The sequence below is a fragment of the Rhizobium indicum genome (genome assembly GCF_005862305.2).
Classification (GTDB): domain Bacteria; phylum Pseudomonadota; class Alphaproteobacteria; order Rhizobiales; family Rhizobiaceae; genus Rhizobium; species Rhizobium indicum.
The window spans coordinates 1,570,567-1,625,396 of sequence record NZ_CP054021.1; the positions used below are offsets into that span (position 1 = coordinate 1,570,567).

General features: G+C 61.4%; 60 protein-coding genes (2 of these 60 only partly in view). 31 read left to right on the top strand and 29 right to left on the bottom strand.

The features are described from left to right. The 3 genes from FFM53_RS07910 to argS form a co-directional block, all read left to right on the top strand. A protein-coding gene (locus tag FFM53_RS07910) for a GNAT family N-acetyltransferase (protein WP_129418199.1) crosses the window boundary here: on the top strand, positions 1–291 show its 3' end. 324 nt of this gene lie to the left of the window's left edge; the window shows 291 of its 615 coding nt (coding positions 325–615); the start codon falls outside the window, past its left edge; it ends in the stop codon at positions 289–291. Further along, entirely contained in the window at positions 288–3,200 is a 2,913-nt protein-coding gene (locus FFM53_RS07915; protein ID WP_138387939.1) for a sensor domain-containing phosphodiesterase, read from the top strand. Before FFM53_RS07910 ends, FFM53_RS07915 begins: the two co-directional genes overlap by 4 nt. Before the next feature lie 247 nt (positions 3,201–3,447). Continuing rightward, positions 3,448–5,154, top strand: coding sequence for an arginine--tRNA ligase (gene argS / locus FFM53_RS07920; RefSeq protein ID WP_138387940.1), 1,707 nt, complete (start codon positions 3,448–3,450; stop codon positions 5,152–5,154). Positions 5,155–5,280: 126 nt separating this feature from the next. On the opposite strand, the gene FFM53_RS07925 is transcribed toward argS, so the two are convergent. Further along, the gene (locus tag FFM53_RS07925; RefSeq protein ID WP_138387941.1) at positions 5,281–5,748 is read right to left on the bottom strand and encodes a DMP19 family protein; all 468 of its coding nucleotides are present in this window, start codon (positions 5,746–5,748) and stop codon (positions 5,281–5,283) included. Positions 5,749–5,974: 226 nt separating this feature from the next. Here FFM53_RS07925 and FFM53_RS07930 point away from each other — a divergent pair, with 226 nt between their 5' ends. After that, positions 5,975–6,325 (top strand): DUF2200 domain-containing protein, encoded by a 351-nt coding sequence (locus FFM53_RS07930; protein WP_138387942.1) that lies wholly within the window; start codon positions 5,975–5,977, stop codon positions 6,323–6,325. Positions 6,326–6,412: 87 nt separating this feature from the next. Here FFM53_RS07930 and FFM53_RS07935 read toward each other — a convergent pair whose 3' ends face one another. Further along, complete coding sequence (locus FFM53_RS07935) at positions 6,413–7,111, bottom strand: TetR/AcrR family transcriptional regulator (RefSeq protein WP_138387943.1); 699 nt, start codon at positions 7,109–7,111, stop codon at positions 6,413–6,415. Positions 7,112–7,303: 192 nt separating this feature from the next. Here FFM53_RS07935 and FFM53_RS07940 point away from each other — a divergent pair, with 192 nt between their 5' ends. From FFM53_RS07940 to FFM53_RS07950, 3 genes are all read left to right on the top strand, one after another. Beyond that, positions 7,304–7,786 carry a RidA family protein gene (locus FFM53_RS07940; RefSeq protein ID WP_138387944.1) on the top strand — a complete coding sequence of 161 codons (483 nt, stop codon included), beginning with the start codon at positions 7,304–7,306 and terminating at the stop codon, positions 7,784–7,786. 143 nt (positions 7,787–7,929) lie between these two features. Then, the gene (locus FFM53_RS07945; RefSeq protein ID WP_138387945.1) at positions 7,930–8,355 is read left to right on the top strand and encodes a hypothetical protein; all 426 of its coding nucleotides are present in this window, start codon (positions 7,930–7,932) and stop codon (positions 8,353–8,355) included. A gap of 101 nt (positions 8,356–8,456) precedes the next feature. Next, positions 8,457–8,765 carry a Dabb family protein gene (locus FFM53_RS07950; RefSeq protein WP_138387946.1) on the top strand — a complete coding sequence of 103 codons (309 nt, stop codon included), beginning with the start codon at positions 8,457–8,459 and terminating at the stop codon, positions 8,763–8,765. 33 nt (positions 8,766–8,798) lie between these two features. On the opposite strand, the gene FFM53_RS07955 is transcribed toward FFM53_RS07950, so the two are convergent. From FFM53_RS07955 to FFM53_RS36830, 4 genes are read right to left on the bottom strand one after another with little or no spacing between them, the layout of a single operon-like run. Then, complete coding sequence (locus FFM53_RS07955) at positions 8,799–9,698, bottom strand: metal ABC transporter substrate-binding protein (protein WP_138387947.1); 900 nt, start codon at positions 9,696–9,698, stop codon at positions 8,799–8,801. A 16-nt stretch (positions 9,699–9,714) separates the two neighbouring features. Next, positions 9,715–10,587, bottom strand: coding sequence for a metal ABC transporter permease (locus tag FFM53_RS07960; RefSeq protein ID WP_138387948.1), 873 nt, complete (start codon positions 10,585–10,587; stop codon positions 9,715–9,717). Next, positions 10,584–11,333 carry a metal ABC transporter ATP-binding protein gene (locus tag FFM53_RS07965; protein ID WP_138387949.1) on the bottom strand — a complete coding sequence of 250 codons (750 nt, stop codon included), beginning with the start codon at positions 11,331–11,333 and terminating at the stop codon, positions 10,584–10,586. The genes FFM53_RS07960 and FFM53_RS07965 overlap by 4 nt, the downstream gene beginning before the upstream one ends. Next, positions 11,330–11,458 carry a hypothetical protein gene (locus tag FFM53_RS36830; RefSeq protein WP_003557119.1) on the bottom strand — a complete coding sequence of 43 codons (129 nt, stop codon included), beginning with the start codon at positions 11,456–11,458 and terminating at the stop codon, positions 11,330–11,332. Before FFM53_RS36830 ends, FFM53_RS07965 begins: the two co-directional genes overlap by 4 nt. Positions 11,459–12,202: 744 nt before the next feature. Between FFM53_RS36830 and FFM53_RS07970 the strand changes: the two genes are divergently transcribed. The 4 genes from FFM53_RS07970 (at position 12,203) to FFM53_RS07985 (ending at position 14,503) form a co-directional block, all read left to right on the top strand. Then, positions 12,203–12,790, top strand: a complete 588-nt coding sequence (locus FFM53_RS07970; protein WP_138387950.1) for a TetR/AcrR family transcriptional regulator — start codon at positions 12,203–12,205, stop codon at positions 12,788–12,790. A gap of 110 nt (positions 12,791–12,900) precedes the next feature. Then, entirely contained in the window at positions 12,901–13,635 is a 735-nt protein-coding gene (locus FFM53_RS07975; protein ID WP_138328794.1) for an SDR family oxidoreductase, read from the top strand. A 95-nt stretch (positions 13,636–13,730) separates the two neighbouring features. Continuing rightward, complete coding sequence (locus FFM53_RS07980) at positions 13,731–14,120, top strand: nuclear transport factor 2 family protein (protein WP_138387951.1); 390 nt, start codon at positions 13,731–13,733, stop codon at positions 14,118–14,120. 11 nt (positions 14,121–14,131) lie between these two features. After that, positions 14,132–14,503 (top strand): DoxX family protein, encoded by a 372-nt coding sequence (locus FFM53_RS07985; protein WP_138387952.1) that lies wholly within the window; start codon positions 14,132–14,134, stop codon positions 14,501–14,503. A 44-nt stretch (positions 14,504–14,547) separates the two neighbouring features. On the opposite strand, the gene FFM53_RS07990 is transcribed toward FFM53_RS07985, so the two are convergent. Together FFM53_RS07990 and FFM53_RS07995 are read right to left on the bottom strand one after the other, a co-directional pair. Beyond that, positions 14,548–15,132 carry an NAD(P)H-binding protein gene (locus tag FFM53_RS07990; protein ID WP_138387953.1) on the bottom strand — a complete coding sequence of 195 codons (585 nt, stop codon included), beginning with the start codon at positions 15,130–15,132 and terminating at the stop codon, positions 14,548–14,550. Between the two features lie 11 nt (positions 15,133–15,143). Next, positions 15,144–15,524 carry a nuclear transport factor 2 family protein gene (locus FFM53_RS07995; protein WP_173883559.1) on the bottom strand — a complete coding sequence of 127 codons (381 nt, stop codon included), beginning with the start codon at positions 15,522–15,524 and terminating at the stop codon, positions 15,144–15,146. Positions 15,525–15,644: 120 nt separating this feature from the next. On the opposite strand from FFM53_RS07995, the gene FFM53_RS08000 reads away from it, so the two are divergent. From FFM53_RS08000 to FFM53_RS08010, 3 genes are all read left to right on the top strand, one after another. After that, a complete protein-coding gene (locus FFM53_RS08000) occupies positions 15,645–16,553 on the top strand; it encodes a LysR family transcriptional regulator (RefSeq protein ID WP_138387955.1) in 909 nt (302 codons plus the stop codon). A gap of 113 nt (positions 16,554–16,666) precedes the next feature. Continuing rightward, positions 16,667–18,142 carry an MFS transporter gene (locus FFM53_RS08005; RefSeq protein ID WP_138387956.1) on the top strand — a complete coding sequence of 492 codons (1,476 nt, stop codon included), beginning with the start codon at positions 16,667–16,669 and terminating at the stop codon, positions 18,140–18,142. A gap of 40 nt (positions 18,143–18,182) precedes the next feature. Then, positions 18,183–18,647: a nuclear transport factor 2 family protein gene (locus FFM53_RS08010; protein ID WP_138387957.1), complete on the top strand. Its 465-nt coding sequence runs from the start codon at positions 18,183–18,185 to the stop codon at positions 18,645–18,647. A 96-nt stretch (positions 18,648–18,743) separates the two neighbouring features. Here FFM53_RS08010 and FFM53_RS08015 read toward each other — a convergent pair whose 3' ends face one another. Both FFM53_RS08015 and FFM53_RS08020 read right to left on the bottom strand, forming a co-directional pair. Further along, entirely contained in the window at positions 18,744–19,229 is a 486-nt protein-coding gene (locus FFM53_RS08015; protein ID WP_011650769.1) for a peroxiredoxin, read from the bottom strand. Positions 19,230–19,369: 140 nt separating this feature from the next. Continuing rightward, positions 19,370–20,221 carry a protein-disulfide reductase DsbD domain-containing protein gene (locus FFM53_RS08020; RefSeq protein WP_138387958.1) on the bottom strand — a complete coding sequence of 284 codons (852 nt, stop codon included), beginning with the start codon at positions 20,219–20,221 and terminating at the stop codon, positions 19,370–19,372. Positions 20,222–20,362: 141 nt separating this feature from the next. Here FFM53_RS08020 and FFM53_RS08025 point away from each other — a divergent pair, with 141 nt between their 5' ends. The 3 genes from FFM53_RS08025 (at position 20,363) to FFM53_RS08035 (ending at position 22,456) form a co-directional block, all read left to right on the top strand. Further along, positions 20,363–20,968: a YqgE/AlgH family protein gene (locus FFM53_RS08025; RefSeq protein ID WP_130667473.1), complete on the top strand. Its 606-nt coding sequence runs from the start codon at positions 20,363–20,365 to the stop codon at positions 20,966–20,968. 115 nt (positions 20,969–21,083) lie between these two features. Beyond that, positions 21,084–21,275 (top strand): CsbD family protein, encoded by a 192-nt coding sequence (locus FFM53_RS08030; RefSeq protein WP_138328803.1) that lies wholly within the window; start codon positions 21,084–21,086, stop codon positions 21,273–21,275. A gap of 95 nt (positions 21,276–21,370) precedes the next feature. Continuing rightward, positions 21,371–22,456, top strand: a complete 1,086-nt coding sequence (locus FFM53_RS08035) for a zinc-binding metallopeptidase family protein (protein WP_138387959.1) — start codon at positions 21,371–21,373, stop codon at positions 22,454–22,456. 103 nt (positions 22,457–22,559) lie between these two features. On the opposite strand, the gene FFM53_RS08040 is transcribed toward FFM53_RS08035, so the two are convergent. Beyond that, positions 22,560–23,126, bottom strand: coding sequence for a flavodoxin (locus tag FFM53_RS08040; RefSeq protein ID WP_138387960.1), 567 nt, complete (start codon positions 23,124–23,126; stop codon positions 22,560–22,562). A gap of 28 nt (positions 23,127–23,154) precedes the next feature. Then, entirely contained in the window at positions 23,155–24,348 is a 1,194-nt protein-coding gene (locus FFM53_RS08045; RefSeq protein ID WP_138387961.1) for a (R)-mandelonitrile lyase, read from the bottom strand. Positions 24,349–24,605: 257 nt separating this feature from the next. Here FFM53_RS08045 and FFM53_RS08050 point away from each other — a divergent pair, with 257 nt between their 5' ends. Further along, positions 24,606–25,499: a LysR family transcriptional regulator gene (locus tag FFM53_RS08050; protein ID WP_138387962.1), complete on the top strand. Its 894-nt coding sequence runs from the start codon at positions 24,606–24,608 to the stop codon at positions 25,497–25,499. 70 nt (positions 25,500–25,569) lie between these two features. Here the strand turns inward: FFM53_RS08050 and rnhA are convergent, their stop codons facing one another. The 5 genes from rnhA to FFM53_RS08075 all read right to left on the bottom strand — a co-directional run bounded on the left by rnhA (position 25,570) and on the right by FFM53_RS08075 (position 29,444). After that, a complete protein-coding gene (rnhA, locus tag FFM53_RS08055; protein ID WP_003545999.1) occupies positions 25,570–26,025 on the bottom strand; it encodes a ribonuclease HI in 456 nt (151 codons plus the stop codon). Next, entirely contained in the window at positions 26,022–26,987 is a 966-nt protein-coding gene (locus tag FFM53_RS08060; protein WP_138328808.1) for a homoserine kinase, read from the bottom strand. Before FFM53_RS08060 ends, rnhA begins: the two co-directional genes overlap by 4 nt. Before the next feature lie 70 nt (positions 26,988–27,057). Continuing rightward, positions 27,058–28,059, bottom strand: coding sequence for a 4-hydroxy-3-methylbut-2-enyl diphosphate reductase (gene ispH, locus FFM53_RS08065; RefSeq protein WP_011650764.1), 1,002 nt, complete (start codon positions 28,057–28,059; stop codon positions 27,058–27,060). A 256-nt stretch (positions 28,060–28,315) separates the two neighbouring features. Then, entirely contained in the window at positions 28,316–29,071 is a 756-nt protein-coding gene (locus FFM53_RS08070) for an SURF1 family protein (RefSeq protein ID WP_138387963.1), read from the bottom strand. Continuing rightward, positions 29,064–29,444 (bottom strand): DUF983 domain-containing protein, encoded by a 381-nt coding sequence (locus FFM53_RS08075; RefSeq protein WP_003545995.1) that lies wholly within the window; start codon positions 29,442–29,444, stop codon positions 29,064–29,066. The genes FFM53_RS08070 and FFM53_RS08075 overlap by 8 nt, the downstream gene beginning before the upstream one ends. A gap of 257 nt (positions 29,445–29,701) precedes the next feature. Between FFM53_RS08075 and FFM53_RS08080 the strand changes: the two genes are divergently transcribed. After that, the gene (locus FFM53_RS08080) at positions 29,702–30,343 is read left to right on the top strand and encodes a chloramphenicol phosphotransferase CPT family protein (RefSeq protein WP_138387964.1); all 642 of its coding nucleotides are present in this window, start codon (positions 29,702–29,704) and stop codon (positions 30,341–30,343) included. 335 nt (positions 30,344–30,678) lie between these two features. Here the strand turns inward: FFM53_RS08080 and FFM53_RS08085 are convergent, their stop codons facing one another. The 6 genes from FFM53_RS08085 to coxB all read right to left on the bottom strand — a co-directional run bounded on the left by FFM53_RS08085 (position 30,679) and on the right by coxB (position 35,981). Beyond that, positions 30,679–31,554, bottom strand: a complete 876-nt coding sequence (locus tag FFM53_RS08085) for a cytochrome c oxidase subunit 3 (protein WP_138387965.1) — start codon at positions 31,552–31,554, stop codon at positions 30,679–30,681. A gap of 61 nt (positions 31,555–31,615) precedes the next feature. Beyond that, complete coding sequence (locus tag FFM53_RS08090) at positions 31,616–32,224, bottom strand: cytochrome c oxidase assembly protein (RefSeq protein WP_130788898.1); 609 nt, start codon at positions 32,222–32,224, stop codon at positions 31,616–31,618. Then, positions 32,221–32,361: a hypothetical protein gene (locus FFM53_RS08095; RefSeq protein WP_012756322.1), complete on the bottom strand. Its 141-nt coding sequence runs from the start codon at positions 32,359–32,361 to the stop codon at positions 32,221–32,223. The genes FFM53_RS08090 and FFM53_RS08095 overlap by 4 nt, the downstream gene beginning before the upstream one ends. Continuing rightward, positions 32,361–33,311 carry a heme o synthase gene (locus tag FFM53_RS08100; protein ID WP_026264989.1) on the bottom strand — a complete coding sequence of 317 codons (951 nt, stop codon included), beginning with the start codon at positions 33,309–33,311 and terminating at the stop codon, positions 32,361–32,363. Before FFM53_RS08100 ends, FFM53_RS08095 begins: the two co-directional genes overlap by 1 nt. 67 nt (positions 33,312–33,378) lie before the next feature. Next, positions 33,379–35,079, bottom strand: coding sequence for a cytochrome c oxidase subunit I (gene ctaD, locus FFM53_RS08105; RefSeq protein ID WP_138328814.1), 1,701 nt, complete (start codon positions 35,077–35,079; stop codon positions 33,379–33,381). Between the two features lie 17 nt (positions 35,080–35,096). After that, entirely contained in the window at positions 35,097–35,981 is an 885-nt protein-coding gene (gene coxB / locus FFM53_RS08110; RefSeq protein ID WP_138387966.1) for a cytochrome c oxidase subunit II, read from the bottom strand. Between the two features lie 316 nt (positions 35,982–36,297). On the opposite strand from coxB, the gene FFM53_RS08115 reads away from it, so the two are divergent. From FFM53_RS08115 to FFM53_RS08125, 3 genes are all read left to right on the top strand, one after another. After that, positions 36,298–36,966 (top strand): invasion associated locus B family protein, encoded by a 669-nt coding sequence (locus FFM53_RS08115; RefSeq protein ID WP_171599150.1) that lies wholly within the window; start codon positions 36,298–36,300, stop codon positions 36,964–36,966. Between the two features lie 456 nt (positions 36,967–37,422). Then, positions 37,423–38,838, top strand: a complete 1,416-nt coding sequence (gene tldD / locus FFM53_RS08120) for a metalloprotease TldD (protein WP_003545985.1) — start codon at positions 37,423–37,425, stop codon at positions 38,836–38,838. Between the two features lie 16 nt (positions 38,839–38,854). After that, positions 38,855–39,346, top strand: a complete 492-nt coding sequence (locus tag FFM53_RS08125) for a GNAT family N-acetyltransferase (protein ID WP_138387968.1) — start codon at positions 38,855–38,857, stop codon at positions 39,344–39,346. A gap of 70 nt (positions 39,347–39,416) precedes the next feature. Here FFM53_RS08125 and FFM53_RS08130 read toward each other — a convergent pair whose 3' ends face one another. From FFM53_RS08130 to FFM53_RS08140, 3 genes are all read right to left on the bottom strand, one after another. Further along, positions 39,417–39,776 carry a DUF6678 family protein gene (locus FFM53_RS08130; RefSeq protein WP_138387969.1) on the bottom strand — a complete coding sequence of 120 codons (360 nt, stop codon included), beginning with the start codon at positions 39,774–39,776 and terminating at the stop codon, positions 39,417–39,419. Positions 39,777–39,912: 136 nt separating this feature from the next. Further along, positions 39,913–40,230: a nucleoside triphosphate pyrophosphohydrolase family protein gene (locus FFM53_RS08135; RefSeq protein WP_064650537.1), complete on the bottom strand. Its 318-nt coding sequence runs from the start codon at positions 40,228–40,230 to the stop codon at positions 39,913–39,915. A gap of 82 nt (positions 40,231–40,312) precedes the next feature. Next, positions 40,313–41,596, bottom strand: a complete 1,284-nt coding sequence (locus FFM53_RS08140) for a D-alanyl-D-alanine carboxypeptidase family protein (RefSeq protein WP_138387970.1) — start codon at positions 41,594–41,596, stop codon at positions 40,313–40,315. A 262-nt stretch (positions 41,597–41,858) separates the two neighbouring features. Here FFM53_RS08140 and FFM53_RS08145 point away from each other — a divergent pair, with 262 nt between their 5' ends. Beyond that, complete coding sequence (locus FFM53_RS08145; RefSeq protein ID WP_138387971.1) at positions 41,859–42,896, top strand: polysaccharide deacetylase family protein; 1,038 nt, start codon at positions 41,859–41,861, stop codon at positions 42,894–42,896. A gap of 5 nt (positions 42,897–42,901) precedes the next feature. On the opposite strand, the gene pdxH is transcribed toward FFM53_RS08145, so the two are convergent. Beyond that, entirely contained in the window at positions 42,902–43,522 is a 621-nt protein-coding gene (gene pdxH, locus FFM53_RS08150) for a pyridoxamine 5'-phosphate oxidase (protein WP_011650750.1), read from the bottom strand. Positions 43,523–43,587: 65 nt separating this feature from the next. Here pdxH and FFM53_RS08155 point away from each other — a divergent pair, with 65 nt between their 5' ends. The 4 genes from FFM53_RS08155 (at position 43,588) to FFM53_RS08170 (ending at position 47,089) form a co-directional block, all read left to right on the top strand. After that, the gene (locus FFM53_RS08155) at positions 43,588–44,046 is read left to right on the top strand and encodes an RT0821/Lpp0805 family surface protein (protein WP_138328821.1); all 459 of its coding nucleotides are present in this window, start codon (positions 43,588–43,590) and stop codon (positions 44,044–44,046) included. Between the two features lie 289 nt (positions 44,047–44,335). After that, entirely contained in the window at positions 44,336–45,535 is a 1,200-nt protein-coding gene (locus FFM53_RS08160; protein ID WP_173883560.1) for a DnaJ C-terminal domain-containing protein, read from the top strand. A 121-nt stretch (positions 45,536–45,656) separates the two neighbouring features. Next, on the top strand, positions 45,657–46,475 hold the full coding sequence (gene fabI / locus FFM53_RS08165; RefSeq protein WP_138328822.1) for an enoyl-ACP reductase FabI: 819 nt from the start codon (positions 45,657–45,659) through the stop codon (positions 46,473–46,475). Positions 46,476–46,498: 23 nt separating this feature from the next. Beyond that, on the top strand, positions 46,499–47,089 hold the full coding sequence (locus FFM53_RS08170) for a histidine phosphatase family protein (RefSeq protein ID WP_138328823.1): 591 nt from the start codon (positions 46,499–46,501) through the stop codon (positions 47,087–47,089). Positions 47,090–47,187: 98 nt separating this feature from the next. Here the strand turns inward: FFM53_RS08170 and FFM53_RS08175 are convergent, their stop codons facing one another. Beyond that, on the bottom strand, positions 47,188–47,448 hold the full coding sequence (locus FFM53_RS08175; protein WP_003569889.1) for a DUF1344 domain-containing protein: 261 nt from the start codon (positions 47,446–47,448) through the stop codon (positions 47,188–47,190). 244 nt (positions 47,449–47,692) lie between these two features. Between FFM53_RS08175 and FFM53_RS08180 the strand changes: the two genes are divergently transcribed. The 3 genes from FFM53_RS08180 to ribB all read left to right on the top strand — a co-directional run bounded on the left by FFM53_RS08180 (position 47,693) and on the right by ribB (position 53,318). Continuing rightward, positions 47,693–50,872, top strand: a complete 3,180-nt coding sequence (locus FFM53_RS08180) for a bifunctional diguanylate cyclase/phosphodiesterase (RefSeq protein ID WP_138387973.1) — start codon at positions 47,693–47,695, stop codon at positions 50,870–50,872. Positions 50,873–51,104: 232 nt separating this feature from the next. Further along, positions 51,105–52,202: a chorismate synthase gene (gene aroC / locus FFM53_RS08185; RefSeq protein ID WP_138387974.1), complete on the top strand. Its 1,098-nt coding sequence runs from the start codon at positions 51,105–51,107 to the stop codon at positions 52,200–52,202. A 12-nt stretch (positions 52,203–52,214) separates the two neighbouring features. Beyond that, entirely contained in the window at positions 52,215–53,318 is a 1,104-nt protein-coding gene (ribB, locus tag FFM53_RS08190) for a 3,4-dihydroxy-2-butanone-4-phosphate synthase (RefSeq protein WP_075224728.1), read from the top strand. Between the two features lie 156 nt (positions 53,319–53,474). Here the strand turns inward: ribB and FFM53_RS08195 are convergent, their stop codons facing one another. After that, positions 53,475–54,665 carry a winged helix-turn-helix domain-containing protein gene (locus tag FFM53_RS08195; RefSeq protein ID WP_138387975.1) on the bottom strand — a complete coding sequence of 397 codons (1,191 nt, stop codon included), beginning with the start codon at positions 54,663–54,665 and terminating at the stop codon, positions 53,475–53,477. 118 nt (positions 54,666–54,783) lie between these two features. Here FFM53_RS08195 and FFM53_RS08200 point away from each other — a divergent pair, with 118 nt between their 5' ends. Next, positions 54,784–54,830, top strand: partial view of an energy-coupling factor ABC transporter ATP-binding protein gene (locus FFM53_RS08200; protein WP_138328828.1) — the 5' portion only. The gene runs 628 nt beyond the window's last position; only the first 47 of its 675 coding nucleotides appear in the window; the start codon lies at positions 54,784–54,786; the stop codon falls past the right edge of the window.

Genomic DNA, 54,830 nt, shown 5'->3' on the forward strand with positions numbered 1-54,830 from the left:
AGCTGCATGATCGGCTACTGGATGGGCGAACGCCATGCCGGCCAGGGGCATATGTTCGCCGCTCTTCAATTGGTTATTCCTTACATCTTCGCCGGGCTTGAGTTGCACCGTATCGAAGCAGCCTGTATTCCAGATAACGCGCGCAGCATCCGTCTGCTTGAAAAAGCCGGGTTTCAGCAGGAAGGCTATCTGCGCGGATATTTAAAGATCAACGGTCAGTGGCATGACCATGTGATGTTTTCACGTCTCGCCACCGATACGGATAAAGGCAGGAAAACCGACAGCCGATGACAAGAGACCGCATGCTGCCCAAGTCACCGTCCGGACGAGTGATCGCGGTGATCGCAGCCCTTTTCCTGGCGGCCTTCGCCTTGGTGGCGGGCGTTGCCCAGGCGGCCGAACCGGTAAAAATTTCCCGTGACGATACCGCGCTCGATCTGACGGCAACGACCGAGATCTACGCCAACCAGGGCGAGGCCTTCCAGGTTTCGACGGCGGCCGGCGCCGACGGCATCCGCCGTCGCATCGAGGTCAGGGCAAGTTCGGAGAACCATCAGGGCGACTGGGCGGTGTTTGCGCTCGCCAACGTCTCCGAAGAACAGCTCGAACGCGTCATCGTCGCCCCGCATTTTCGTCTGGTCAATTCCAAGCTGTTCTGGCCGGATCTCGGCTCGCAGCGCATCAGCGCGATTACGCCGAGCGAAGGCTTCGCGCTCGATCGGCAGCCGAGCGACGAGGCCGACGTCTTCCGCATCACGCTGAACCCCGGCGCCGTCATCACTTTCGTTGCCGAGCTGTCGACGCCGGAACTGCCGCAGATCTATCTCTGGGAACCGAACGCCTACAAGGATACGATCAACGCCTTCACGCTCTATCGCGGCATCGTGCTCGGCATTGCCGGCCTGCTCGCCGTGTTCCTGACCATCCTCTTCGTCGTCAAGGGCACCTCGATGCTGCCGGCGACGGCGGCACTCGCCTGGGCGGTGCTCGGCTATATCTGCGTCGATTTCGGTTTTCTCGGCAAGCTGATCAGCGTCGCCTCGGCCGACCAGCGAATATGGCGCGCCTGCGCCGAGGTCGCGCTGGCGTCGAGTTTCGTCATCTTTCTCTTCACCTATCTCAACCTCAACCGCTGGCATGCGCATCTGGGTTACGCCACGCTTGCCTGGGTGCTCGGCCTTGCCCTGCTCTTCGGTGTGGCGATCTACGATCCGTCGATCGCCGCCGGCATCGCCAGGCTTTCCTTCGCGCTGACGGCGACGATGGGGCTGATTTTGATCATCTATCTCGGCTTCAACCGCTATGACCGCGCCATCCTTTTGGTGCCAGCCTGGGCGCTGATTCTGGTCTGGCTGTTCGGGGCTTGGCTGACGGTCACCGGACGGCTCGACAACGACATCATCCAGCCCGCGCTCGGCGGCGGGCTCGTGCTCATCGTGCTTCTGATCGGCTTCACCGTCATGCAGCACGCTTTTGCAGGCGGCGCCTACCAGCAGGGGCTGTTTTCCGATCTCGAGCGGCAATCGCTGGCTCTGACCGGCTCCGGCGACATGGTGTGGGATTGGGACGTGGCGCGCGACCGCGTCGTCACCATTCCCGACGTCTCGATCAAGCTCGGCCTATCGCCGGGCGCCATGCATGGCGCGGCGCGCAACTGGCTGCCGCGGCTGCATCCCGACGACCGCGATCGCTTCCGCGCCACGCTCGACGTGTTGCTCGAACATCGCCGCGGGCGGCTGAACCACGAGTTCCGCATCCGCGCCGAGGACGGGCATTTCCACTGGCTGCTGATCCGCGCCCGACCGGTGCTCGGCTCGAACGGCGAAATCATCCGCTGCGTCGGCACGATCGTCGACGTGACCGAGCAGAAGAATTCCGTCGAGCGGCTGCTGCACGATGCGCTGCACGACAATCTGACCGGCCTGCCGAACCGCCAGGTCTTCCTCGACCGGCTGCAGTCGGTGCTGGCATTGGCGCCGGGCGGCGATACGCTGCGCCCGACGGTGATGGTGATCGATATCGACCGCTACAAGCTGGTCAATGATTCGCTCGGCGTTGCCGCCGGCGACAACATTCTCATCGCGCTGACGCGGCGTCTGCGCCGGCTGTTGAAACCGCAGGACACGCTGGCGCGGCTTGCCGGCGACCAGTTCGGCCTCATCCTGGTGTCCGAGCACAATCCGGCCAAGGTCGCCGATTTCGCCGATGCGATCAGCAAGGCGATCATGGTGCCGATCAACTTCGCCAATCGCGAGATCATCCTGACCGCCTCGGTCGGTCTTGCCTCCTGGGTCGACCGGCAGGAAAGCGCCACCGGCCTGCTCAGCGACGCCGAGCTTGCGATGTACCGGGCAAAACGGGCCGGCGGCAACCGTGTCGAACCGTTCCAGCCGGCCTTCCGCGACTTCGGCACCGACCGGCTGCAGCTCGAAACGGATCTGCGCCGCGCCATCGAGCGCAAGGAATTGTCGATGGTCTACCAGCCGATCGCCAGGCTGGAGGATGTCGAGGTCGCCGGTTTCGAGGCGCTGATGCGCTGGGAACATCCCAAACGCGGCAATATCCCGCCCTCCGAATTCATCCCGATCGCCGAGGCCTCCGATATCATCGGCGCGCTCGGCATGTTCGCACTGGAACAGGCGACCAACGATCTGATGAGCTGGCAGCACCAGACCGGCGAATTGCCGATCTTCGTCTCGATCAATCTGTCGAGCGTACAACTGCTCAACAACGAGCTCTATGACGATGTGCGTTCGGTTCTCGCCAAGACGCATTGCCAGCCCTCGCGCCTCAAGCTCGAACTGACGGAATCCATGGTGATGGAAAATCCGGAACAGGCCCGGCTGGTGCTGCAGAAGCTGAAGGAAGCCGGCATTGGCCTGGCGCTCGACGATTTCGGCACCGGATATTCGTCGCTCGCCTATCTCACCCGCTTCCCCTTCGACACGATCAAGCTCGACAAGGCCCTGGTGCGCGACAGCAGCGACAAGAAGGCGACCGTGCTCCGGTCGGTGATCGCCATGGCGCGCGAGCTTGACATGAAGGTCGTGGCAGAGGGGATCGAATCCAACGAGGATGCGATCGAGCTCGCCAAGATGGGCTGCAATTACGGCCAGAGCTACCTTTTCGGCCCGCCGATCCCTTCGGAATCGGTGCTGCGGTTGCTTCGGGACCGCTTTCCGCTGACGAAACGGGCCTGAGCGGAGCGGTTATTGAAAGACTTATCGCGCCAAATTACGAGCCAACAGTCAGCAAACTCTGGTTGGGTATGCCTATCGCTTTCATTGCAAAATTCATCCGACCACGAGATTGCCAGCGGTCATCAGGCGATCTATTGAAGAATCGAACTTAGAGGCGCGACATGAACAACTTTCCGAAGATTGCAGAACGGCGACGCTGAAGCTCTCAAGCTTCCACGCCCCTTCATGCTATTCAAGGAAATGATCTATGTCCGTAAAATCGGCCGCACTCGCCGCGCTTGCTTCCGCATATGAACTTAATGGTCTCGAAGCCGGCCCCTGCGTCGTAAGGTCGGCCAGGCCCGAATTCGGTGACCTCCAATGCAACGACGTGATGCGGTTGGCGAAGTCCGCCGGGAAGAACCCGCGCCTGCTTGCCGCTGAAGTCGCCGAGGCGGCTCGGAGCGCTCTTTTCGAGGACGTCTCCGTCGCCGGTCCGGGATTCGTAAACTTCCGGCTGGCGGATGCAGTCGTCGCCGCCGAGGCAACCGCTATGCTGGCAGATCCGTCGCTCGCCGCTGAGAAGGCGGATCCGATGAGAACGGTCATTGACTTTGGCGGGCCTAACGTTGCCAAGGCGCTTCATGTCGGCCATCTGCGCTCCTTCGTTATCGGGGAGAGTCTGCGGCGCATCCTTATGGAGATTGGCCACGACGTCCTATCCGACATCCACCTCGGTGACTGGGGTCTGCAGATGGGCAAGCTGCTTTTGGGCGCAGCTCTGGCTGCCGGATGGAGGGCCGGTGATCTCACCTCCTTCATTAACCCTCTGGCGTTCGAAGCCATGACCGTCGAGGAACTGGGCGTTCTCTACCAGTCCGGCAACGTCGCCTGCGAGGACGAGGCTTTGCTTGCGTTGGCACGGATACTGACAACGAAGTTGCAGGACGGAGATCCTTTGCTGACCGAGGCATGGGCACGCATGCGGGCCATTTCGCTCGCGTCGATTTCCGACACGGCGGAGATGCTCGACGCGCATTTCGATCTGCTCCAAGGCGAGAGCGACGCTCACGCGGAGGTCGCACCGATGCTCGACGATCTCATGGCGCGCGGGCTGGCGCGGCAGAGCGAAGGCGCTCTTGTCATCGATATCTCCGGTGACGGACTTCCGGATAATGCACCACCGCTGCTTCTGCGTAAGAGTGACGGGGCGGCCCTCTACGGCACCACGGACCTTGCGACGCTTCGGCAGCGGGTGCGCGACGTCGGTGCGCGGCAAATCGTTTATTGCACCGATGACCGTCAGGCGCTCCATATATCAAGCGTGTTCTCTGCGGCGCGGCGGGCGGGCTATGCCGAGGGCGTGGAACTGCGGCACGTGACCTTCGGTACTGTCCGCGGCAATGACGGCAAGCCCTTCAAGACCCGTGACGGATCCGCCGCCTCGCTAAGAGAAATGATCGATCTTGCGCTCATCAAGTCGTCGGAAAAAGTCGCGGACAGCCAGGCGGCCGCGGTTGTGGGTCTAGGCGCGTTGAAGTTTGCCGATCTCTCCGCGCCGAGGAGGACAGGCTACGTCTTCGACATTGACAAGATGATATCGTCAGAGGGACGGACCGGACCCTATCTTCAATATGCCTATGCCCGGATCTGCTCGATCCTGGACAAGGCCGAAGAGGCCGGCATCACTCCAGCCGCCGACACGGTCTCGATCAGCCATCCGTCGGAGCGTGCCGTGCTGATAGAATGCCTCTGGTATCCGCACTCCCTCTCCGAGGCGGCGCGGCACCTCGAGCCATTCGAGATCGCCGATCGGGCGTACCAAGTGGCTGACGCGTTCAGTCGCTTCTACACGGATTGCCCGGTGCTGAAGGCGGACGATCCGTCGGGGCGGCTCGCCACCTGCAAGCTGGTAGCAAGAGTCATCGGAAAATGTCTTGAGCTTCTAGGAATTGGAACGGTGCGGAGGATGTAACATCTGCTAATTTAACTGCTTCTGGCGCTAGACGAGCTGAGTTGGAATCCAGCGAGACTCAGGAGCTGGGTCCGCTTTCGGCCCATAGGAGGCATTATGGATGCGGTTCACACTGAGCGTGTAGGGTCATTTCATTAAATTATGTTTCTTGGCGTAATGAGTGCGCGCGAGGATGAACTCGCTACTCCAGACATCAATGGCATCGCCACTCCGTTCCAACAATTCCTGCAGGACGGGGTCCTTTTCAATCGTGGTGATACGGGCCCATTGATTAACGGGATAGTCCAACCCGAAGGCATTGATAACCTGCGTCATGAGTGACGCGTAGTGGCTCAGGGTCATTTCTCGTAACGCGTCTCGAACAGTAGGGGCCAACGCGCCGGACGCGTTTTCGAAGAACTGTTGAAGGCCGCCGTTCCCTACTTCTCCGTCGAAGATCACGGTGGCGTAAAGATACACATAAGGCTGCCCCAAGCCTTTAACCGTCTGCGGAATTAGCTGATCTTCGATGGAAACCTCGCGTTCCGCCTTTTCAATTCCTCGCTGTAGAAGCCAGTCATCGAGCGATCCGAGATCATCGTGGATTGTTGTCATTGCGGCTCCTGAAACACGGGCAACGGGCGGGAAGCTTTTTCTACGATCAAAGCCCTACGTCTGCAATTGGTGCAATCCGGTCGAAGACGCGCGGCGCTGTAGAGATGCCGCCTTTGCACTGATCTACTTCGCGCCCGCGGAAGGGTTGCCCGTTGTCGGCCACTTGTTGAGGACTTGAAGTCAGCTATCTCAAGCCGGAAAATATCTGGAACGTTGAGGAGCAGGCATGACGAAGCATCGTATCTATTCCATCAGCGTCGCGAGCGTCTATCCCCACTATGTCGCCAAGGCAGAGAAGAAGGGGCGCACGAAGACAGAGGTCGATGACATCATCTGTTGGCTGACGGGGCATAGCCAGCAGAGCCTGGACGACCAGTTGGCTGAGAAGACCAACTTCGAGGATTTCTTTGCGCAAGCGCCTCAGATGAATCCCTCCCGATCGTCGATTACAGGCGTGATCTGCGGCGTGCGCGTGGAAGACATCCAGGAAAAGACGATGCGGGAAATCCGCTATCTGGACAAATTGATCGACGAACTCGCGAAGGGGAAAGCGATGGAGAAAATCCTGCGGAAATAGTCGGGAAACCGTGTCACGGCGGTACCCGCGATCACCTAGGGCGCGCGCGCAGAATCGGGCGCCGTCTCGTCCAGGAGTGACGAATATTCACTGCCGCGGAGCGAGGCCATCAAGCAGGAAGTCGAGACCCTTCCTGAAAGCGCCGTCCCAATCATTATCCAGCAGCAGACGAGAGCGTTCGATCGTTGGGTAGTGCTGGCTGAGCCCTGTCAGGCGCTGCTGCGCGGCCGCTCTGTCGTCGTCCGAGAGATCGAAGTTCGCCCGGGTGATGGTCGCGCCGATCACATAGTTCCAGAGCGACCATATCGCGACGTTCAAATCCGCATCAGTGACACCACCTCCGGACAAGGTCTTGCTCAGCAGTTCCAGGCGAATGAGGATGTTCGGGCCCAGCGCCCGGCGCGGCAGCAGCGAGGCCGACCAGGGATGGTGCAGCATGCTGGCGCGCCAGTCTTCGAGCATATGAACGACGTCCCCGCGCCAGTCTCGAGACTCGACGATGTCAGACGGTCCGCGATATTCGAGCACCGAATCCAGCGCCAGATCGAAGACCTCCTCCTTGTTGTCGACGTGCCAATAGAGGCTCATCGCGCCCGCGCCGAGGCGATCGGCCAGCCGGCGCATCTTCAATCCGTCGACGCCCTCGGCGTCCAGCAGGTCCACTGCGGTCGCCACGATCCGCTCCAGCGAGAGAGGCGGCTCACTGCGCGGCTCCTGCCCGGACTGAGGTGACGCACCTCTCCGCCCAGACCCTTTGCTCTCAGCACCGCTGCGTTTGGCTGCCATTCGTCTTCCTTACCGATCAGACGTCGATCTAAGCCGACAATGCCAGGAATGTCGATCCTGACCGATTGACTCGTACGCCGTACGATGCAATTTAATCGTACGACGTACGAGTCTTATCATGTGGCGATAAGATTCCATCCTACTGGCCGCGAGGATCCGTCGCTCGCAGCCCTGGGGAAGCCAGGAGAAGTCATGCCACACACAATCAAGCATCTCATTATCGGAGGACTCATCATCATGACCATCAGCGTTCCCACCGCGACGACAGCTAATGAAGACGATCTCAGGCTGACGATCGTCAATCCGAAAAACCTCTACGACCCCTCACCGAACGGCTACAGCACGGCGGTGATCGTGCCGCGCCAAGGCCGGCTGGCCTACATCTCCGGACAGGGCGGCCAGGACAGCATGGGGGCCTTGTCGCCCGACTTCGCGGTCCAGGTGAAGCAGGCCTATGCGAATTTGCGCATCGCCCTCGATGCGCTCGGCGCAAGGCCGGATCAGGTCGCCAAGCTGACGGTCTTTGTGGTCGATCACGATATGTCCAAGCTCGAGGTGCTGACCGTCAGGGACATGTTCGGCGCGTCGCTGCCGGCGCAGACGCTGATTCCCGTTCCCAAGCTTGCCATCGACCCCATGCTCTTCGAGGTGGAAGCCGTAGTCATTCTGGAATAGCGGCGGCGACGGATCTGCACAATTTCGGATTTTCCCGGTGGCGCGCCAACATCTGCTTGGCGCGCCACCCTTCCCTTTTGTGAGTGGCCATTGACCAACGGCCTGGGATGTGCGTCTCTCATTCCTTGCACAAGGAAAATCCCATGCTCAAGTTTCTGCTCGCCCTCTCGATGGGTGTTTTTTGCGTATCGCCGCTTCAGGCCGCTGAGATCACTCCGGTCACCAAAAGCTGCCAGCCGGGGGCAAAACAGGCGCAATGCGAGCGATGGGTCACGGATATCAAGAAAGCCGTCACGCTGGCCTATAAAGGCGACCACGGGGCGCAGAGGACCATTGCCTTCTGCCTGTCCACCGGTTGCCATGGTGCTGTCGCAATCGACAAGGTCGCCTCCTGCAGCTGGCATCTCGTCATCGCCAATTCCGGTTCTACGACAGTGCTCGACAGTTCAAACACCAGGAACACCTGCCGGCCGATGACGGCGGCTGAGAAAGACGAATCCCGCGCGCTGGCGAGCGATCTCGTCCAGAGGATCTACAAGCGGCCCATGGTTAAGAGCGACCAGATGTAATCTGGCCGGCTTACGGCGCAACGCCTGCGTGAAAATAAATCTCATTGCTCTCCCGGCTTTCGCCGCTATTCTCCAGCCAAAGAAAATCGGGAGGACCACTGATGATCCTGCACTGCGTATTCCTGCGGCTGAAGACCGCGGTGACGGCGGACGACAAGCAGTCGCTGTTTGCGGCGATCGTCGCCCTGAAACAGCTCATTCCCGGCATACTGGATATCAAATACGGGCCGAATGTTTCGCCCGAGGGTTTGCATGGCGGCTTCGTCGACGGGTTTGCCGTGACCTTTGAAAGCCCCGAGGCCCGCGACGCCTATCTCATCCATCCCGAGCACGTGACCGTGGGCGAGCGCATCGTCTCGTCGACGGATGGAGGCCTTGCCGGCATCCTGGTCTTCGACCTTAATTTGTGAGGGCCGCAGGATAGACCTGCAGCCCTCGATTCCTCAGCTCGATTTCGCCATGGCGGCGGCGAGCTGGTCGACATTGTACTTGAACATCTTCTCATAAGTCGGCGCCGGCCCCTTGGCGTCGGACAGGGATTCGACATAGAGCTCGCCGCCGGGTTCGGCACCGGTTGCCTTGGCGACCTGCTTGACGAGGCGCGGATCGTTGGAATTCTCGAAGAAATATGCCTTCACATGCTCGCCCTTGATCTGTTCGATCAGCTTGGCGACGTCGGCGGCCGAGGCCTCGCTTTCGGTGGACAGACCGAGCGGCGCCAGGAAGCTGACATTGTATTCGCGGCCGAAATAACCGAAGGCATCATGGCTGGTCAGCACCTTGCGGCGATCGTCGGCCACCTTGTCGAATTTCGCATGGGCGTAGGCGTTCAGCTCGTCCAACGTCCTGGTGTACTTCTCGGCATTGGCCTTGAAGGCGGCGGCGTCCGTGGGATCGGCCGATGACAGCGCCTTTTCGATATTGGCGACCCAGATCTTGACGTTGACGGGGCTGTTCCAGACGTGCGGATCGGTGATTTTTTCGCCGTCCTCTTCCATGGTGCGGGTGTTGATGCCTTCGGAAACGGTGACCGGCTTGCCCTTATAGCCCGAGGCGGTGATCAGCCGGTCCATCCAGCCTTCCAGCCCCTCGCCGCTGACGAAGGTGACTTGAGCGGCGTTCAAATTCTTCGCATCGGCCGGCGACGGCTCGAATTCGTGGGGATCGCCGTTCGGCCCGACGAGGCTCGTTACCTTTACATGCTCGCCGCCGACCTGCTTGACGACATCGGCAAGCACGGTGAAGGACGCCACAACCTTCAGCGTCTCGGCGGAGGCGGGCATGGCCGACAGCGCCATCAAAGCGGGGATTGCTGCGGAGAGAAGCAGTCTGTGCGGTGTCATCGAAGTCTCCTTGGGATCAGCCCTTTAGATGCGGGCGGGGAAAGAAGCGCCGGGCCAGGCCGGAGGGCGCGAAAAAGATGGAGAAGCCGTAGAAGATCGCCGCCGTCATGATGATCGTCGGGCCGGAGGCGAGTTCGAGATGGTAGGAGGCGATCAGGCCGAGATAGCCGGAGGCGGCGGCACTTGCGGCTGCTATCGCCATCATCACAGGCAGACTACGCGACCAGAGCTGGGCGACGGCTGCCGGCAGCATCATCAGGCCGACCGCCATCAGCGTGCCGAGCGCCTGGAAGCTGGCGACGAGGTTCAGCACCACGAGCAGCAGGAAGAGCACGTGATAGACAGGCCCGCGCCCGCCGACGGCGCGCAGAAAACCCGGATCGAAACATTCGGCCACCAGCGGCCGGTAGATGAAGGCGAGGATGACGAGGGTCAGCGAGGTGATCGCGCCGATCAGATAAAGAGCGGGAGCATCGATCGCCAGGATGGTGCCGAAGAGCACATGTAGGAGATCGATATTCGAGCCGCGCAGCGAGACGATCAGCACGCCGAGCGCCAGCGAGGCGAGATAGAAGCTGGCAAAGCTCGCATCCTCCTGCAGCACGGTCATCCGGCTGACGGCGCCTGATAGTAGCGCCACCGACAGGCCGGCGATCAGACCGCCAAGGCCCATCGCCGTCAGCGACAGCGAGCCGGCGACGAGGTAACCGATGGCCGCCCCCGGCAGCACGGCATGGCTCATCGCATCACCCATCAGGCTCATGCGCCGCAGCATCAGGAAGACGCCGATCGGTCCGGAGCCGAGCCCGAGGCAGAGGCAGGCGACGAGGGCGCGGCGCATGAAACCGTAATCGGCAAAGGGTGCCAGGAAGAGATCGTAAGCCGTCATGCCGCCGGCGCCTCTTCAGGTGCGCAGGCATTCGCATCTTCGTCCCAGCGCTCGGCCATGGCGCGCGCCTTCAGGAGATTGACGGAGGACATGACGTCGGCGGTCGCACCCCAGCCGACCAGCTCGCGGGCAAGCAGCAGGGTTTGCGGGAAATGGGCGCGAACCAGTTCGAAATCGTGCAGCACGGCGATCACCGTGCGGCCTTCGCCATGCCAGCGGGTGACGATATCGATGAGGTCCCTGGTGGTGCGGGCATCGATCGCCGTAAACGGCTCGTCGAGCAGGATGATGCCGGCATCCTGCAGCAGCAGGCGGGCAAAGAGCACACGCTGGAACTGGCCGGCCGAGAGCGAGCCGACATGGCGCCGGCCGAAGCCTTCGAGCCCGACGGCCGATAGCGCCTCGCCTGCCCTTTTCACCTCACTGGGCGCGATGCGGCCGAAGGCGCCTGTCTTCTTCCAGGCGCCGAGCATGACGGTGTCGATCACCGAGATCGGAAAGCGGCGGTCGATTTCGGCCGCCTGCGGGAGATAACCGAATTCCGCCCGTCCCAACCGGTGCTCGACCCTGCCTTCGGCCGGGCGAAGCTCGCCCATGATCGCCTTCAGCAGCGTCGACTTGCCCGCCCCATTCGGCCCGGCAATCGCCGTCAGGCTGCCTGAGGCGAAGGCGCCGGAGACATGGTGGACGGCGGGGTGCCTGTTATAGGCGACGGTCAAATTCTCGAGACGGATCAGCGGCGTCATGGCAAGAGAACCGCCCAGTGGATCGCCAGCCAGAGCACGGCAATGACCAGCGCCATGCCGATCACCCTAGAGAATGCCGACTGTCCCAGCAGGCTGACGGAGGGGCGATCGGGGCTCGGGGGCATGGCGCATCCTACAATGTAATAACATTACGGTTATGTTATAACGATTGCGGCGAGATTGAGGCGGAAGCCTGGCCCAGATTCATTGCTAAGCTAAATACGGGCAGCATTCGATATGAGAGATTGCGTGCGTGCATCCATTTGACAGCCATATGCTGCTGAGCCAGACTTGACGCATGATCAGGCCATGGCCCCTACTTGTTGACCATATTCGCAACGCGCGAGGACGTTCGGAAGACGAAAAATTCTCGTCGGCCTTGCAGGGCATTGAGCAACTTGCCGATTTCATTGCTCGAAGTTCGCTTCGGGATGCGCTGTTCGGGTGGACATCGATGGCTGATCTGTGCGTCCAACAAACCGACCATGCCCCTCCCTCGGTGGCCTACCTTCGGATTTCAGCGCAATCATCGGGCCTGATCGAGTTTCGCTATATCGACACGAATGTGGAACGCCGGCAATGGACACGGACGGAAACGCCAGAACGAGCTGTTCACAGGCTTAGGACCTTCTTAGACCAACTTCATTGGGTTTCAGGTCCTGACAGCTTTGCTGCCATCCCGAACTAAAAGTTTGCGGCTTGGCCATCCAAACTCACTTTGGCTATTCCGGCGAGGTGGCATGGAGGCCGACGGCCTCCACAAATGCGGGATATGACCGTGTCACCCTCCGGCCAAGATTACTGTCGCTGGACGACAAATGGCATGATGTGTCAAAAGAAGCCCGCCGCATGTCAGCGTGGAGACAATCTTGGGACTTCGGGAAGATAAGAAGGATCGCACGCGAGCGCAGCTGCTCGAGGCCGCGTTGGACCTGATCCACAAGCGCGGATTCGAGGAAACGACCATTGCCGATATCGCTGCCGCCGTCAGCGTTTCGCCCCGCACCCTGCTTCGCTATTTCCCGACAAAGGAGGATGTGATCGTCAGCTGGGTGCAGGATGGCATGACGATCATCCGTGCTGAACTGACGGAGCGGCTCGCCTCGGAGCCGCCGGTTGTCGCACTTCTTGCTGCCGCGCGGGCGATGCTTACGGCTTTCGATGAAAGGTCGCGTTTCTTTCTCGCCATCGAGACGGCAATCCGCTCCAACAGGAGCATTTCTGCGCGAAAAGAACAGATGATCGCCGAACTGATCGACGAAATCGCCCATATTCTCGCCTCGCCGGACAGGCGGTCTCCGCTCCCTGACGTTGTCGCCTATACGGTCGCGGGGACGGTTTTCGCGCTCATCCGGGCATCGATAAACAGTTGGGTGGACGGCGGAGCGGCAATGTCACTTGTCGATCTCTTCGATCGCGCCGCCGGTATCCTTCACTTCGAACAAAATGTCACTTAGTGTCATTTGTCGTTGACAGACATAATTTCCCATGCAATTTCACAATGCGTTGCTGAGTAACGTCATTGCAAACAGCCTCGCCCTGCGAGCGCGCCTGCTTGGGAGATAGAATGTCCACACATCAAAAGATCGCGCTCGTCACCGGCGCCACCCGCGGCCTTGGCTTTGAAACGGCTCGCCAGCTCGGCCGGGAGGGCGTCTTCGTCCTTCTCGGCGCACGCGATCTTGCAACCGGGCAGGCAAAGGCCGAAGCATTGCGTGCGGAGGGGTTGGCGGTCGAGGCGATCGAGATCGATCTCAATCGCCCTGATACGATCGACGCTGCCGCATCGTCGATCGGCGAGCGGTTCGGCAGGCTCGACATCCTGATCAACAATGCGGGAATCCTGCTGCTCGACACCGACGATTTCCCCAGCGTGGCCTCCGTCGAAACCCTACGCGAATCCTATGAGGTCAATTTCATCGGAATGGTGATCGTGACCCAGAAACTGTTGCCGCTGATCCGCAAGGCGGTCAGCGGGCGCATCGTCAACCTTTCCAGCAGCGTGGGTTCGCTTTGGTGGACGGGCGATGCGAACAATCCCTCCCCCGATGTCAAATGGCTTGGCTATGCCGCCTCCAAGGCGGCGGTCAACATGCTGACCGTGCAGCTTGCCCTTGAGTTGAAAGATACGCCGATCAAGGTCAACGCTGTCTGCCCCGGCTATGTCATGACCGAATTGAACAGAGGCGGCGGCTACATCACCATCGAAGACGGCGTTCGCGCCCCGGTCAAATATGCTTTGCTTGACGATGCCGGACCGACCGGCCAGTTTTTCAACACAGACGGCCCGATCAACTGGTGATGGCCCTCGGCCTGACGCCTGGACAGTCCGGCGTGCGCAGGACCGTTCAGCGATACCGAATCTTGCACCCCACTCCCTTTCAAGGACCATGAAAAATGAAACCAACGGCGGATGACATCGTCGAGAGCAACCAGATCCTCTCGCTCTGGGCACACCTCGTCGACAATCATGCGTGGGACAGGTTCGGTGACGTCTTTACCGAGGATGCGCATTTCGACTCGAGCGTTTTCGGGTTTGCTCCGGTCACGGGCATCGCAGCGATCTGCCATATGGCCAGCCAGGACGGCCATGCGAAGGCCCATCACACGACGAATGTCTACGTTCAGGAAGGCGCGGGCAACGAACTCGTCGCCGTCTCGAAGGGGCTCGGCCTGTTGTCGAACGGGGCAGTGGCGAGCGTGACCTATACCGACCGGCTGCGGCGGACGCCGGAGGGCTGGCGTCTGGCGAGCCGCATTCTCGCGCTGCAAGCGCCATCACATTGAGGTCACGCCCTATGTCTCTCGTCAACCTGTCCCTAGCAAAAGTCATTGCCTGGCTGCTTGCAGCTTTCTTCTTCGTCGGCGCCTATGGCAACACCTTCGTCAGCCCCGAAATTGCCGCGGACTACGCCCGGTGGGGTTATCCGGAAAGCTTCCACTATCTGACCGCCCTCTGCGAATTCACCGCAGCGGTCATGCTCATCTTCAAACCACTCCGCCTCTACGGTTCAGTGCTTGGAAGTGCGGTAATGCTGGCGGCTGTGGGTACGGTTCTGTTCCATGGCGAATATACGCACGCAATTCCGCCCTTGGTGGTCCTCGGCCTTTGTGGGCTCGTCGCTCTTCTGACAGTTCGGCGGAGAGGATCGCAGTCGCTTCCATCCTAGCTTCGAATGGAGTCTCGACCATCCGAGTCCGCTTGTGGCGCATTTCACGAGCTGCTCACACCGAGGCTCTGGCGAGCATGCAATGCGGGATCGGATGCGAGCTTCACGATCAGGTCCGACAGGCTGTTGAGCGAGACGTCGTGTCCCTTGAACGGCTCGCCCTTTCTGGTGAGCTGATAGTTGACCTCAGCGTCGTGCGTGAACCAGCCCGGCCGCAGGATGGTATAGTCGAGGTCCGACTGCTCGATCAGCGCCGCAGAATCTCGATAGGGATCGAGGACGCTGCGATATTTCTCGCCGGGGACTTCGCCGTAGATGCCCATCGAACTGATGAAGATCAGCCGTTTCAGCCCCGCAGCATGCATGGCGTCGACGATCGACCGTGCTTGACGAGCCATATCGCCGGACAGGTTGGCATAGACGACGTCCTGCTTGGCCATCGCCAGGCGGAGCACCGCGGTGTCGAGAACGTCGCCGTCGACGATCCTCACTCTTTCAGGCGCCAGGTTGGCAAGACGGCTCGCCCGGCGCAGATAGAGGGTGAGATTGGCGTCCGTCCCGTCGAGGAGCATCCGCGTCGTGTTGCGCGCCAACTGCCCGTTGGCACCGAGTATAAGGATGTTGGTCATGCTGATTTCCCTCAATAGGTCGAGGTGAGAAGCTCCACGAGCCTCCACCCGGCGGGTTTGCGGACATAGACTTCGGTGAAAGCCAGACGATACTGTCCTCGGTGTCCCCCCATGGTCACCGTGAAAACGGCCTTGCCTCGGAGCGTGGCTCGATCGCCCTCGACCGCAACCGAAGCGCCCCGCGGCTCGATGCGGTTGTAGACAAATCGGCCCGATCGCAGCTCTTCGATCCACTCTCGCTTCGAAGACACATGCCCGGTGATGTGGACGAAGTGCAGATCGTCGTCGAAAAGCGCCTCGACCAGATCGATACGGCCGGATGTCTTCCAACGGAATTTGTCCAGCGACAGGGCGATGATCTCTTCCTCGGCGCTTCGTGCTGCGTGGTTCATCGAGAACAGCCTTTCTGGTCGAGATGTGCTTGCGCTACTGCCTGCCTCCATCATCTAGTCCATGGGCGAAAAGACGATTAGACTGCAAAATCCGCATTCGGTATTGAGCAGAATTCAAAAATGTCCCGAGACAGCATCAACGACCTCACTGTCTTTTTGGCAGTTGCGCGAGAACAGAGCTTCACGAGAGCGGCGGCAAAGCTTGGCGTCTCGCCTTCGGCGCTCAGCCATTCGATGCGGCTGCTCGAGGAGCGGCTCGGGGTTCGGTTGCTGACGAGAACGACCCGGCGCGTCTCCGTGACCGATGCCGGGGAGCGGTTGCTGCACTCGATCGAGCCGCACTTCGACGGCATCGATACCGCGCTGGCGGCTCTCACAGAACTGCGCGACAAACCTGCGGGGACGGTTCGGATCACCGCCGGCGAGCATCCGACGACATCGATCCTCTGGCCGGCGATAGAGCGACTTCTTCCAGAATATCCGGATATCAAGTTTGAAATCACGGTGGACGGGGCGCTCACCGATATTGTCGCGGAGCGCTACGATGCGGGAATTCGGCTCGGCGAGCAGCTCAACGGCGATATGATCGCCGTGCGGATCGGACCTGAGATGAGAATGGTGGTCGTTGGTTCGCCAGACTATTTCGCGCGCCACCCAAAACCGTCGACGCCGCAGGACCTGACTGCCCATGCCTGCATCAACATCAGACTGCCGACCTATGGAGGCTATCTGGTTTGGGAGTTCGAAAAGGACGGGCGGGAGGTTCGTGTCCGTGTCGATGGCCCGTTGGCTTTCAACACCACGCAGATGGTGATGAGAGCGGCGCTCGGGGGCGTCGGACTTGCTTACTTGTTCGAGGATCATGCACGAGATGAAATCGAGAGCGGGCGGCTTGCCACCGTTCTCGACGACTGGAACCCGCTGTTCGATGGTTATTTCCTCTACTATCCGAGCCGCCGTCAGATGTCTCCGGCCTTCAGCGTGCTGGTCGACGCGCTGCGATACCGACCATCACGTTCCGATCATTGATGAGAATTCCTCAAAAGCGCATGCAGGAATAGCAATCTAATCGGCAGAATAGGCGGGTGCTATCTCTCGGGACATCGGCGGCAATCGCCGCAATGACGGTTCCGGAGAGCGCCATGAGATCACCCCCACAGGCCAGCCGGCCCTCCAGCCGAGCGGAAAAACCTTTATCGCACGCGGTCAACAAGACAGCGATCCTGACCATCATCCTCACCAGCTACGTGATGCTCGTACTCGACACGTCGATCGTGCTGACGGGGCTTCCGAGCATTCATCGTGAACTTGGCTTTTCCGATCCTGAACTCGCCTGGGTGCAGAGCGCCTATACCCTCACCTTCGGAGGCTTCCTGCTTCTGGGTGCAAGGGCAGGCGACATTCTCGGCCGCAAGCGCATGCTCACCATCGGCCTTGCTCTCTTCACCGCGTCTTCGCTCGCCATCGGTCTTGCCGAGACGCCGGCCTGGATGATCGGCGCGCGTGCCGTCCAGGGGTTTGGCGGCGCTATTCTTGCGCCGGCCACGCTGGCCTTGCTGCAGACGACCTTCGCTGAAGGGACCGAGCGCACCCGCGCAGTTTCCTATTACAGCGCCGTCGCCGGCATTGCGGCCAGCGTCGGCCTCGTGCTCGGCGGCATATTGGCCGAGTGGCTGTCGTGGCGTGTGGGCTTCTTCATCAATCTGCCGATTGGCCTCGGCATGATCCTCGCCGCGATCCGCTTCGTTCCCGAGACGGGACGGCAGTCGGGGCGGCTCGATATTGCCGGAGGCCTGACCTCGACGATCGGCATGGTGGCGCTTGTCTATGGCCTGATCCGTTCGGCGACGCATGGCTGGCATGATAGCTTGACCATCGGGCTTATCGCGACCTCCCTATTGCTGCTGGTGGCCTTTGTTGCCATCGAACGGAATGCTCGGCAACCGATCATGCCGTTGCGTCTCTTCGCCAGTCGCGAACGCGTCGGGGCCTATTCTGCGCGAATGCTCTTCCTCGGCGGAATGATCGGCTTCTTTTTCTTCACGACGCAGTTCCTGCAGAGTGTTCTTGGATACAGCGCTGCCGCCACCGGATTGGCTTTCCTGCCCGCGACACTCGTGAACTTTGCATCGGCAATGGCCGTGCCGCAGCTGACGAAGCGGTTCGGCAACGCCCGCCTGCTTGCCACGGGTTTTGTCCTGACCCTTGTCGGCATGACTTGGCTCAGCCGTGTCTCCGCCGATGCGGACTATCTGAGTGACATCGCCTTGCCGATGATCCTGATCGGCTGGGGCCAGGGTTTCGTCCTCAGCCCCCTGACAGCCTCGGGCATCTCAGGCGTCTCCGGTGCCGATGCCGGCGCCGCCTCAGGTGTGGTCAACGTCGCCCACCAGCTCGGCAATTCCCTTGGTCTTGCGATCCTGGTCGCCGTCACGGCTTTCGGCACGAGCGGCCTGGAAGGCATCCAACTTCTCGCCCATCGCGTGACGATGGCGTTGACCGGCTCGGCCGCGATGATGGCGCTCGCGCTTGTTCTCGTCCTTGCCCTGATCGTCCGGCGGCGCCACCCCGCCTCAGCCATCGTCCCGGTCGCCGAAGAGTCGGTCGACGTCGCCTGACGCGCAATCCGCCAATCCGTTCCAACTCAAGGAGATTTCCATGCAAGACAATACTCTGGAACAACGCATCCAGACCCTCGAAGACAAGGTCGCCCTCAAAGCACTCGTCGACACTTTCGCCAATCTCGCCGACCAGAAGGATTTGGCCACTCAATCGCTGCTGTTTGCCGAAGACGCGGTTGTCGACACCTACTTCGAAGGACAGCTTTTTGCGTCGCTTAGAGGCCGCAAGGAGATTCAGGAGACCTTTACCGGCTTCATGGCCAATTTCGAGACGGCCTACCATATCAATGGTCAGCATACCGCGGAAATTGACGGAGACCGCGCAACAGCAGTGCACTATTGCCTGGTTGTCCTCGTCAATACGGTCGATGGCAAAAAGATGAGGAATACCAACGGTGTTTATTACAATGACGAATATGTGCGCCAGGGCGGTCGGTGGCTGATCTCGAAGCGCACGTCGCATTTCACATGGCGTGACACGATGGAGATGGCGGCCGGTTGACCGAGGCCTGAGACGCCGCTCGAGTCCCGCCGAAGACTCACACAATCGAAAAGGGGCGCCCGAACGGCCGCCCCTTCATCCATTGGCAATGAACGCTCAGAGCTGCTCCAACATCGCGGCAGCGCCCGAGACGGTGGCCTGGCCGGGGCTTTCCTCGACGTTGAGAGCTTTCACCACCCCGTCTTCCACCAGCATCGAATAACGCTTGGAGCGGAGGCCGAGGCCGCCGGCGGAGAGGTCGGCGTCGAGGCCGACGGCCTTGGTGAAGCCGGCATCCCAATCGGCGAGGAAGTGGATCTTGCCCATGCCGCCTGACGATTGCGCCCAGGCGCCCATCACGTGCCAGTCGTTGACGGCGACGACGGCGATGTCGTCGACGCCCTTGCCAAGGATGGTGTCGCGGTTTTCGAGATAACCCGGCAGGTGGTTCAGCGAGCAGGTGGGCGTAAACGCGCCCGGCACGGCAAAGAGCACGACGCGCTTGCCGGCGAAGAGCTGATCGGTGGTGATTTCGACCGGGCCGTCAGCTGTCTTTTCCTTGAAAGTGGCGGCAGGAAGCTTGTCGCCGATCGCGATGGTCATGGTCTTCTCCTTGAGTTCTGGATTGGGGGTTCTGGCTTTGGGGATTCCGGCTTGGCGGTGGCGGGCGCCGTAGGGGATCTGCGGCGACTATAGGAGCCCATCATTGAAAGGCAAGGCCGGTCATTGAAAGGCAAGACCGGTCATTCGAAGGCAAGCGTCGTCTCCATCGCCCGTTCACCGTCGATGACGAGCACGCTCCATTGCTTGCCTACTATGTCGTAATCCTTCGGCAGCTTGCCGATTGATATATCGACCTTGAAGGTGGCGCCGTCGCGTTTGCCGCCGATCTGCTTGGTGAAGGCATAACCGCTCGGGCCGGTGACGATGATATCCGGCGCGCCCTTCCCCTCACCCGGCCCCCCGGCCGGCAGAGCGAGCGTCAGCGACAGCGTCTTCCTGTCGGGCGACATCGCATGCGCCGTCACGCCGAAATCCACCGATGGCGGCTTCGGCAGGCTCGCATCGGCGGCCTGAAGGATCGCCTCCTCCTGCGGGTGCGACTGGATGGCGGGGCCAAGCTTCAGCTGCAAATTCGCCTGGAAGGGAATGCAGATATCCTTGCAGATGCCGATGAAGGCGGCAGCATCGATCGTAACCGGGCCTTTGCCGGCCACCGTCAGCGACAGCGGCAGCGTCACCGGCGCGTCATAGGCAATATCCTCGATCGCGCCGTTGAAAAAATGCTTCGGAACGGGATAGGCGATGGCATCGAGCGTGACGCCGCTTGCCGCCGCGATGGTGATTTGCGGCGGAATGCCGCTGTTGCCGGGCTCTTTCCAATAGGTGATCCAGCCGGGCTTCGGCTCGATCTGAAGGGCAGCGCGGATTTTGCCGCGGGCATCGGGCGCGAGCGCCACGAGGCGCATGCGGCCGCCTTCGTTGTCCGCCCAGGCGCTCATTTCCGCATGGGCGGAATAAAACGGCACAAGGGCTGCGACCACCGACACAACCGCGATTAAAAGCCTGCGCGGGCCTGAGGAAATAATCATCATGGAACAAAGGTTTACCGAATGTGCTGTTTGGCCGCCAGAAGTCGCGGCGATTTAAATCTTCATTTTCAGTTGATTGATGTGTGACATTGGCCCATGTTTCTTTTGTCGAGGCCTTGGTGCGGTCTAGCAGCAGGAGGAACGATGTCCTTATTGACGCTGAAGAACAGACGGGAACGTGGCTTCTTCGATGGCCAATTCCTCATCGCCATGCCGGGCATGGAAGACCGCAATTTTGCGCGCACAGTGATCTACATTTGCGCGCATTCGGATGCCGGCGCCATGGGCTTCGTCATCAACCGTCCGCAGAGCCTCACCTTCACCGATGTGCTGCTGCATCTCGACATGATCAAGCAGGAAGATTCGATCGTGCTGCCGAAGCGGGCGCGCGAATTCCCGATCCAGACCGGCGGGCCGGTGGAAAGCGGCCGCGGCTTCGTGCTGCATTCGGACGATTATTCCAGCGACTCCAGCATTCCCGTCAGCGACGATATCTGCCTGACGGCGACGCTCGATATCGTGCGCGCCATCTCCAAGGGCGATGGGCCGACGCGGGCGACGATGCTGCTCGGCTATTCCTCCTGGTCGGCCGGCCAGCTCGAAAGCGAGGTCGTCAACAATGGCTGGCTCACCTGCCCGGCCAATGAGGAATTGATCTTCGACCGCAGCCTCGACGACAAATACGAGCGGGCGCTCGCCGGCATGGGCGTGACCGCTGCCATGCTTTCGGCCGAAGCCGGCCATGCCTGAGGGGCTGGCCTGACAGCAGCTGACCTGACGGCAGCGGGAACGAATAGCTGCGAGTGACGTTTCGTTTCGGCAAGCATGGACAAAAGGCCCATGCTGACCAAGGAGACATCACATAATGGGTAGCACCAGCGACAAGATTTCCGGTAAGGCAAACGAAATTGCCGGCAAGACCAAGCAGTCCGTCGGTAAGGCGACGGACGATCGCGAAATGCAGGCCAAGGGCGCCGTCCAGGAAGCCAAGGGCAAGGGACAGGTCGCAACCGGCAAGGTCAAGGACAAGCTCAAGGGCGCCGTCGACCGGCTCTGAGCAATAGTGCATCCTTCAAGAACCATGCCTGCTGCGCCCCTCGCGCGGCAGGCATTTTTAATCCCCCACCCTCATGCTTTGCAGAGATAGACAAGATGAAGCTTTTTGCCTGCGACAATTGCGATCAGGTCGTCCACTTCGACAACCGTCGATGCGTGCGTTGCAACCATCGCCTCGGCTTCCTGCCAGGCGACCTCGCCATGCATGCGCTGGAGCCGCGCGACGAGACGCTCTGGCAGCTCGTTTCCAATCCCGATCGCGATGTCCGCTTCTGCGCCAATGCCAGCCTCGACATCTGCAACTGGCTGGTGGACGATGATGGCGAGAGCGAATTCTGCGTTGCCTGCCGCCATAACCGGCTGGTTCCGAACACCGATACCCAGGACGGCATCGATCGCTGGCGGCGCATCAGCCAGGCGCAGCGTCATCTGTTTTATTCGCTGCTGCGCTGGAAGCTGCCGCATCCCGATCGGGCGCAAGACCCGCAAGGCGGCCTGGTCTTCGATTTCCTCGAGGATTCGATAGAGAGCAACGGCTTTATCGTGCCGGCCATGACCGGCCACGAGGAAGGCCTGATCACCATCCGCGCCGCGGAGGCCGACGATGCGACGCGCGAACAGGCGCGCAGCTCGATGAACGAACCCTATCGCACGCTGCTCGGCCATTTCCGCCACGAGGCCGGCCATTTCATCTGGAACAAGCTGGTGCGCGACCGCAACGCCGTAGAAGATTTCCGCACGGTCTTCGGCGACGAACGGCAGGATTATACGACAGCCCTCCAGACCCATTATGCCGGCGGCGCCCCCTTGGGATGGCAGGACAATTTCATCAGCGCCTATGCGGCATCACACCCCTGGGAGGATTTCGCCGAATGCTTCGCGCATTACCTCCATATCGTCGACACGCTCGAAACCGCTCGCGCCTTCGGCATCGCCATCGATCCGCGCGGCCATGAAGAAATCGCCGGCGAGGTGGATTTCATCCCCTACAGGGCAAGAAGCGCCGAACAGCTGGTCAGCGCCTGGGTGCCGCTCAGCATCGCGATCAACGCCATCCAGCGCAGCATGGGTCAGCCTGACTCCTATCCCTTCGTGCTCTCCTCGCCTGTTGTGGCAAAACTCGAATATCTGCACCGGCTGATCCAGGGCGCGGCGACGGCACCGCAGCAGCGGGCGGCTTAAGGTACTGAGGCCCGCCACGTCGTTGCCGCTATCCCACTGCGCCGGCGAGTTTGGCTGGAATGACCGCATCGTGATCTGATCAGCGAAGAGCTTGTGTCTTTATTCAACCCAGCCAGCTCCTCACCTGTTCCATCGTCCGGCGTTCCTGGTCCGCTTCCAAGGAGAACGGCGGCTCGATCGTAGCACGCGGCGCCAGGGACCTGATCACTTCAAGGCTGCTTCCAAGGCCGTAACCGCCATGAGTGATGAAGGGCCGGATGATCTTGCCCGAAAGATCATGAGACCGCAGAAATGAGCGGATAACAGGCGGTGCCGTTGTTCCCCAAATCGGGAAGCCCAGGAATATCTCCCGATACTGCTCGAGATTGGCAACCAATTGAGCCAGGGGCGGGAGGAAGCCTTGTTCGGTTTCCCGGCGAGCCTGGGCAACAGTTTCCTCATAGTCTTCCGGATAGGGCTCGGCCGGCTGGATTTCAATCAGCGCGGCCTGGCGTGCCCGGCGGACCTGCAGGGCAATGACCCGTGTATTGCCTGTCCGGGTAAAGTACGCGACCAGCGTGTTCGCGGACGGAGTTTGCTGAGCCTCAGTGCCGGCGGAGGTCATAGCCAGCCCGATGGCCGCAAGGGGCAGCGACGTGAGAAAATGCCGGCGTGCGCTCGATTTCTGCATGCGCTTTTCCTCGCAGCTTGTCGGTCAATTATTCAGCTTCGCGACCCTGGCGATAGTCCTCAGTCGCGACTTTCTCCATCCAGGTCACGCTGTTGCCGTCGAGTGCTTCCGATACCGCAAAATGCACCATCGCTTCATCAGCCGACGCACCGTGCCAGTGTTTTACCATCGGGGGAATCCAGACGACATCACCCGGTTCCATGACCTGGACCGTGCCGCCTTCCTTCTGGACCCAGCCTCGGCCGGAAACGACAAACAGCGTCTGACCGAGCGGGTGCGAATGCCAGGCCGTATGGGCGCCAGGTTCGAAGGCAACCGTGGCACCGCCAATGCGGGCAGCGCCATCACCCTTGTAAGCGGCCGATATCTGGACCTCGCCGGTGAAACGCTCGGCCGGACCGCTTACCGGTTGGCTGCCGCGTTTGACCACCTTGATATCTGCTTCCGCCGGGTTGCTCGAGGCGGACGCTTCACGGCTTGCGAAGACCGTTTTGAGAACCGGCACTGCTGATATGGCGCGAGGCCAGCCGGCATAGAACCCGACATGGGTAACAGCTTCAGCTGCCTCTTCGCGGCTGAGACCATTATCCATGGCGCGGGTGAGATGGAACGTCAGTTGGTCAGACTGCCCCATCGCCACGAGAGCGGCCACCGTAACGAGGCTGCGATCGCGGGCCGACAGATCCGGGCGCTGCCACAGATCACCGAACAATGCCCGGTTTGTCAGGTCGGCAAGGGCCGGCGCGGTAGGTGCCACCTCGGCGTCCACGGACGCGCTGCGGGCGGCTTCCGTTGCGGCATCGAACTGAATGCGTGGGTCACCGCTGTCCGCCACGGGCGCGATCTTCAGCTCGTCAAAGGCCTTCTTGGTCTCCGTCACGGCCGATATCGCATTGGGCCAGCCGGAATAAAATGCAAGATGAGTGACGACCTCACCCACTTCCCTGGGCTCGACACCATTTTCTAGGGCGCGCTTTACGTGGTTGGCAAGGACGTGCCCCTTGCCGGTTGAGATCAGTACCGAAATGGTGACCAGGCTGCGGTCGCGCGGGGTCAGATCCCCGCGCTTCCAAAACTCGCCGAACAAAACGTCATCCGTGAAGTGGCCAAGGCCCGGGGCGACGTCATAGACGGCCGGCGGAGCTACGCGGGGGTTCTGCTGCGCTTCGGCGCCTGCGGCTGCGAATGCCGAGATGGCAAGGCTTGCGGCGATGGTTTTCACGGTGATCTCCTTATTGACTGTCTGCTCCGACATACGATCGGAGGACGGGCCCGATTAGGCATCGGATTCCGAAAGGGGCTATATCCGCCATTCATGAAAGGGGCGGCCTCTAGGACGCCGCTCCGCTGGGCAGTTGGTCAGCGGGCCTTTGTCCCTGGCGGATCTATAGACCGCCGGCTATCGAGGAGAATTTACTCCTGGCCGATTACTCCGACTAGATGCTAGGATCCAAATAGACTTATATTGAGGATTCATGAATGAGGCGCGATGAACTGGGTGACCTGGCAGCCTTCCTGACGGTCGCTGAAGAACGAAGCTTCACACGCGCGGCAGCACTGCTGGGGACATCGCAATCCTCCCTCAGCCATACAGTGCGCCGACTGGAAGATCGCATGGGCCTCCGGCTCCTGACGCGGACGACCCGCACCGTTGTTCCGACCGAGGCCGGGGAGCAGCTGGCCGAAACGCTGCGACCTGCGTTCAATGATATCCGCAGCCGGCTGGATGCACTTGGCGCCATGCGTCATGCGCCGGGAGGCACGATACGCATCACTTCGACCCGGCATGCCGCAGAAACGATCCTCATGCCTGCCGTAAAGGGATTGATGCGGTCTTACCCGGATATCAACATCGAGATCTCTGTCGACAATCGGCTGATTGATCTTGTGAACGAGCGCTTTGACGCCGGGGTCCGGCTTGGGGAGCATATCGAAAAAGATATGATCGCGCTCAAGATCGGACCGGAAATGCGCATGCTGGTCGTTGCCTCGCCGGATTATTTCGCACGGCATCCGAAACCGGCCACTCCGCATGACCTGACGCAGCACCACTGCATCAATCTCAGGCTTGCAACTGTTGGCGGCTTGTACGCCTGGGAGTTCGAAAAAGACGGCAAGCCGCTGAATGTTCGTGTGGAAGGTCAGTTCATCTGCAATGACGTCCAGATGATCGTCGATGCGGCGCTGGGCGGTTTTGGTCTGGCATGCCTGCCAGACGATTACCTGCTGCCGCTGATCCGTGAAGGAAAACTGGTGCCCGTGCTGGAGGACTGGTCACCGCCATTTTCTGGATATCACCTTTACTATCCGAGCAGACGGCTTGCTTCCCCCGCATTCTCGCTTCTGGTGAATGCATTGCGTTATCGCAGTTGATTTCGCCCGGGACGGAAAGGACGCACGGCGCTCAATGTCGCCGAGACGCGCAAAGGCAAATGTGCGGGACTTAAAACGAAACCGCCTTGCCCTTCTTGAAAGGCTCCATGCCCCGGCGGGCGAGTTCGTCGGCGCGTTCGTTTTCCGGGTGGCCGGCATGGCCCTTCACCCAGTGCAGCGTCACCTTGTGGCGGTCACGGGCCGCCTCCAGCGCCTGCCAGAGTTCGGCATTCTTCACCGGCTTCTTGTCGGCGGTTTTCCAGCCGTTTTTCTTCCAGCCGAAAATCCACTTGGAGATGCCGTCCTTGACATAGGCGCTGTCGGTATAGAGATCGACCTCGCAAGGGCTCTTCAAGGCCGATAGCGCCGAGATCGCCGCCAGCAGCTCCATGCGATTGTTGGTCGTATCCGCCTCGCCGCCGCAAAGCTCCTTTTCGACATCGCCATAACGCAGCACGGCGCCCCAGCCACCCGGGCCGGGATTGCCGGAGCATGCGCCGTCGGTGAAGATATCGACGTGTTTCATAGGCTCAATCCGTATTCGGCCGGCGTTTTGATCTGGCGGTGGAACCGCAGCTTGCGGAGATATTCGAGCGGGTCCTTCTTGGTGACCATGGCACCTTCCGGCGTCGTCAGCCAGTCATAGAGCCGGGTCAGGAAGAAGCGCAGCGCGGATCCGCGCGACAGCACCGGCAGGGCTGCGATTTCGGCATCGCTCAGCGGCCGGACGCTCTGGTAACCCTCGAGCATCGCCGTGCCCTTGGTGATGTTGTAGGCGCCGTCCTTCTCGAAGCACCAGGCATTCAGGCAGATCGAGACGTCATAGGCGAGCAGGTCGTTGCAGGCGAAATAGAAGTCGATCAGGCCGGAGAGCTGGTCGCCGAGGAAGAAGACGTTGTCGGGGAAGAGGTCGGCATGGATGACGCCGGCCGGCAGGCCACTCGGCCAGGCGGTGGAGAGGAAGTCAAGTTCGTTGCGGATTTCGGTCTGCAGGCCGGGCTCGACCTCGCCGGCGCGCGCTTCGGATTTTTCCCACAGCCCCCGCCAGCCGTCGATCGACAGGGCATTCGGCCGCTTCAGCTCAAACCCGTCACCGGCCACATGCATCTCGGCCAGCGCCCTGCCGACCTCGCGGCAATGTTTCGCCTCCGGCTTTCTCAGCCACATGCCTTCGAGGAAGGAGATCAGCGCCGCCGGACGGCCGGACAGCGAGCCGAGCAGCGCGCCATCGCGGCGCGGCAGCGGCAGCGGGCAGGACAGACCGCGGGCGGAAAGATGCTGCATCAGGCCGAGGAAGAAAGGCAGGTCGCTCTTTTCCACCCGCTTCTCATAGAGCGTCAGGATCAGCGGATCCTTGGAGGTGTGAAGCAGGAAGTTGGAATTTTCGACGCCTTCGGCAATGCCCTTGTAGGAGAGCAGCGTGCCTGCGTCATATTCCGTCAGGAACCACTTCAGATCGTCTTCGGCGATATCGGTATAGACTGCCAAGTGAGGTCTCGCCCTTCATGCCTTGTTGATATTGGATTTGCCGGAGTGGACGCCAGGCCGAAAGGCCGATCTAGCCGTTGACGAAGGCCATGTCGGCCGCCGTCAGCTCGATATTGCGCAGTTCGCGGTTGACGAGGAAGTTTTCAGTTTCCTGCACCGTTTCGGCCAGCTCGACGCGAGCGTCGAAGCGGGCGCGGAAGGCCTCGATGATCTCGTTGACGATGACCTCGGGGGCCGAGGCGCCGGCGGAAAGGCCGAGCGTCGAAATCGCGCCGATCTCGTCCCAGTCGAGCTCGGCGGCGCGCTGCACGAGGATCGATTTCTTCGCCCCTGCCCTGAGCGCCACTTCGACGAGACGCTTGGAATTGGACGAATTCGGCGCGCCGACGATGATGAAGAGATCGCAGCCGGGGGCTGCCTGCTTCACCACTTCCTGGCGGTTGGTCGTCGCATAACAGATCGAGTCCGCTGCCGGCGCCGTCAGGTTCGGGAAGCGCTCGTGCAGGCGGGTGATGACGCCGGCCGTATCGTCGACCGACAGCGTCGTCTGGGTGACATAGCCGAGATTGTCGGGATCGACGGGGACATAAGCGTCGGCATCCTCGATCGTCTCGATCAGCGAGACCGAACCCTCCGGCAGCTGACCCATCGTGCCGATCACCTCAGGATGGCCGGCATGGCCGATAAGGACGACATGGCGGCCGAGGCGATTGTGGCGCATCGCCTGCTTGTGGACCTTTGAGACCAGCGGGCAGGTGGCGTCGAGATAGAAGAGGTTGCGGCTTGCCGCATCCTCCGGCACGGATTTCGGCACGCCGTGAGCGGAAAAAACCACCGGCTGGGCGCGATGTTCGGCCGGGATCTCGTCCAGTTCCTCGACGAAGACGGCGCCCTTGGCTTCCAGCCCTTCGACGACATAGCGATTATGGACAATCTCGTGGCGCACATAGACCGGCGCGCCATAGGATTTCAGCGCCAGCACGACGATCTGGATGGCGCGGTCGACGCCGGCACAGAAGCCGCGCGGGCCGCAGAGCCGGATCGTCAAAGGAGGTTTCGCCGCAATATTCATGTCTGTTCCACAAATTCCTCATTCCTGTGCTCGTCACAGGAATCCAGCCACGGCGCGTCGGCGCCGTGAATGACTGTCAACATCCTCGTCCCTCTTCCGCGCCCAAGGACTTGGCGCACTGGATTCCTGTGACATCCCTCGGGTTAAACCCGAGGACAGGAATGAGGGAGAACTTGGCAACGTCCAGCTTCAACAGCAACGTCCCGCGTAGGGCTTAGGGACCTCTAGCCCAATATGGTCGAGAATTGAAGTGATACTATTGCTGAGGTGGCTTGGCACCCTTGCGGAACCAGGAGATCGCCACCACGACGAGAAGCACGGCGGCCAGCCCGTACCAGGTGAAAGCATATTGCAGATGGTCGTTCGGCAGATCCACCTGGGTGACGCCGCCGATCGGCAGGCCGGCCGGATTGGGGGTGGAATCGGCATCGACGAAAAAGGGAATGACGCTCGCTTTCTCCAGCCCGACGCTCTCGGCCATGACGTCGAGATCCTTCCAGTAGAAGATGTTCTTGGCGACGTCGTTGTCGGGCACCACCCAGGAGGGCTTGCCGGGAAGCTTTTCGCGCGCCAGGCCGGTGACGGTCTGCTGATCCGTCAGCTGGCCCTGCATGCGCATTTCCGGCTCCTTATTGTCAAAGGGAACGAAGCCGCGATTGACGAAGAGAAAGCGCCCGTCGGCAAGCTCCAGCGGGGTATAGATGTAATAGCCGGTCTGGCCGCGCCAGGTGGCGAAGAAGTGCCGCTCCTTGTTATTGATGTAGCGGCCGGCGGCGGTGACCTTGCGGTATTCGATGTCCCCGCCCGTCGCCGCCATCGCCTCGATGTCGGCCAACGGCACGGGGCTTGCTGCCTGCCGCGCGGCGATATCGGCGATCAGGCCCTCCTTCCAGTGCAGGCGCTCCACCTGCCAGGTGCCGAGCGAAATCAGGATGGCAAGAGCGATCAGCACCAGGATGCCGGTGAAAACCGGCAGCCGGCGGCGCGGCGCGGCATGGTCGATATCAGTCACTCAGGCGTCCTTCGCGGGCATTATGGCGGTATTGCATGGCGATCAGGATGCCCTTGAACCAGCGCAGCGTCAGCAGCGACAGGATAATCGTCAACGGAGCAAAGAGCAGGATATGCACCCAGATCGGCGGCCCATAATTCACCTGCAGCCACAACACCATGCCGATGACGATGAAGCCGACGATGAGGATGACGAAGACGGCGGGGCCGTCACCGGAATCGGCGAAGGAATAATCGAGGCCGCAGGCGGCGCAACGCGGCTTTACGCCGAGCAGGCCGTCGAACAGTTTGCCTTGGCCGCAGCGTGGGCAGCAGCCCTTGATGCCGGTTTTCACCGGATCGACGGGCGGAAAATGGGCGCTGTCCTCGTTCATTCCACTCCTTCTGGCCACTCCTTCTGGCCATTCCTTCCGGCAGCCTTGGTGGTCGCGGCGCGATGCCGCCTTAACTCTCCCATAAAGTATTCGCAGGACGAAGGGAAATGCCTGCGTGATTTCGTCCCGCTGATAGTTCCTCACATCGGAATCGATGTGAGGAACTATCAGCAATTCAAAGTGTTACAGCGTCCTTGCCGCGTCCGAAAAGTCGCGCGGCGCTGTAATGATTCGCGCCAAACAGAAGAAGAAGACTGATGACCAATGATAGCCATTCCGTGCAGATCATTATCCTGAACGGCGCGCCGCGGAGCGGCAAATCAAGCATCGCGCGCGCGGTACAGGAACACTTCGAAGGGCCGTGGATCAACCTCGGCGTCGACAGCTACAATGCCATGACACCGAAACGCTACCTTCCGGGCATCGGATTGCGGCCGGGCGGCGAACGGCCGGACCTGGAGGAACTGGTGCCGTTCTTTTATGCGGCGCTCTACGAATCGATCGCCATCCATGCCAGCCTGGGGCTTAATGTCATCGCCGATCTCGGCCACCATGACAGTTATTCGCAGCCGCTCGGCATCCTCGCCGATTGCGCCCGGCGACTGGAAGACTTTCCCGTGCTGTTCGTCGGCGTGCGCTGTCCGATCGAGACGATCATGCAGCGGCGCGACATTGTCCAAGAAGGGCGCGAGACGCTTTATCTCAGCGCCACGGAGGACGTGCCCATTCCAGAACCGGTGCAGCGCTGGCAGGACGAGGTGCATCGTCCCGGCATCTACGACATGGAGGTCGATACGTCAGTGCTGACACCACTCGAATGCGCCGAGGCGATCCGCCATCAGTTGGATCTCGGCATTCCCGAACCTTCGGCCTTCGAACGGATCGCCGGGGCGCGCTGAGGCGATAAAAGCGGGCACGAGGGCCTTCATCGGCCCAGGAGATTGCCGCACCTGCCCCTCATCCGGCTGCCGCCACCAACCGGGGTCGAGCCACGGGTCTCGACCCGTCCTTCGGACCCCCGAAAACGGGACGAAGGGACATGCCGCGACCTCTCCGTCCCTCTCTCGCGTCTCGTATGGCACGTCCCCTCTCCCCGTTTTTTACGGGGAGAGGGTTAGGGTGAGGGGGCAGCCGTCGGCGCAAGCCGGACATCAGTGGCACGAGGCCAAGCAAACGAGATTTGCCAACAAAAAAGGCGGGCACGAGGCCCGCCTTTTCTCAAATATCGTTCCGGTCAACCGGCTACCGGAGCGCCCCAGCCGCCCCAGACGTAGATGCAGAAGAACAGGAACAGCCAGACGACGTCGACGAAATGCCAGTACCAGGCCGCTGCCTCGAAGCCGAAATGCTGTTTCGGGGTGAAGTCGCCGCGCAGCGCACGGATCAGGCAGACAGCCAGGAAGATCGTGCCGACGAGGACGTGGAAGCCGTGGAAGCCGGTCGCCATGAAGAAGGTCGCGCCGTAGATCGAGCTCTTGAAGGCGAACGGGGCGTGAGCATATTCGTAGGCCTGAACGGCCGAGAAGAACATACCGAGCAGCACGGTCAGCGTCAGGCCCTGGATCAGGCCCTTGCGGTCGTTGTGCAGCAGCGCATGGTGCGCCCAGGTGACCGTGGTGCCCGACAGGAGCAGGATGACGGTGTTGTAGATCGGCAGGTGCCAGGGGTCGAGAACCTCGATACCCTTCGGCGGCCAGGTGCCGCCGGTATAGAGCACGCGCGAGGCCTGAATCGCTTCGTTCGGATAGAGGCTAACGTCGAAATAGGCCCAGAACCAGGCGACGAAGAACATCACTTCCGAAGCAATGAACATGATCATGCCGTAGCGCAGGTGCAGCGAGACGACACGGGTGTGGGCGCCCTCATGGGCTTCCTTCACCGTATCGGCCCACCAGCCATACATGACGTAGAGCACCAGCGCGAAGCCGATATAGAAAACCCAGGGATTGGCAAGCTCGAAGCCGGCGACCTTGAAGGAGCCGCCATTGAGATAACGCATGTAGCAGACGCCGCCGAGCGCCATGATGAAGGCGCCGAGCGAGGCTAGAATCGGCCAGGGGCTCGGATCGATGATGTGATAGTCGTGATTCTTCTGGTGAGCATCGGCCATGTCGTTATCCCCGGATGTCTTCCTTCACTCCGCTCCCGGCATAGCCGGAAACGAGCCTTGATCAAAGTTTCTTTTCAATCTTCTCCGCTCCACCCTCATTCGAAGCCACCGGCTTCGGACCCTCTTTCGGGTAGAACGTATATGACAGCGTGATCGTATGGATATTCTTCGATTCCACCGCCTTGACGATTTCAGGATCGATGTAGAACACGACAGGCATGTCGAGCTTCTCGCCCGGCTTCAGGTCCGTTTCCGTAAAGCAGAAACATTGCACCTTGTTGAAATAGACGCCGGCTTCGCCCGGCGTGACGTTGAAAACCGCCTGGCCGCGCTGGGTCTCGTTCGAACGATTCTCGGCGGTGAAATTGACCTGGATGGTCTCGCCGATCTTCGGGTTGACCTCGCGCTCGACCGGCTTGAAGTCCCACTGCAGGCCGGGGGCGACATTGGCGTCGAAGGTGACGCGCATCGTGCGGTCGAGCACGACGCTCGACACCTGGTCGACGCGCTGCGTCGTGCCGTTATAGCCGGTCACCTGGCAGAAGATGCGGTAGAGCGGCACGGCGGCGTAGCTCATCGCGCCCATGCCGAAGACGAAGCTCAGGCACATCATGACGACGGCGCCGTTGTTGCGGCCGGGCTTTTTCGGTGCGGCGGGGTTATCGCTCATCCGGCCGTTCCCCCGCCGATCTTCACGATTGCCATCACGTAGAAGAGAACGACGAGGCCGGCAAGCACCAGCCCGAGAGCCACGTTGCGGTTGCGGCGCGACTTGAGTTGCTTTTCCGTGAGCTTGACCAATTCCATCAGAACCAACCTCCCGCATGCGAGACCAGCACCGACGCCAGCCGGTCGATCATCAAGGCGGAGAACACGGCGAAGAGATAAAAGATCGAGAAGCCGAAAAGCTTCTTCGCCGGGATCATCTTCAAATCGCCGTCGGGCATGCGCCAGACGGCGATGGAACAGTATATGAAGATCGCGCCGAGGGCGGCGGCGACCAGGCCATAGCCGAGGCTTGCGAAACCGAGGAAGGACGGCAATACCGCGCAGACGGCGGTCAGCACCGCATAGGCGACGATCTGATGCTTGGTCACCCGTTCGCCGGCAACGTTCGGCAGCATCGGCACCCCGACGGCCTCGTAGTCGCGCATCTTGAAGAGGGCAAGCGCCCAGAAATGCGCCGGCGTCCACAGGAAGATGATGAGGAAGAGAACGGTGCTCTCGATCGTCACGCTGTTGGTCACGCAGGCCCAGCCGATCATCGGCGGGAAGGCGCCGGCAGCACCGCCGATGACGATGTTCTGCGGCGTCGAGCGCTTCAGCCACATGGTGTAGACCACGGCATAGAAGAAGATGGTGAAGGCGAGGATGCCGGCCGAGAGCCAGTTGACGGCGAGACCAAGAATCACGACCGAGAAGCCGGACAGCACCAGGCCGAAGGCGAGCGCCTCGGAGGGCGCGATGCGGCCGGCCGGGATCGGGCGGTTGGCGGTGCGGCTCATGATGGCGTCGATATCGGCGTCATACCACATGTTCAGCGCGCCGGAGGCGCCGGCGCCGACGGCGATGCAGAGGATGGCGATCATGCCGAGGACCGGATGGATATGGCCCGGCGCCAGCACGAGACCGGCAAAGGCAGTGAAGACCACGAGCGACATGACCCGTGGCTTCAGCAATTCGAAATAATCGCGCGCACTCGCTTCCGACAATTCGCCGTCCTTTGCAAGCACCTCGTGATTGTCGATAACCGTCATCATTCCGTCCTGAATGTCTTACCATCAGGACGCCGTATCGAGTGCGGCGTCCTGATGCCCGCGCAATTTACTTGATGCGCGGAAGCTGTTCCCACTGGTGATAGGGCGGCGGCGAAGGCAGCTGCCATTCGAGCGTCGTTGCACCCTCACCCCACGGATTGTCGCCGGCGACACGCTTCCTGGCGAAGGCTTCGAAGACGCCGTAGAGGAAGATCAGCACACCGAAGGCCGAGATGTAGGAGCCGATCGAGGAAACATAGTTCCAGCCGGCAAAGGCATCCGGATAATCGATGTAGCGGCGCGGCATGCCGGCGAGGCCGAGGAAGTGCTGCGGGAAGAACACCAGGTTGACGCCGATGAACATGATCCAGAAATGCAGCTTGCCGACCAACTCGTTGTACATGTAGCCGGTCATTTTCGGGAACCAGTAGTACCAGCCGGCGAAGATCGCAAAGACGGCGCCGAGCGACAGAACGTAGTGGAAGTGGGCCACGACGTAATAGGTGTCATGCAGCGAGCGGTCGAGACCGGCATTGGCGAGCTGGACGCCGGTGACGCCGCCGACCGTGAACAGGAAGATGAAGCCGATCGCCCAGAGCATCGGCGTGCGGAACGAGATCGAGCCGCCCCACATCGTCGCGATCCAGGAGAAGATCTTCACGCCCGTCGGAACGGCGATGACCATCGTCGCGAAGACGAAGTAGCGCTGCGCGTCGAGCGATAGGCCGACCGTGTACATGTGGTGGGCCCAGACGACGAAGCCGACGGCGCCGATCGCGACCATGGCGTAGGCCATGCCGAGGTAACCGAAGATCGGCTTCTTCGAGAAGGTCGAGATGATGTGGCTGACCATGCCGAAGCCCGGCAGGATGAGGATGTAGACCTCGGGGTGACCGAAGAACCAGAACAGGTGCTGGTAGAGGATCGGATCGCCGCCGCCTTCCGGAGAGAAGAACGCAGTGCCGAAGTTGCGGTCGGTGAGCAGCATGGTGATGCCGCCTGCCAGAACCGGCAGCGACAGCAGCAGCAGGAAGGCGGTGATCAGCACGGACCATGCAAACAGCGGCATCTTGTGCAGCGTCATGCCGGGAGCGCGCATGTTGAGGATCGTGGTGATGAAGTTGATCGCACCGAGGATCGACGAGGCGCCGGCAATGTGGAGCGCGAAGATCGCAAGGTCGACCGCCGGTCCCGGCGTGCCGCTTGTCGCCAGCGGCGGATACATCGTCCAGCCGCCACCCGTGCCATAGGCGCCTGCCGGGCCTTCGACGAACATCGACAGCAGCAGCAGCGCGAAGGCCGGAACGATCAGCCAGAAGGAGATGTTGTTGAGGCGCGGGAAGGCCATGTCCGGCGCGCCGATCATGATCGGCACCATCCAGTTGGCGAAACCGCCGATCATCGCCGGCATGACCATGAAGAAGATCATGATCAGCGCGTGCGCCGTCGTGAACATGTTGAACATCTGCTTGGCGCCGTCGATCGCGGCATCGCCCTCATAGCCGTAGACCATCGAGGCCAGGCCGTGGAAGATCTGGATGCCAGGCTCCTGCAACTCCATGCGCATGGCAACCGACAGCGCGCCGCCGATGATGCCGGCAATGATCGCGAAGATCAGGTAGAGCGTGCCGATGTCCTTGTGGTTGGTAGAGAACAGCCAGCGATTGGCAAAGCTCGGCTTGTGCCCGTGATCGTGATCGTCATGCGCGTGGTCATGATGGGCGGCGTGATCATGAGAATGATCGTCGTGAGCGGAAGGTCCAGCCATTGTCCCGATCCCCTTTATTACTGTGCTTCGGCGACGTTGACGGTCTTTGCGGGACCATCGGTTGCGGCCATGAGTGACTTGTAGGCGCCGGGCAGGTCGCTGGCGGCTGCGGTCAGCCACTGCTTATACTTGTCCTCGGAGACGACGCGGATGGCGATCGGCATGAACGCATGGTCCTTGCCGCAGAGCTCGGAACACTGGCCGTAGAACAGGCCTTCGCGCTCGGCCTTGAACCAGGTCTCGTTCAGGCGGCCCGGCACGGCATCGATCTTGACGCCGAAGGACGGCATGGCGAAGGCGTGGATGACGTCGGTCGGCGCGGAGGTCACGAGAACGCGGACCGTCTTGTTGACCGGCAGGACCAGTTCGTTATCGACGGCGAGAAGACGCGGATAGATCGACTTGTCTTCCTTGCCGGCGGCCGCGCGGTCCTGATCCTTCAGCAGGAAGGAATCGAAAGCGAGCGGGCTTTCGCCCGAACCTTCATATTCGTAATTCCACTGCCACTGGGTGGCGGTTGCCTTGATCGTCACGTCTGGGTTTTCGGGCAGCGTCAGTTGCGCCGTCAGCAGGTTGAACGAAGGAATGGCGAGAAGAAGAAGCACCAGGACCGGCCCCACGGTCCAGGCAACCTCGATCAGCGTGTTATGGCTCGTCTTCGAGGGAACCGGGTTCGCGCTGGCGCGGAACTTGAAACAGACGACGATGAGCAGGACCAGAACGAAGAGCGTGATCGGAACGATAAACCACAGGGTATATTGTTCGAACCAGTGGATTTCCCGCATGATCGGCGTTGCCGCCGGCTGCAGCGTCGCCTGCCACGGCGTGGGCTGGTCGGCATATGTGCCGGAAGCAAAAAGCAGACAGACCAGCGTGGTCAGGGCTGCATAAGCCTTCTTCATCACCTTATTATCTCCCTCGAGCGCTTGACCTGCAAAATACAACGCAGAATCCTTGCCATCTTCAGCGCTTCAAACCACAGTTTGGCATTCGCCGCAACAGGTCAGAGCAATTGTCTATGCGGCATTTTTGCTCAAAGCATAGGCAGGTCAGAACGGCAAAACATCCCAAGTTTTTCATCAGCATATGAAAAATCGGCTTTCCGGCCAATCCGCGCGCGACACATTATTTCGCAAAGGTCCAATTTCCGCCGCAGTCCCCCGGTTTTCACGGGGTGGGGCTTTTCATTTTTGGTGGGCAGCTTCAACAATAGCCGCAATGATTCGATATCCAGAGGTTTCCATGGGTTTCCGTTCCCTCGCGCAGTCGCTTCTCCTGACTGCCAGCATCGCGGCCGCAGCGACGACGCCCGTTTTCGCACAGCAGCAACCCGCCCCCTCGCAGGCCAAGCCTCCGGCTGCCGCACCGGCACCTGCTCCCGCCCCGGCGCAGCAACAGCCGAGTGCCGCCAAACCGAATGTCGAACCGGTGACACCTGGCCAGACGCAGCCGCCGGCGCCGGGCACGGTAAAGTCCAATCATGGCGCATGGTCCGTCGTCTGCGACAAGCCGGCCGGTGCTTCGACCGAACAATGCGCGCTGATGCAGAATGTCATCGCCGAGGATCGGCCGGAAGTCGGGCTTTCCGTCGTCGTGTTGAAGACGGCCGACCGCAAGTCGAAGATCCTGCGCGTGCTGGCACCACTTGGCGTGCTGCTGCCGAACGGCCTAGGCCTCAATGTCGACGGCAAGGATATCGGCCGCGCCTATTTCGTCCGTTGCTTCGCCGACGGCTGCTATGCCGAAGTCGTGCTCGAGGATGAACTGCTCAAGACCTTCCGTAGCGGTGCGCAGGCAACCTTCATCGTCTTCCAGACCCCGGAAGAAGGCATCGGCATCCCCGTCGACCTCAAGGGCTTTGCCGAAGGTTTTGACGCGCTGCCGTGAGGGCAGCTGCCGTCTACCGTGGGTCCGCCCCTCAGAGCGGCACGTAGGTAGATCGCGACGTCTCGACTCCTCTTCTCCCCAGCGGGGAGAAGGTGCCCGTAGGGCGGATGAGGGGGCCCGCGATGCCGGTCTTGCCTTACAACGCTCATGCGGGCTTCAACCGGAATAGAGTTTACGCGAAGGATGTGCCGTGCGGCCCCCTCATCCGCCTGCCGGCACCTTCTCCCCGCTGGGGAGAAGAGATTGTGCCGCGCCCTCTCCGTCCCTCGCTCGCTCTCGCAGGGCATGTCCCCATCGGCGCGAACCGGACAGTAAGGACCTGGGGTCTGGATGACTCTCGCCACATTATGCTCCCCAACAAAGAATAATTCGAAGACAGGGCTTCACTCTCTATAAGGTAGAGCCCTATCTAGGGAGTAAGTGCACTCCTGAACGCATGCCCATTGGAGCCATATCATGACCACCGATCTCCTGACGCTTTTCGATGCCGACGAAGCCACGATGCGTGGGCTTGTCGCCGAGGCCTTGTCCGGCGCCGATGACGGCGAACTGTTCATCGAGCATGCGCAGGCGGAAGCGCTAACCTTCGACAATGGCCGGCTCAAGGGCGGCAGCTTCAACACCGAACAGGGTTTCGGCCTGCGCGCCGTTGCCGGCGAAGCGGTCGGCTATGCCCATGCCGGCGATCTCTCGGTGGCGGCGCTGAAGCGGGCGGCCGATGCCGTCGGCGCGGTGACGCGCGGCTATTCCGGCTCCTATGCGGCCGCACCCCAGGGCACCAACAAGAAATTCTACAGCGACGAGAACCCGATCGGCCAGCCGAGCTTCGAGGAGAAGGTCAAGGTCCTGCAGGACATCGACGCCTATCTCAGAGGCAAGGATGACAAGGTGCGCCAGGTGACGGCCTCGGTCGCCGCAAGCTGGCAGGTCGTCGATATCCTGCGCGCCGACGGACACCGTGTGCGCGACATCAGGCCGATGACGCGCATCAACATTTCGGTGATGGTCGGCGAAGGCGATCGGCAGGAGAGCGGCTCCTATGGCCACGGCGGGCGCATCGGCTTCGGCGATTTCATCGCCGAGGGCAGCTGGCAATACGGCGCCGACGAGGCGCTGCGCCAGGCGCTCGTCAATCTCGAGGCGATCGATGCGCCGGCGGGCACGATGGACGTGGTGCTCGGCTCCGGCTGGCCGGGCGTGATGCTGCACGAGGCTGTTGGTCACGGGCTGGAAGGCGATTTCAACCGCAAGAAAACCTCGGCCTTTGCCGGCCTTCTCGGCCAGATGGTCGCCGCTCCCGGCGTCACCGTCGTCGACGACGGCACGATCGACAATCGCCGCGGCTCGATCACCATCGATGACGAGGGCACGCCGTCCGCCTACAACGTGCTGATCGAAAACGGCAAGCTCGTCGGCTATATGCAGGATCGGCAGAATGCCCGGCTGATGGGCATGGCGCCGACCGGCAACGGCCGCCGCCAGGGCTATTCCCATGTGCCGATGCCGCGCATGACCAACACCTACATGCTCGGCGGCGACAAGACGCCCGAGGAGATCATCGCCTCGGTGAAGAAGGGCATCTATGCCGTCTCCTTCGGCGGCGGCCAGGTGGACATCACCTCCGGCAAGTTCGTCTTCGGCTGCACCGAGGCCTATCTGATCGAGAACGGCAAGGTCGGCGCGCCGATCAAGGGCGCGATGCTGATCGGCAACGGCCCGGATGCGATGAAGCGGGTGTCGATGATCGGCAATGACATGAAGCTCGATACCGGCATCGGCAATTGCGGCAAGGCCGGCCAATGGGTTCCCGTCGGTGTCGGCCAACCGCATCTGCGCATGGATCAAGTGACGGTCGGCGGCACGCAGACCTGAGGCGAAAGGACCCGTCATGGCGGACGTCGAAATCAGAACCTTCACCGCCGATGACGCCGATGCCGTGCTTTCGGTGATCCTGCCGATCCAGCGCGAGGAATTCGGCATCGATATCACCGTGGATGCGCAACCGGATCTCCGGGTCATCCCGGATTTCTATCAGTCCGGCAAGGGGCAGTTCTGGGTCGCCGTCAAGGACGGCGCCATCGTCGGCACGGTCGGGCTCAAGGATATCGGCAACAACCAGGCGGCGCTGCGCAAAATGTTCGTTGCCGCTGCGGTTCGCGGCTCCGAGCATGGCGTGGCAGCGCTGCTTCTCGATCGGCTGTTTGCCCATGCCAGGGATGCCGGCCTCACCGATATCTTCCTCGGCACGACCGACAAGTTCGTCGCCGCCCATCGCTTTTACGAGAAGAACGGCTTTAGCGAGATTGCCAAGAGCGCCCTGCCCCGCGCCTTCCCGCTGATGGCTGTGGACAGCAAATTCTACCGTTATAAGGTCGGCTGAAGGCTGCAAGTCACAGGTTTTGTTGATAGATTCATGCCTACGGGAACGAGTTTCTGAAACAGGAGACCGTTCATATTGTGTCAAAATCGATGCCGGACGCATGTCCATAAATCGTGAAAAACTCGTCACTTTCAACAAAGGGGATGCGCAGCCGTCTGAGCAAGGAGCGCAGTTGATCCGAGCAATCGTCAATAACCGGCGGGAGCAACCGTCCCACGTGGCGCTGATATCTTGGAGCGACCTTGATCCACTCTACGCGAACTCCCAATGCAGCCTCGGGTGTTGAAGCCCAATCGCCCCGGTATGTGGGAGCCGGTTCAATGGTGGACGGACTTGGCTCGTTCTCGTCGAGCACCTTGAGTTGATATGCAGGCGGAAACGGGAGTTCCTCTACTCCTGCACAGAGCTCCCGCCATTTCGAGTCGTTCATATGCGAAGCCAGTCCTCGCTCGGTCAGGAGCTTACGTATTTTCCGATCCACAGTAGCTCCTCAAATTTTCTGCCAAGCTGCTATGAAAACGAGTGACATCGAACGACTTTATGTGGCGCGCTTCAGGTCGCATGCATCAGCTCTTCGGCACCTCCGCCGGCCGAAACAGCCACTTCCGTTCGATCGCGGCGGCAAGATCGAGATCGTTGTGGCGGGCAAACAGCAGAAGATGGCCGAGAACGTCGGCGGTCTCGTCGGCGAGGTCGCGCTGCATGTCTTCAGGCGAGCGGCCCTTCGCACGGCCGCGGCCGGTCAGCCGGTTCCATGCCTGGGTCAGTTCACCCATTTCCTCCTGCAGCTTCAGCAGGAACCAGTCGGCATCACGCTCGATGTTGTTGGCAGCGACGTGAACAGAGGATGAGATTTCGAACTGGTCGGCAAGACGACGCAACATGGGCGTTCTCCTTTTGTTTATGGAGGAGGCGCTGATTCCCGATGCTTGTCCAGAGTGAATTGCCGCAGTGCCGGGGCGGCAATCAGCCGTGGTCCGGCAGCAGCATGCAGTCATAGGAGCGCTGCTTCAGCGCATCGCAGGCCGAGACAGCGTCATCCCTGCTGGCGAAACCGATGAAGCGGGCGCGATAGATCTTGTTGGCCCCCTGCCCGACCGCCTCGGTATAGGGCGAGGCGGACACCAGCGGTGCGCCGCCTTCCGACTTCGCCTGGGCGAGAAGTGCACGCGCCGCATCGGCACTCGGTGCGGCCGAGATCTGGATCTGCCAGTCGCCATTGGTCTTCTCTGCCGATGTCTTCGGCGTCTTGCCGGCGTTGAGGATCTCGTCCATCGCGACGGGACGCTCCAGCGGCACGACGGCGTCATCGGCATAGGCAAGGCTCTTTGCTGCGAGATCGTCGACTTGCCGCGGTGCGTTGAGCGGCACCGGAACATCGGAAGCCTCGGCGGCGGACGCGACTTCGACGGGTTCCCTCGCGCCGACGCTCGCCACCAGCTTTGCGCCGCCGGAAGACGAGGCGCGGCCGAGATAACGGTCGAGCAAACCAGCCATCTTGGCGTCGCGGCTGCGGGCAGTGCGGCCGCCAAGCACGACGCCGACCACGCGGCGGTTGCCGTCTCTGACGGCGCTGACGAGGTTGAAGCCGGAAGCGTTGGTATAGCCGGTCTTGATGCCGTCCATGCCCTGGTAGCGATACATGAGATTGTTGTGGCCGCGCACGGTGCGGCCGCGGAAATTGAAACTTGCCGCCGAAAACAGCCGGTATTCGTTCGGATAATTCTTCATCAATGCGATGGCGAGCGTCGACATGTCACGCGCCGTCGTGACCTGACGGCCGTCCGGCAGGCCGGAGGCGTTGACGAAGACGGTGCGGCTCATGCCGAGCTGGCGGGCTTTGGCCGTCATCACCCGGGCAAAGCCGCTTTCCGAGCCGGCGAGCTTCTCGCCCATGGCGGAGGCGGCATCATTGGCGGATTTGACGATCATGCCATAGACCGCCTCGCGCACGGTGATCGTGCCGCCCGCCTTGACGCCAAGCTTGGTCGGCGGCCGTGCAGCGGCGTATTTCGACATCCGGATCGGGGTGTCCCAGGTGATCTTGCCGCGCTTCAACGCCTCGAAGGTGAGATAGAGCGTCATCATCTTCGTCAGCGAGGCCGGATGGTTCAGCGTATCGGCGTTTTCGGAGGCGAGAACCTTGCCGGTCCGGGCATCGAGGATCAGCGAAGCGTTGCCGGCAAGGGCCGCAAGCGGCGCCGAAACGGCAAGCGTTACGGTCAAAACAGCCGCCAAAAGCTTTCTCATGCACTTTCCCCTCATACCCTGGCCCCTCATACGCTGGTCCCTGATGCGCAGCCCTTGATGCGGGCTCTCGGTCAGACCGGCATTTGTGCCGTAATGTGACAGAAGCCGTAAGTTTGGCGCGACTTTGAGGCAACGCCTATTATTTTTCTAGTCTTTTCATCGTCTTGGTAAACAGGAAATGAAAGACCCGTGCCGGATCGGGATTCAGCAAGGCTTAAGTCGCACTTGCTAGTTTCCGGAAAAGGCAAGGGAAAAGCGCCGCATGACGGGACAATTGAAGCGATTGGGCAAGCGACTGGCGATCGGCGCCGGGCTCGAATTTTCCTGGCTGCTCGCCTCGGTTGGACTGATGCGGCAAGCACGCGGGCGCGGCGTCGTCTTCACGCTGCATCATGTCCGCCCGCACGTGGCCCAGGCTTTCGAGCCGAATGCGCATCTCGAAATCACCCCCCGTTTTCTCGACGCGGCGCTGCGGCGGCTGCGGCGGGAGGGCTACCGCTTCGTGCCGCTCGATCAGGTGCCGGCGCTGCTGGCGGAGCCCGAGGGCGCAAAGCCCTTCGCGGCCTTCACGCTCGACGACGGATACAGCAACAATCTGGAACATGCGCTGCCGGTGTTCGAGCGGCATCAGGCGCCGTTCACGGTGTTCGTCGCCAAGGGTTTTGCCGAAGGCTCTCACAGCATCTGGTGGGAAACGCTCGCCATCCTCCTGCGCCGACCAAGCGAAATCTATTTCGATTTCGGCCGCGGCAGGGAGCGGCTGGTGCTCGACAGCCCGCAGCAGCAATGGCATGCCTTTGACCGCTTTGCCGCCTACATCCACGGCTCCGACGAGGCGCGCGCCGTTGCCGCCATTGATCTGCTGGCGCGCGAAAACGGCATCGAGCCGACGGATATCGTCCGCGAGCTGGTGATGGGGCCTGGCGAATTGCAATGGCTGGCGGCACATCCGCTCGCAACGCTCGGAGCGCATACGATCAGCCATCGGGCGCTGGCCCGGCTGCCGGAAGCCGAAGCGCGAATCGAAATGCAGGTTTCGGCGGATTACGTCGAAGCAGTGACCGGTATCCGTCCCGAGACGATCGCCTATCCCTATGGCACGCCGGAGGCGGCGACCGCCCGCGAGGCACGCATCGCTCGCAATCTCGGCTTTACCCTCGCCGTCACCACGCAGCCCGGGCTGCCGTCAGCGCAATTGACCGGCTATCTCCCACGCATTTCGCTTAACGGCTTCTACCAGAAGCGACGCTACGTCTCGGCGCTCGCCTCCGGCATACCGCTGAAGCTGATGGGCAGGTAAAGCCCTTACGGATACATCCGCACCTTGTCCCATTCGCCTTCCGGTGACGGGCGGCGGAACTCGACGCGGTCATGCAGGCGGAATTTCTGATCCTTCCAGAATTCGATCGAGGTCGGGCGGATACGGAAGCCCGACCAGTGGGCCGGGCGCGGAATCTCGCCGATGGCATAGCGCGCGGTATATTCGGCCACGGCCTTTTCCAGCGCGAAACGGCTTTCGAGCGGGCGGGATTGTCTGGAGGCCCAGGCGCCGATGCGGCTGCCGCGCGCCCGCGTCTTGAAATATGCGTCCGCTTCGGCATCGGTGACGATCTCGACCGGGCCGCGCAGCCTTACCTGACGACGCAGGCTTTTCCAGTGAAAGCACATGGCCGCCTTTTTCTGGCCCAGAATTTCGCGGCCTTTCTGGCTCTCGAAATTGGTGTAAAAGACGAAACCGTCGTCGTCGAATCCCTTCAGGAGAACCATGCGGACATTGGGAAGACCATCCTCATCGACCGTTGCCAGCGCCACCGCATTGGGGTCGTTGGGCTCGGAAACCTCGGCTTCTTTCAGCCATTCGGCAAAGAGCTTGAAGGGCTCGCCACTTTCGGTAAAGTCACCGCTTGTTAACTCGTTTGCCGACATATTGGTTCAAATGCCCCGGATTATTCAAAACTCGCCCAGCTTTTGATAACTGGACAGGATGCAGGGTGGAAGTCATAGCAAAGTCATCTCGCCATACAAAGGGCCTGCGGCGACGCAGCCGCGCGTTCTTCGTCATCGGCGTCGCGATCTTGTCGCTGTCCGGCTGCGTCGGCGGCGGCATGGATTTCCTGAGTGAAGCCAAGGTCGACCGGTCGGTGGCAACCGGCACCGTGCCGCAGACACCGCCGAGTACCGACACGCTTTCCGACGAAATGACCGTGCGCAACGCCGTGACCTCGGCCGATGTGCAAAGGCTCGAGGGCCAGCCGCTTCCCTGGGCGAACGCATCGACCGGCAGTGCCGGCGTCATCGATACGATCGTCGAGAATAATGAGTCCGGCCAGGTCTGCCGCCAGTTCCGCACGACCCGGCATTCCTATGTCGGCATCGCCAAATTCTTCGGCAAGACCTGCCTCGTCGGCGGCGGCAACTGGCAGCTTCTGAGCTTCCAGCCGGAAAGCTGATCCAGTGGGAAAGCTGAGCCTCCTGAGCTGAACTCAAAGTATACAGCGTCCCTTTGCGCGTTCGAAAAGACGCGGGGCCGTCGCCAACAGGTTAATGTGCGACGGCTTTCTGCCCAATGATTAGCGAAGAGCTAACCATTCGCCGCGAAACACCCCACATCTCTCCACAGAAATAACAAGTGATTAGCAACTCCGCCGCAGGATCGGCGTTGAGAGTGGTTCTTCCTGCCTTCGTGGCGGGTGGCGCACACACGTTTTATTAGACGGGGATGCCGGGCAAGGACGAGGCTTGCCGCATCGCAACACCGGCGGTTTTGACATGCGCGATCCTTATAAAATTCTGGGCGTCAAGCGCGACGCGGCAGTAGACGAGATCAAGGCGGCTTGGCGCAACATGGCCAAATCAGCCCATCCCGACCACAATCAGGACGATCCGACAGCGACGGCTCGGTTCGCCGAGATCGGCCGCGCCTACGAAACGCTGAAGGATCCGCGCAAACGCAGCCTGTTCGACAACGCCCTGCGGATGGCCGAAGCCAAGAAGCACGAACAGACGATCATGCAGCAGCGCCAGGCCGCCCGCGAGGCGGCCGTGCGCGCCAAGGCGGCGCAGGCCAATGCCGAGCGCGTGATGGAAGAGCTGGCGCGCGCCGCCCAGAAGGCTGCCGCCGACGGCTCCAGGCAACAGACAGGCTCCGCTGAGGCCGCCGACGAGATGGTGGATCGCATTTTTGGCGCCCAGGCGCGCGCGGCCGGCGGCGGCCAGGCGCAGGGTCGCGCCCAGCAGGCGCAATATCAGCAGGCACAAAACGCACAGGGCGACGCCGGCAGGCGCATGGATGGCGATGCCGCCGAGCCCGACACCAAGGGCGACGAAGAAGCGGGCGAAGTTGGGCAAAATGCCGCCAACCTGTCGCTGCCGCTCAGCATCCTGACAAACCTGGTGCGCCGCTTCACCGGCGCCAAGGATACCGGCCTCGATAAAGCACCGGACGAGGTGACGACGGCGACGGTCACGATCGACGACGTGTTGAAGAGCGGCTGGATCACCGCGTCGTTGCCGGAGGGCCGCGAAATCGGCTTCGCCTTGCCCGCAGGCACGACCGACGGTCACGAGATCAGGCTCAAGGGACAGGGCTTCAAGCTGCCTGGCATGCAGCGCGGCGACGCTGTCATCAACATTCGCATCGCACCCGATCCGCGCTTCACGGTCGATGGTTTCGATCTGCACGCCGTGCTGCCGCTCAGCATCGAAAATGCCGTGCTCGGCACCGAGGCGCGTATCGAAGGGCCGAGCGGGCCGCTGAACGTGACGATCCCCGCATGGTCCGGCTCGGACAAGACAATTAGAATTCCCGGCCAGGGATTGCCCCGCGAAGAGGGCGGCAAAGGCGATCTCGTCGTCGAATTGCGCATTATCCTGTGGGAAAAACCCGACGACAAAATCACCGATCTCATGCGGAGCATGCGCGAAGGCCTGTTCCTGTGAAATTTTTATGACATTCGCACCCTTTATTACGATCCCTAACAGTTGATGATCCAGGCCAAGCTTGAACCGATTAACGGCCTATGCCATAGGCAGGATCGATTAGAATCCTAGGGAGCGAAATATGGCTCAAGCATCCGGCCTCATGGCAGGCAAACGCGGCGTCATCATGGGTGTCGCCAACAATCGTTCGATTGCGTGGGGTATTGCCAAGGCCATTCATGCGCAGGGCGGAGAAGTTGCGTTCACCTATCAGGGCGATGCGCTGAAGAAGCGCGTCGAGCCGCTCGCCGCCGAAATCGGCGCGACGCTCGTCGGCCACTGTGACGTCGCCGACGAAGCCACCATCGATGAGGTTTTCGGGAACGTCGAAAAGCTGTGGGGCAAGATCGATTTCCTCGTGCATGCGATCGGCTTTTCCGACAAGGACGAGCTGACCGGCCGCTACGTCGATACCTCGGCCGACAACTTCACCAAGACGATGCAGATCTCCGTCTATTCCTTCACCTCGGTCGCACGCCGCGCCGAGAAGCTGATGACGGATGGCGGCGCCATGCTGACGCTGACCTATTACGGCGCCGAAAAGGTGATGCCGAACTATAACGTCATGGGTGTCGCCAAGGCCGCGCTCGAAGCGAGCGTCAAGTATCTGGCCGTCGACCTCGGGCCGCAGAACATCCGCGTCAACGCGGTTTCGGCCGGACCGATCAAGACGCTTGCCGCCTCCGGCATCGGCGATTTCCGCTACATTCTGAAGTGGAACGAATATAACGCGCCGCTGCGCCGCACCGTCACCATCGAAGAGGTCGGCGATGTCGGCCTCTATCTCCTGTCGGATCTGTCGCGCTCCGTCACCGGCGAAGTGCACCATGCCGACAGCGGCTATCATGTCATCGGCATGAAGGCGGTCGACGCGCCCGACATTTCCGTCGTCAAGGACTGATTTCTCCATAGGGATGCGAGACCGTGCTTATCTACGTGATCAGACACGGCCAGACTGACTGGAATGCGGAGCGCCGTCTGCAGGGTCAGAAGGATATCCCGATGAATGCCACGGGCCTGGAACAGGCCCGGCAGAATGGCGTCGCGCTGGCGGAGATTCTCGGCGACACGGTCGACGAATTCGATTTTGTCGCAAGCCCGCTCCAGCGCACGCGCGCGACGATGGAAATCATGCGCACCGCCATGGGCCTGCCGCCGCTTGCCTATCGCACCGATCCGAGGCTGGTGGAAATTTCCTTCGGCGACTGGGAGGGTTCGACGATCAAGGAGTTGAAGGCGACGCAGCGCGAGCGGGTGGCGGAACGCAACGCTTCGAAATGGGATTTCATCCCGCCCGGCGATGACGCGGAAAGCTACGAAATCCTCTCCTGGCGCACCGGCTCATGGCTAAACTCCGTCGATCGTCCGACGGTCTGCGTGACCCATGGCGGCGTCATCCGCACATTGTTCCAGACGATCGCCGACCTGCCGAAAAGCACTGCTGCGGAAGGTGCGATCCCGCAGGACCGGATTATCCGGATCGAAACCACTGAGCGGACGATCGCCTGGCTGTAGGGATTGCCAAGCCCGCCCCTCATCCGCCTGCCGGCACCTTTGCCTGGGTCGAGACGAGTGGCTCGACCCCGGTAAGGTGAGAGGCAGCCATCTGCTGCCTATTTGACGATATCGAGATCGTTGATGACGCGCTTGCCGTCGACCTCGGTATAGAAGACGATCACCTTCACGCCGGCTTCGAGGCCGTCGAAATTGAATTCCTCGGGTGCCTGATAGGTCTTGCCGTCGTCGAGCGTCAGGACAAGGTTGGCCGTGTCGACCTTCTTGATCGTCGCTTCGACATCGGCGCTCTCGGCAAAACCGCTCATCGGTGACAGGAAGCTTGCTGTTGCCAAAAGCGTGGCGACGACGAAACGCATGGCGACAATCCTTTTAAGACGCTGCACGAGAACATGACTGGCCACAGATAAGCTCCTGAATATGGCGAAAATTGCCCGTAAGAATGGCTTTTCCCGCCCAATTGATGAATAGGATTTTAAATATAATCAAGATGGTGCGTTAATCCGCGGTTTTTCCCTTCCCGCGATCTTTCGTCATCGCCGGCGGGCAATCGTAAATTAACCCGCGCGCCCTACAGTTGCTCGTCAACATGGGGGTTTCATTTTGTTATCCAGGCTCAGCGACAGCAAGCAGTTGCGGCGCGTGTTGAAGAATAGCCGCGTCTCGTTTCTGGTTTCGTCGCTTGTCGCCCTCGTCGTCATCATGGTCGGCTTCGGGCTCGACCAGGCCAATACTGCGTCTCATGTGCGCGAACTTCATATCCGCACCGAAAACGAGACGAACCTCATCCGTGCCCGCGTCATGGCCGAGATCAATATGGACCTCAGCGTCGTGCGCGACCTGACGAACCTGATCTCCGTCAGCGCGGCAAACGGAGAGGAGATGGAGCGCCAGATCAACTGGCTGCTGATCCAGAACCCGTCTTTCATTCATATCGCCGTCGCGCCTGATTTCATCATCCGTGACATCCACCCGGCGCAATCCGGCAATGAGCGGATCGGCCGCGACGTGCGCGAGGCTCTCTTCTTTCGCCAGGCGATGACCGGCGCAACCGGCAATCAGTCGGCGCGCTTCTACGGCCCGATCAGCACCGAAGGCCGGGACGCCTTTGCCATCTTCTTCCCGGTTTACGTCAAGGAGAATGGCCAGCGGCGGATCTGGGGGGCGGTCGAAGTCGCCATCGACCAGACGATGTTCTACCAGGCGACCGGGCTGATGCCGGCGCGCGACCGCGAAAACCAGGAGCGCTATCCGCATCTCGGCCATCTTTCGATCGCCATTCGCGATATCGGCTCGCCGGCCGCCGCCAAAGCTCCTCCCCCGGCGCCGTTCTTCGGGTCCTCCGATATCGACGGCAAGGATCCGATGCGCCAGAAGATCGGTTTTGCCGGCGGCAAGTGGGAGCTTTCCGCCGTGCCGAACAGCGGCTGGAACGCGATACCCGAAAACCGCACCGAGCTGCGCCTGATCATCGTTGCCGCCGGCTTCATCATCATCGTGCCGATCTTCTTCGCGACCCTGCTGCTCGGCGAGCGCAATCGCAACATCACCGCGCTGGAGACGCGCGAGGCAAAACTGCTGGAACTGTCGCAGCGGCTGAACCTGGCGCTAGAATCTTCGAATATCGGCATCTGGGAGCTGCAGGATGATTCGAGCAGCCTGCTCTGGGACGCACGCGCCGCGGCCCTGCACGGCAAGCCGGCGCAGGAAGGCAGCCGGGCGCTCGACGAATGGCTGGCGGCGGTCCTGCCCGAGGATCGTGAAACCGCCGAAGTGCATTTCTTCAGCTGCAGCATTGCGGGTGCCGCCTGCACGGCGCAGTACCGGATCCTGCTTGGCGATGGCGGCATCCGGCACCTGCGCTCGGTCGGCGCCTTCTATACGGATGCCGGCGGCGTCAGCAAGACGATCGGCATCGTCTGGGACGTGACCGCCGACGCGGTGACCACCGACACGCTGCGCAAGGCCAAGGATATGAGCGAGGTCAAGAATGCCGAGCTGGAGCTGGCGCTTGAAGAGCTGTCGAGCCGCGAGGGGCAGCTCGCCGAGCTTTCCAGCCGGCTCGACCTGGCGCTCAATTCCTATCAGTGCGGCATATGGGAGGCGCGGCCGGGCCGAGGCGGCTCGATCTGGAACGAGCGGATGCACGAGCTCTATGGCCTTGCGCCGCGCAACGGCTTCATGACCGAAGAGACCTGGCTTGGCTGCATCCACCCCGAGGATCGGGCTTTAGCGCTCGAAAGCGCGCGCCACTTCAAGCGCAATGGCGACACGCACACCCTCGTCTGCCGGGTGATCGTCGACGACGGCTCGGTGCGCTATGTGCGCTCGGTCGGCAAGGTCCACCAGACGGGGACCGGCGAGATGAAGATCATGGGCATCGCCTTCGACGCCACCGAAGACGTGCTGATGACGATCCGGCTGAAGGCGGCCAAGGACGAGGCAGTCGCCAAGAATATCGAGCTCGAGCTTGTCAAGAACAGGATCGAGCACAATTCGCTGCATGACCCGCTGACCGCACTCGCCAACCGCCGCAAGCTCGACATCGCGCTTGAAAAGCTCACCCAGGACGGCCGTCAGCAGCGGCAGAAATTCTCGATCCTGCATATCGATCTCGACCGCTTCAAGGACATCAACGACACGCTCGGCCATGCCGCCGGCGATGCGATGCTGGTGCACGCCTCGAAGGTGCTCGCCAAGAACGTCCGCGGCAGCGACATCGTCGCCCGCATCGGCGGCGACGAATTCGTCATCCTCGCCCTCGACGTCGGCGACAAGGAGATGGCGCAGCTTTCGACGCGGATCATCGAGGAGATGCGCCAGCCGATCGATTTCCAGGGTTTTTCCTGCCGCTGCGGCGTGTCGATCGGTATCGCGCTCGCCAATGGCATCCATGTCGATGCGCGCAAGGTGCTGATCAATGCCGACATCGCGCTCTATCGCGCCAAGAGCATGGGCCGTAACCGCTTCGAATTCTTCAACCACAATCTCCAGGCCGATATCATCAACACCAAGCGCACCGCTGACGAGATTCTCGCCGGCATCGACAATGGCGAATTCACCGCCTGGTATCAGCCGCAATTCTGCGCCCGGACGATGGAGCTGACCGGTGTCGAGGCGCTGGTCCGCTGGCAGCACCCGTCCAAGGGGCTGCTCACCCCCGACAAGTTCCTGCGCATCGCCGACGAGATCAATGTCGTGCAGATGCTCGATCGGATCGTGCTTGAAACGGCGCTGCGCGACAAGATGCGCTGGACGGCGCGCGGCATTGCCGTGCCCAAGGTCTCGGTCAATGTATCGGCGCGGCGGCTGCATGACGGCAGCCTGTTGGAATCGCTCGCCGATCTGCATATCCGTCCGGGCGAGATTTCCTTCGAACTGGTGGAATCGATCTTCCTCGACGAGAGCGAGGACGTCGTCTCGCAGAATCTCGAGCGCATCAAGGCGCTCGGCATCGATATCGAGATCGACGATTTCGGCACCGGCCATACCTCGATCGTCAGTCTGTTGAAGCTGAAGCCGAAGCGGCTGAAGATCGACCGCCAGCTGGTGCAGCCGATCGTCAATGCCTCGCAGGAGCGCGCGCTCGTCAGCTCGATCATCGAGATCGCCCGCTCGCTCGGCGTCGAGACGGTGGCCGAAGGGGTGGAGACGGCAGACCATGCCGCACTGCTGCGCGATCTCGGCTGCGACATCCTGCAAGGCTATGCCTTCTCGCGGCCGCTCTCCTTCGACGATTTCACCGCGGAAGCGACCGGAACGGGGTGGCGGCTGGCGTCCTGATCGCCGCCTGCCGATCGGCCTCGCCTTGCCCCCTCCCCGCCTGCGTAGAGAGAGTGGCGGCACAATGCGCCACCCATCCCTGGCAACGAACGGAAACAGCATTTCCTGAGCTGCCGGTTTGGCGCAAAGAAAGGCTTTTGCCTCGGCGGTTTTTTGGCCTATGAGTGTCGCGCCTTTTCAAGCAATGGCGCGACCGGCAGCGATCGGCTTTGGCGCGCCACCGTGGGAACACATGTCGCACAATACATTCGGTCACCTCTTCCGCGTAACCACCTGGGGCGAAAGCCATGGTCCGGCGCTCGGCTGCGTCGTCGACGGCTGCCCTCCGGGGCTCAGCTTCAAGCTCGAGGACCTGCAAGTCTGGCTCGACAAGCGCAAGCCCGGCCAATCCCGCTTCGTGACGCAGCGGCGCGAGGACGATCTGGTGAAGGTACTATCAGGCGTCATGCTCGACGCCGACGGCGAGACGATGACGACCACCGGCACGCCGATCTCGATGCTGATCGAAAACACCGACCAGCGCTCCAAGGATTACGGCGAGATCGCCAAGCAATACCGCCCCGGCCATGCCGATTACACCTATGACCTCAAATACGGCATTCGCGACTATCGCGGCGGCGGCCGCTCCTCGGCGCGCGAAACCGCCGCACGCGTTGCTGCCGGCGGCATCGCCCGCCTCGTCGTGCCAGGCGTCACGGTGCGCGGCGCGTTGGTGCAGATCGGCAAACATAAGATCGACCGCCGCAACTGGGACTGGGACCAGGTCGGGCAGAACCCGTTCTTCTCGCCCGATGCCGCAATCGTGCCGATCTGGGAGGAATATCTCGACGGCATCCGCAAGAACGGCTCCTCGATCGGCGCGGTTATCGAAGTGATCGCCGAAGGTGTGCCGGCCGGCCTCGGCGCGCCGATCTATGCCAAGCTCGACCAAGACATCGCCTCGCTGCTGATGTCGATCAACGCTGTCAAGGGCGTCGAGATCGGCAATGGTTTTGCCGCCGCCGAAACGTCAGGCGAAGACAATGCCGACGAGATGCGCATGGGCAATGACGGCACGCCGATCTTCCTTTCCAACAATGCCGGCGGTATTCTCGGCGGCATCTCCACCGGGCAGCCGGTGGTGGCGCGTTTTGCCGTCAAACCGACCTCGTCGATCCTGACCGAACGCCAGTCGATCGATGCGGAGGGCAAGAATGTCGATATCCGCACCAAGGGCCGGCACGACCCCTGCGTCGGCATCCGCGCCGTGCCGATCGGCGAGGCGATGGTCGCTTGCGCCATCGCCGACCATTATCTTCGCGACCGCGGCCAGACCGGCCGTCTGAAATAGGAGCGCTCGCCCATGTCTTATGACCAGAAGCGCGTCGTCGACGCCATCCGGGCCTTCGAGGCCGGCGAGATCGTCGTCGTCATGGACGACAATGACCGCGAGAACGAAGGCGACCTGATCGTTGCCGCCGTGCATTGCACGCCGGAGAAGATGGCCTTCATCGTGCGCCATACCTCCGGCATCGTCTGCGCGCCGATGCCGAAGGAAGAGGCCAAGCGCCTCAACCTCAACGCCATGGTGGCGGAAAACGATTCGGCCCATACGACGGCCTTCACCGTCTCGGTCGATTTCAAGCACGGCACGACGACCGGCATTTCCGCCGACGACCGAACGCTGACGGTGCGCAACCTTGCCAATCCGAATGTCGGCGCTTCCGATTTCGTCCGTCCCGGCCACATCTTCCCGCTGGTTTCCCGTGAAGGCGGGGTGCTGATGCGCTCCGGCCATACGGAAGCCGCCGTCGACCTCTGCAAGCTCGCCGGCCTGCCGCTGATCGGCGTCATCTCCGAGCTGGTCAACGACGACGGCACCGTGACGCGCGGCCCTGAGGTGGTCGACTTTGCCGGACAGCACGGGCTGAAGCTCGTCTCCGTCGCCGATCTCATCGCCTATCGCCAGCGCAAGGAAACACTGATCGAACTCGGCACCAGCTTCGACATCGAGACGCCGTTCGGCAAGGCCAAGGCTCATACCTATTCCCTGCCCTGGGACCCGATGCAGCATCTCGCCGTCGTCTTCGGCGACATCCGCGACGGTGTCGACATTCCGGTGCGCCTGCATCCGGAGAATGTCGCCGAGGATCTCTTCGGCAAGAACAGCCCGGTCGATTTCTACATGCAGAAGATTGCCGAGCAGGGCCGCGGCGTCATCGTCTATCTGCGCGAAGGCTCCGTCGGCGTCGGACATCACGACAACGGCCGCAAGGCCCGCAACCAGGGCCGCGAAGCCCATGCCGAAGCCCAGACCCGCGACAGCGAATGGCTGGAAATCGGCCTCGGCGCCCAGATCCTCAAAGATCTCGGCGTCAGCTCGATCAAGCTGCTCACCAGCCGCGAGCGCCACTATGTCGGCCTGGAAGGTTTCGGCATCAAGATCAGCACGACGGAGATCTGCTGAGCGGGCTTTTCCCCTTCTCCCCAGCGGGGAGAAGATGTCCGAAGGACAGATGAGGGGGAGAGCGAAGCGATGCCTTGAGTGACAAACGAAAGGCAATAGGGCGGCGCGCCCTCATCCGACCCTTCGGGCCACCTTCTCCCCGCTGGGGAGAAGGGATTATCCTCTCCAGCCGTCGAGAAACACGACCTTCTCCACACCCGCAAACCGCGCAACCCGGTCAAGCTCCGCTTCCAGTCGCTCCAGCCTCCCAGCCGAAGGTTTCACGCCCGGCTCCAGCCAGAGCCGCTTGACATCGAGCGTCGACTTTTTCCGATCCGCCTTCATGTCGATGCGGCCGATCAGCCGGTCGCCTTCGAGCAGCGGGAAGACATAGTAGCCATATTCACGCTTCGGCTCGGGCACGAAGATCTCGATGCGGTAGAAGAAGCCGAACAGGCGTTCGGTGCGGTTGCGGTCGCGGATCATCGGGTCGAAGGGGCTGAGCACGCGGATGCGCGGCGGAGCACCGGGGTAGTTGTCGAGCGTCGAGAGGAAATCGGCAAAAGCCCAGGATGGGCGCGCCTTGCCGCCGAGCGCCGGTTCGATCAGCACTTCGATCAGTTCGTCGCGATGGGCTGATACCCAGGCCTTGGCCTCATCGGGCGAGACCAGGTTCCAGAAGGCTGATATCTCGCCGTGGGTGGCGAAGCCGAGCCGGGTGAGCGCGCTGCGGCAGGCCCAGTCGACGAAGTCCTCGCGGCTCACCTCAGGCTCGCGGAACTCGCTCGGGATGACGCGCTCCGCCAGATCATAGATCTTCTGAAAGTTCGAGCGGCCGGCGATGGCGAACTTGCCGGTGTGCCAGAAATATTCGAGCGCCGTCTTGTTCGGATGCCAGTTCCACCAGCCGCCGGAAACGTGTCCATCGGCCTTGATATCGCGCGAGAGGATTGCGCCGTCGCGCTCAACGCGCTCATAGGTCTCCGCGAACGCCGCCTCGAAGCCCTCGCCGCGCCATTTGCGCCAGCGTTCGATGAGCACCTTCTCCTGATGAAGGAACTTGTGCTTCCAATAGACGAAGAAGGCGCTCGGCAGGATCGAGGCGTCATGCGTCCAGTGCTCGAACAGCGCGCCGTCCTTTTCGAGCAGCGCCGTCAGATGCTCGCGCCTGTAGGTCTGGTTGCGGGAAAACAGGATCTGATGATGGGCCCGCTCCACCGTCTGGATGCTGTCCACCTGGACGAAACCCAGTTCATGGATGAGCTGCAACAGGCCGGCTTTGGTCAAGGCGCGGTTTGGCGGGGCGCTGAGGCCCTGCTTGGCAAGAAAGACACGGCGGGCGTCGGAATTGGAAAGCAGATTCGTCATGGTCACATCATAATCCGGAAAATCTTCCTAGCCACCCGATATCGACAAGGAGATTTACTCTTTCATCACCGGGGATTCCCCGTATAGAAGCGGGATCGCGTGGATGCGAGGGATTGGTTTGGATATTCGTTTCGAAGGCGCCGGGGTTAGTTTCGGGGCACGGGT

Bases quoted from the DNA above. Each gene is read 5' to 3' on its own strand.
- FFM53_RS07995 (WP_173883559.1), bottom strand. From the start codon at position 15,524: ATGAACCACGCAGCACGAAGCGCCGAGGAAGAGATCATCGCCCTGTCG.
- FFM53_RS07950 (WP_138387946.1), top strand. From the start codon at position 8,457: ATGATCCTGCACTGCGTATTCCTGCGGCTGAAGACCGCGGTGACGGCG.
- ribB (WP_075224728.1), top strand. From the start codon at position 52,215: ATGTCTTATGACCAGAAGCGCGTCGTCGACGCCATCCGGGCCTTCGAG.
- FFM53_RS08030 (WP_138328803.1), top strand. From the start codon at position 21,084: ATGGGTAGCACCAGCGACAAGATTTCCGGTAAGGCAAACGAAATTGCC.
- aroC (WP_138387974.1), top strand. From the start codon at position 51,105: ATGTCGCACAATACATTCGGTCACCTCTTCCGCGTAACCACCTGGGGC.
- FFM53_RS08125 (WP_138387968.1), top strand. From the start codon at position 38,855: ATGGCGGACGTCGAAATCAGAACCTTCACCGCCGATGACGCCGATGCC.
- FFM53_RS07940 (WP_138387944.1), top strand. From the start codon at position 7,304: ATGCCACACACAATCAAGCATCTCATTATCGGAGGACTCATCATCATG.
- FFM53_RS08005 (WP_138387956.1), top strand. From the start codon at position 16,667: ATGAGATCACCCCCACAGGCCAGCCGGCCCTCCAGCCGAGCGGAAAAA.
- FFM53_RS08100 (WP_026264989.1), bottom strand. From the start codon at position 33,311: ATGACGGTTATCGACAATCACGAGGTGCTTGCAAAGGACGGCGAATTG.
- tldD (WP_003545985.1), top strand. From the start codon at position 37,423: ATGACCACCGATCTCCTGACGCTTTTCGATGCCGACGAAGCCACGATG.
- FFM53_RS08175 (WP_003569889.1), bottom strand. From the start codon at position 47,448: ATGCGTTTCGTCGTCGCCACGCTTTTGGCAACAGCAAGCTTCCTGTCA.
- FFM53_RS08195 (WP_138387975.1), bottom strand. From the start codon at position 54,665: ATGACGAATCTGCTTTCCAATTCCGACGCCCGCCGTGTCTTTCTTGCC.
- FFM53_RS08115 (WP_171599150.1), top strand. From the start codon at position 36,298: ATGATTCGATATCCAGAGGTTTCCATGGGTTTCCGTTCCCTCGCGCAG.
- FFM53_RS08090 (WP_130788898.1), bottom strand. From the start codon at position 32,224: ATGAGCGATAACCCCGCCGCACCGAAAAAGCCCGGCCGCAACAACGGC.
- FFM53_RS08140 (WP_138387970.1), bottom strand. From the start codon at position 41,596: ATGAGAAAGCTTTTGGCGGCTGTTTTGACCGTAACGCTTGCCGTTTCG.
- FFM53_RS08000 (WP_138387955.1), top strand. From the start codon at position 15,645: ATGTCCCGAGACAGCATCAACGACCTCACTGTCTTTTTGGCAGTTGCG.
- FFM53_RS07925 (WP_138387941.1), bottom strand. From the start codon at position 5,748: ATGACAACAATCCACGATGATCTCGGATCGCTCGATGACTGGCTTCTA.
- FFM53_RS36830 (WP_003557119.1), bottom strand. From the start codon at position 11,458: ATGCCCCCGAGCCCCGATCGCCCCTCCGTCAGCCTGCTGGGACAGTCG.
- rnhA (WP_003545999.1), bottom strand. From the start codon at position 26,025: ATGAAACACGTCGATATCTTCACCGACGGCGCATGCTCCGGCAATCCC.
- FFM53_RS08095 (WP_012756322.1), bottom strand. From the start codon at position 32,361: ATGGAATTGGTCAAGCTCACGGAAAAGCAACTCAAGTCGCGCCGCAAC.
- FFM53_RS07990 (WP_138387953.1), bottom strand. From the start codon at position 15,132: ATGACCAACATCCTTATACTCGGTGCCAACGGGCAGTTGGCGCGCAAC.
- FFM53_RS08020 (WP_138387958.1), bottom strand. From the start codon at position 20,221: ATGATGATTATTTCCTCAGGCCCGCGCAGGCTTTTAATCGCGGTTGTG.
- FFM53_RS07915 (WP_138387939.1), top strand. From the start codon at position 288: ATGACAAGAGACCGCATGCTGCCCAAGTCACCGTCCGGACGAGTGATC.
- FFM53_RS07955 (WP_138387947.1), bottom strand. From the start codon at position 9,698: ATGACACCGCACAGACTGCTTCTCTCCGCAGCAATCCCCGCTTTGATG.
- coxB (WP_138387966.1), bottom strand. From the start codon at position 35,981: ATGAAGAAGGCTTATGCAGCCCTGACCACGCTGGTCTGTCTGCTTTTT.
- ctaD (WP_138328814.1), bottom strand. From the start codon at position 35,079: ATGGCTGGACCTTCCGCTCACGACGATCATTCTCATGATCACGCCGCC.
- FFM53_RS08050 (WP_138387962.1), top strand. From the start codon at position 24,606: ATGAGGCGCGATGAACTGGGTGACCTGGCAGCCTTCCTGACGGTCGCT.
- FFM53_RS08015 (WP_011650769.1), bottom strand. From the start codon at position 19,229: ATGACCATCGCGATCGGCGACAAGCTTCCTGCCGCCACTTTCAAGGAA.
- FFM53_RS08135 (WP_064650537.1), bottom strand. From the start codon at position 40,230: ATGTTGCGTCGTCTTGCCGACCAGTTCGAAATCTCATCCTCTGTTCAC.
- FFM53_RS07960 (WP_138387948.1), bottom strand. From the start codon at position 10,587: ATGACGGCTTACGATCTCTTCCTGGCACCCTTTGCCGATTACGGTTTC.
- FFM53_RS08085 (WP_138387965.1), bottom strand. From the start codon at position 31,554: ATGGCCGATGCTCACCAGAAGAATCACGACTATCACATCATCGATCCG.
- FFM53_RS07980 (WP_138387951.1), top strand. From the start codon at position 13,731: ATGAAACCAACGGCGGATGACATCGTCGAGAGCAACCAGATCCTCTCG.
- ispH (WP_011650764.1), bottom strand. From the start codon at position 28,059: ATGAATATTGCGGCGAAACCTCCTTTGACGATCCGGCTCTGCGGCCCG.
- argS (WP_138387940.1), top strand. From the start codon at position 3,448: ATGTCCGTAAAATCGGCCGCACTCGCCGCGCTTGCTTCCGCATATGAA.
- FFM53_RS08145 (WP_138387971.1), top strand. From the start codon at position 41,859: ATGACGGGACAATTGAAGCGATTGGGCAAGCGACTGGCGATCGGCGCC.
- pdxH (WP_011650750.1), bottom strand. From the start codon at position 43,522: ATGTCGGCAAACGAGTTAACAAGCGGTGACTTTACCGAAAGTGGCGAG.
- FFM53_RS08035 (WP_138387959.1), top strand. From the start codon at position 21,371: ATGAAGCTTTTTGCCTGCGACAATTGCGATCAGGTCGTCCACTTCGAC.
- FFM53_RS08040 (WP_138387960.1), bottom strand. From the start codon at position 23,126: ATGCAGAAATCGAGCGCACGCCGGCATTTTCTCACGTCGCTGCCCCTT.
- FFM53_RS08075 (WP_003545995.1), bottom strand. From the start codon at position 29,444: ATGAACGAGGACAGCGCCCATTTTCCGCCCGTCGATCCGGTGAAAACC.
- FFM53_RS08130 (WP_138387969.1), bottom strand. From the start codon at position 39,776: ATGAACGACTCGAAATGGCGGGAGCTCTGTGCAGGAGTAGAGGAACTC.
- FFM53_RS08025 (WP_130667473.1), top strand. From the start codon at position 20,363: ATGTCCTTATTGACGCTGAAGAACAGACGGGAACGTGGCTTCTTCGAT.
- FFM53_RS08010 (WP_138387957.1), top strand. From the start codon at position 18,183: ATGCAAGACAATACTCTGGAACAACGCATCCAGACCCTCGAAGACAAG.
- FFM53_RS07965 (WP_138387949.1), bottom strand. From the start codon at position 11,333: ATGACGCCGCTGATCCGTCTCGAGAATTTGACCGTCGCCTATAACAGG.
- FFM53_RS07975 (WP_138328794.1), top strand. From the start codon at position 12,901: ATGTCCACACATCAAAAGATCGCGCTCGTCACCGGCGCCACCCGCGGC.
- FFM53_RS07930 (WP_138387942.1), top strand. From the start codon at position 5,975: ATGACGAAGCATCGTATCTATTCCATCAGCGTCGCGAGCGTCTATCCC.
- FFM53_RS07945 (WP_138387945.1), top strand. From the start codon at position 7,930: ATGCTCAAGTTTCTGCTCGCCCTCTCGATGGGTGTTTTTTGCGTATCG.
- FFM53_RS07935 (WP_138387943.1), bottom strand. From the start codon at position 7,111: ATGGCAGCCAAACGCAGCGGTGCTGAGAGCAAAGGGTCTGGGCGGAGA.
- FFM53_RS07985 (WP_138387952.1), top strand. From the start codon at position 14,132: ATGTCTCTCGTCAACCTGTCCCTAGCAAAAGTCATTGCCTGGCTGCTT.
- FFM53_RS08080 (WP_138387964.1), top strand. From the start codon at position 29,702: ATGACCAATGATAGCCATTCCGTGCAGATCATTATCCTGAACGGCGCG.
- fabI (WP_138328822.1), top strand. From the start codon at position 45,657: ATGGCTCAAGCATCCGGCCTCATGGCAGGCAAACGCGGCGTCATCATG.